Below are 57,671 nucleotides of genomic sequence, written 5' to 3'. Positions count from 1 at the left end.
GGGTCTTCACCAGCCGCGCGGATCTGGCCGATCTGCTGGTCCGCCAGGTCGGCGAGGACCGGTTCGCCGGCCGTACGGTCGAGGTGACCACCAGTCAGGGCGCGCCTACACTGCTGCAGGTGATCAAGCGCGAGGCCTTCGGCCGTGACTGACCCCGCGCCCAGCAGCGCAACTGGCAGCGCGCCCGGCAGCCCAGCCGAGAGCACAGCCGGTTCCGCCTGGTACGCCGAGCAGTTCGAACGCCAGCGGCCGCGGCTGCGCGCCGTCGCCTACCGGATGCTCGGCTCGCTCGCCGACGCGGACGACGCTGTGCAGGAGGCGTGGCTGCGGCTGGGCCGCGCCGACGGCTCGGCGATCGCGGACCTGTCCGGCTGGCTGATCACCGTCGTCGGCCGGGTCTGCGTCGACATGCTGCGGACCGACCGGGCCCGGCGCGAGGACCTGCACGGCAGCTGGCTGCCCGAGCCGGTGATCAGCGCGGCCGACTCCCCCGACCCGGAGCAGGAGATCCTGCTGGCCGACTCGGTCGGGCTCGCGCTGCTGGTGGTGCTGCACAGTCTGCGCCCGGCCGAACGGCTGGCGTTCGTGCTGCACGACATGTTCGGCGTGCCGTTCGAGGAGATCGCCCCGATCGTGGAGAAGACCCCGGCGGCCACGCGGCAGCTGGCCAGCCGGGCTCGGCGGCGGGTGCACGGCAGCGAGACCCGGCCGGACGCCGACGTGCCGACGCAACGTCGGATCGCGGAGGCGTTCCTGGCCGCGGCCCGCGGCGGCGACGTGACGTCGCTACTGGAGCTGCTCGACCCGGACGTACGGCTGCGCATCGACACCGGACCGGGCAACTGGCTTACTCCACCCCTGGTCCTCGGCGCGCGCGAGGTCGCCGAGCACGCCGCCGTGCAGGGCCCGCGCTTCGCCCACCTGTGGAAGCCGGCGCTGGTCAACGGCGCCGCCGGCATGGTCGCACACGGCCGGGGCGGCTTCGTGGCCGTAGCGGGCCTCACCGTCGTGCACGAGCGGATCTGCGAGATCGACCTCATCCTCGACCCGGAGAAACTCACCGGCGTGAAGGTCGAGGAAATCGAGGACGTCAAGCACGTCGTGAGCACCGAGAACGCCGAGGACGCCGCCGGCTGAGCCCGGGCGCATGGACGCGGCGTATCCGGGCAACCGGCGGGCCGCGGCCGGGGCCGGACGGCCTGGGGCGCGACCGACTATCGAACGCGCGTAAGGATCGGGATCGTCATGACGCTCTCAGACAGCCTGCCCGAGTTCGACGCCGTGGTCTTCGACCTCGTCGGCACGCTTGTCGACGAGGTCGGCACCGTCACCGGCGCGGTCCACGACGCGCTCGCCGATGCCGGCATCGACGAGGTCCGTTCCACCCGGGCTGCCGAAGCGTGGATCGAGGCCTTCCACGCGGCCACCAGGCGGATCGCGAGTGGTGAGGAGGAATGGATGCCGGCGGAGCAGCTGCGCCGAACTCTGCTCGAGGAGGTCCTGCTGGCCGAAGGGATCGGGCTCACCGCGGAGGCCTTCGACGCCCTGGCGAGCACCGGCCGACGGCTTGCCGCCTGGCCGGACGCCGCCGAGCAGCTGAGCGAACTGGCGGAGCTGACGACCGTCAGCACCCTGACCAACGCGAGCACCTGCCAGGTCGCCGAGATCTCCAGCCGGCACGGCCTGCGTTGGCACGCCACGCTGTCCGCGGCGCTGGCCCGCACCTACAAGCCGGCCCCCGCCGTCTACGCCCTGGCCATCGAGCAGCTCGACCTCGACCCGGGCCGCACCCTGTTCGTCGCGGCGCACCCGTGGGACCTGCGCGGTGCCGCGGCGAGCGGCTTTCACACCGGCTACCTGGCCCGCCCGCACGCGGACGCCCCCGAGGACGAGGACGAATTCGACGTCCATCTCAATTCATTGAACGAACTCGTCGAAGCACTCCGGTAGGCAGGCAGCCATAGGCAGCCGAGACGTTATATCCGACTCATATATAAGACGCTGTTTGAACTAACCGAGGTCAAATCCCGAAGATGCAGGGTGGGTCTGCGCGAATCGCCGCGGAACCGCTCCTAGCGTTACGTGCGCCGAGATCCGATCCAGATCCCAGGAGGAACTCATGCACTCGGTCATGCGCATCGGGGCGGTCGCCGCGGCGGCTCTCACCGCGGCGAGCATCTGCGCGGGAGCCGCGTCGGCCGCCACACGCGGCAGCGACGCCGCGCGCCGCGGCATCGGCCAGGTCGTCTTCGTACAGACCGACGCCACCACCGGCAACCAGGTCGTCGTCTACCGCCGCGCCGACGACGGACGGCTGACGCGGCTGGCGGTCTACGCCACCGGCGGACGCGGCGGCGTGCTCGACGGGTCCGTGGTCGACCACCTCGCCTCTCAGGGCTCGCTCACCTACGACGCCCGGCACAAGCTGCTCTACGCCGTGAACGCGGGCAGCGACACCGTCTCGGTCTTCGCCGTGAACGGAAGCCTGCTGAGGCTGCGCCAGATCGTGGCCTCCCACGGCGAGTTCCCGGTGAGTGTCGCCGTGCACGACGACGCGGTCTACGTCCTCAACGCTCTCGGCGGCGGCTCGATCCAGGGGTATACGGTCGCCGGCGGCTACCTGCGGGCGCAGCGGACCTGGAACCGGCCGCTCGGGCTGGACCCGAACGCCACACCGCAGTTCACGAACACGCCTGGCCAGGTCGGATTCGCCGACCATGGTCACGACCTGGTCGTGACGACCAAGGCCAACGGGAACAATGTGGACGTCTTCCCGCTGCGCGGCGACGGCGCGCCCGCGCGCAAGCCCGTGGTCAACAACATGCCGGGCGCGGTGCCGTTCTCATTCGTCACCGACGAGCGCACCGGGTTCCTGTACCTGACCGAGGCCGGGCCCAACGCCGTGGTCTCGTTCACCGTCCACGAGGACGGCAAACTCACGCGGCAGCGCACTGCCTCCACCGGTGGCACGGCCACGTGCTGGATCACCGAGTCCGACGGCACGCTCTACGCGTCCAACGCCGGCAGTTCCACCGTCACCGTTCTGCACGCCGGCGTGGACGGCACGATGCAAAGGGTCGGCACCACGCCGACCGATCCGGGCGCGGTCGATTCGGCCGCCTCCAGCGACGGCCGCTTCCTCTACGTCCAGACCGGCGCGAACGGGATCCTCGACGAGTTCGCGATCCGCCCTGGCGGCGGTCTTACTCGGATCGGAGCTCAGACAGTGCCGAACGCCGTCGGCGGAGAAGGCATCGTGGCCGGGTAGCCCCGACACGGGCGAGAAACATGACGACAGTGGCCGGCCGGGTTCACACCCGGCCGGCCACCTTTCTGCGCGATCGACTACGGCACCGGCACGCTGGCCGAGCCGAGGCATGTGTTCGCCGGGGTGAGCGAGCCGAGCGGCTGCGCGGCACTCTCGTTCGGGATCGTCCCGACCATGGCGTAGTGCGCGAACTGCTCGGAGAGCGCCTGGTTCGCGGCGTCCGTGCTCAGGTCGGCGGCCTCGAAGCCACCGCTGACAGCGGTCCGCTTCGGCACCGAGAAGAAGCCGAAGGGCGTGTGGCCGATGGCCTCGTTGGCCGGGTTCGCCCATCCGCAGGCGTTGTGGAACAGCGCGTTGCTCGCCGCCACGCCGACCGTGATCACCAGGGCCGAGCCGCTCGAGGCGTCGGTCCACGCGGTCGCGAAGTCGCCGGTCAGGTTGCTCGCGGGCAGGGCGAGCTGCTGCGCCTCGGCCTGCGCGATCGCCATGCTCGCGGTGTCCGCGGCGTAGAGCACCACCGGGGTGGCCAGCGCGGAGCCGTTGCTGACCAGCAGATACGTCTGCGTGCTCGGCTTCCCGTTCACGGTCACCGCGATCGGCACGTCATACCGCCCGGTGGCGAGCGACGCGGCGGCCGAGACGGTGAGCGAGATGGACGCCTGTCCGCCTCCGGACACGATCGCGATGCCCGACGAGGGCGAGACGGTGACGCCGGCGGGCGGCTGGACCTGCCAGTGAATCGTCGAGAGCTTCGCGCCGGCCTGGATCTTCAGCTGGGTCCGGCCCTTCACGCCCGGCGTCACGGCGACCTGCGCCGGTTCGTCGGTCACGGTGGGCTGCCCGGTGACCGCCGCGCTCGGGATTCCGGCGACGTCGGCGTCGACGATGTCACTGTCGAGCTCGAGCGTCACCCCGCCCCAGGTCTCGTTGTGGTCGCCGTAGTACTGGTGCATGATCGCGTTCGGCCAGTCGGTGGCCGGCGCGTACGGGTTGACCAGGACCGGGTTGTCGTTCCAGTCGGCGAACCACACGTCGTCCGGGCTCGTGTATGCGCTGTTCGTGTACTGCGAAGCGAGATCGGCGATGCCCGTCGCCGCGCTCGAGTACACCCCGGAAAGGTAGCCGGCCGCATGCAGGCCCGCCGTCCAGGCACCCTCGAACGCCAGAGTCGCCTGGCTGCACGCGGTGTTTGAGTTGGGGTAGCTCTCCATGTCGTAGTAGATCGGCGTGCCCTGGCCGTAGCCGAACTGCTGGGCCGCCGCCACCGCGCTCGCCGCCTCGGCCGTGCCCTGCGCCACGGCGTTGGCCGGGTCGATCACCGTCGTGTTCGTCAGCTGCGTGCACGAAGCCTGCGGGCCCACCCAGATCGGGATGAACTGCCAGCCCTCGGCCGCGACCTGGCTGACCCAGTCGGCGGTGAAGTCCCCGTAGGAGCAGGCCCAGTTCGCGCCGCCCAGATAGGTGCTGATGATCCGGTAGGGCGAAGAGAGCCAGGAGCTCATGGTCGCGGCCGACGGCACCGCGCACGTGTCGATCCCGAGACCCTGCGCGTGCTCCCCGGACAGCCCCGTCGCCGTCGACGTCGTGGCGGCCTTCGTGGCCGTGCCGGCCGCCTTGGCGGAGGTGGCCGCCTTCGGCGTGACGACGGCCGGAGCCTTGGCGGCGGTCTTGGCCGTCATCCGCGCGCCCGAGAGGATCGAGCGGATCTGCGCCTCACCGGATCCGTAGGTCGCGGTGACCTGCACGCCCGGCCCCGGAGCGGTGAACCGCACCGCGTGGCCGGTCGTCTCCGTGGCGGTCAGCGCGCCCGAGAAGGACGCGGTGTCCGAGCCGAGCTCCCTCGTTCCGGCCGGGACGGAAGAGCCTTCCGGCTGGATCAGCAGCGCCTCGGTGTGCCCGTAGGCACGCGGCGGGCACTGCTCGTCGGCTCCGGGCGTGCCCAGATAGACAGCGTGCTGATCGAAGAGCACACAACGGCTCGGGTCTGCCGTGAGATCGTAGACCGGCCAGGAGGCCGGAACCTGGATCTCATAGCCGTGATAGTCGATGGTTTGGATTGCCGCGCCCGATGAAGCTGCTGATGCGGGGGTGACGAGCCCGCATCCGAGCAGCGCCACGACAGCGCCCCCAAGAGTGAGTTTACGTAACACTGGTTGACCGTACCAATGGCCACTTCGGCCGGACAAGGCTTCGCAGAACCCCGCGATGTGTTATCGCAGAGCACAGCAAACGCCGCGCCCCGGCGCCGGCGTTCGAATACCGAACGAACGTGTACCAGTACTCGTACACGGAGTCGGCACGGCCCCGACCCCGACCCCGACCCCGACCCCGACGGCCACTCCCGCTCCCGCTACGCCGTGACGCTGCCGCCCTCCGCGGAGCCTTCGTGGCGCCGATAGTGCCGCGCGGCGCGAGCCCGGTTGCTGCACGAGGGCTTGCAGTACTCCTGCCGACCGTGGTCCTTGAGGAAGTACCGCACGCAGCGCGGCGCGTTGCACGCGGCGAGACGGCCGCTGTCGGCGTCTGCCAGGAACAGCATCGCTTCGCGCGCCAGAAGCGCCGTCAGCCGGTCCACCGGATCAACGGACTCGTCCGTGAAGCGCAGGCTCGGCTCGCCTTCGACGGGCCACTCGAGGCTCAGGGCCGTCTGCACGCGCGCCGCCGCACAGTTGAGGGCCGCGAGCGCGTCCGCCGCGTTCGGCAGACGACCGGCATCCGCGCGGCTTGGCGGGGCGGGCGCGACGACGCGGGCGAAAAGCGCGCGGGCGGCCGTGCGCACGGCGAGGACTTCACTCAGCGCTCGTTCGCTCTCCACGAGACCCGGCTCGATGCGCTGCGGGCTCAGCAGCTCATCCTGCGCGCGGATCCATCCGGCCAGGTCGGCCGGGGTGAGCAGGTCGTCGGCGACGCCTCCGTTGCCGTCGTGCCGAATCGTGCCCGCCAGCTCCAGCGCCAGCCACCGCCGCATCCCGATCTCCCACTCACCACAGCCGAGGACGTGTTCGTACTTGATCCCACCACAACGCCTGCCGTAGGGTCACCTAACGGCAAATCAATTTTAGCCGTTAGTAGCCGCGCGCGGCCTACGAAGGGGGACGACATGACGCTGCTCGCCCACATCAGTGATCTTCATCTCGACGGCACGCCCCGCGCGACGGAGCGCCTCGAGCGCGCCGCCGCCTATCTGCGGTCCCTGCCGACCCCGCCCGACGCGCTCCTGGTCACCGGCGACATCGCCGACCGCGGCAACCCGGCCGCCTACCGGGAAGCCGGCAAGCTGCTCGACGCGCCCTACCCCGTGCTCTTCTGCCCGGGCAATCACGACGCCCGCGGCGTGCTCCGAGCGGAGTTGCTCGGCGAGACGGAGGACGGCCGACACGACAGGCCGGTCAACACCGCTCGCCGTATCAATGATCTGACCATCCTGATGTGCGACTCCACCATCCCGGGCCGGGAGGACGGACGTCTCGACGAGGCCACCACGGCCTGGATCGAGGACACCCTCGCAGACCCCGAACACACCGGGCCCGCGCTGCTGGCCATGCACCACCCGCCCGTTCCGGTCGGCCATCCCCTGCCGGACTCGGTGCCCCTGACCAACCCCGACACCCTCGCCGAGCTTTTGCACCGGCATCCGCAGATCATCGCCGTGCTCACCGGCCACGCCCACACGGCCGCCGCGTCCAGCTTCGCCTCCCGGCCCGTCCTGCTCGCCCCCGCCGTCACCTGGACCCTCGTCGTCCCGCCGCGGCCTGAGCAGATCGCCGACCGCGAGGCGCCCGTGGGCATCGCGCTGCATCTCGTCGACGACGGCCGGATCATCACCCACTTCCGAACCGTGGAAAGCATCGTCGCAAGCGCCGCGGCAAGCGGAGAGTAGAGGCACCACGTGCGGCCTTCACTCATCCTCGCGTTCCTCGCCGCCGTCTTCCCGCTGGTCGCCACGCCGGGCGCCAGCCTCACACTGGTCGTCCGAGAGGTCACCGCGCGCGGCCGCGGCCGTGCGCTGCCGATCATCCTCGGCACCGTCACCGGCCTCTACGTCCACGCCACACTGGCCATCGCCGGCCTTTCCGCGCTGGTCATGCACTCCAGCACGGACTTCGAGATCGTCCGGCTGCTCGGAGCCGCCTACCTGATCGGACTCGGCGTGCACTGCTGGCGCACCGTCCCCACTCCCCCGGGCGACGGCACGCCGGCCGAGCGCGAACCGCGCGGCGCAGTCGCCTCGTACGGCCAGGCCGTACTCGCGAACGTGCTGAACCCGAAGGCCGCGTCCATCTTCCTGACCCTCGTCCCGCAGTTCCTCGACGTCCACCACGAACTCGCGCCGCAGATCCTGACCCTGGCGACCGCTCAGGGCCTGCTCGTCGCCGCCTGGCTGACGGGCTGGACGGTCGTCCTGTCCGGGGCGAACCGCTTCCTGGCATCGGCACGCGCGAAGGGGAGGTGGAAGCGCATCACCGGCTGCGTACTCATCGGCCTCGGCTTGCGCAGCGCGCTCGCCTGAGACCGGATTGAACCGACAGCGCCTCCGCCACGTCAGCACCTCGTGGGAACGGGTCTGCGGCCCGATCCTTCACTTCAGCTTGAGGCGGTAGAAGGTTCCTAGGCACGGCTGGGATCCGCGCCCCGACGAGATCCGGAGGCACGCGGTGCCGGCTTTGGTGTTGATCGGCTTCCTCGGCGGCGTGATCACGGGTATCTCCCCGTGCGTGCTGCCGGTGTTGCCGGTGGTCTTCCTGTCCGGATCCGGCGGCGCGGCGACCGCGTCGGGGACAGCCGGCGCGTCGGGCGCATCGGGCACGGGCGGGAACAAGGCAGGAGGGACCAAAGCGGCCCGCGAACGCGCCCGGCTGGAGCGCATGCGCAAGCTGCGCCGGGACCGACTGCGCCCCTATCTGATCGTCGCCGGTCTGGCGCTGAGCTTCAGCCTGATAACCCTGCTGGGCACCCTCGTGCTCAGTGTCCTGCCGCTGCCCAAGGACATCATCCGCTGGGCCGGCCTCGTCGTCCTCGTCCTGCTCGGCATCGGGATGCTCTTCCCGCGCGTGGAGGCGCTCCTCGAGCGCCCGTTCGCGCGGATCCCCCAGCTGCGGGTGACCGGCGACCACGGCGGCTTCGTCCTCGGACTCGCGCTCGGCGCCGTGTACGTCCCGTGCGCCGGACCGGTACTCGCCGCGATCACGGTCGCCGGCGCCACCGGGAAGATCGGCGCGCATACGATCGCACTGACCCTCGCCTTCGGCCTGGGCACCACGCTTCCGCTGCTCTTCTTCGCCCTCGCCGGCCGGCGCATCGCCGAGCGGGTACGGGCGTTCCGCGACCGGCAGCGCAAGGTGCGGGCGCTGGCCGGAGTGATGGTCGTCGCGCTCGCCGTGGCTTTGACCTTCAACGTCACCGACGCCCTGCAACGCGCCATCCCGGACTACACCAACACGCTGAACACGGCGTTGGACCACGCCGGAGCCGGGCTGATCAGCTCGGGCCAGTCCCAGGACCTGCAGGCCTGCGCGGAGGAAGCCGCCGCCACGCTGCAGAACTGCGGCACCCAGCCCAAGATCGACGGGATCCAGCAGTGGCTGAACACCCCCGGCGACGCGGCGCTGACCCCGGCGCAGCTCAAGGGCAAGGTCGTCCTCGTCGACTTCTGGGCCTACTCGTGCATCAACTGCCAGCGCGCGATCACGCACGTCGAGGCCTGGTATCAGAACTATGCCGCCGACGGCCTGGTCGTGATCGGCGTGCACACGCCCGAGTACGCCTTCGAGCACGTCGCGTCGAACGTGCAGGCCGGCGTGGCCCGGCTGCACATCACCTACCCGGTCGCGCTGGACAACAACTACACGACCTGGAACGACTTCGGCAATGAATCCTGGCCGGCGGAATACCTCGTGGACTCGACCGGCGAGGTCCGCCACGTGTCGATCGGCGAAGGCGACTACTCGCAGACCGAGTCACTGATCCGGCAGCTGCTCACCGCCGCGCACCCCACGGTCGCGCTCCCCGCCGCGACGGATGTGCGCGACACCACCCCCACCAATCAGAATCAGACCCCGGAGACGTACCTGGGCGCCGAGCGCGCGGACAGCTTCGCCGGCAGCTCGGCCGGCTCGCTGACCGACGGCACGAGCAAGTACAGCTATCCGCCTTCGCTGCCCACCAGCGCGTTCGCGCTCACCGGCAACTGGAATGTGGCCGACGAGTCGATCACCTCGGGCGCCGGCGCCGGCATCGAGCTGAACTTCGACGCGGACTACGTCTACCTGGACGTCGGCGGCACCGGCACCGTCACCGCCACTGTCGACGGCAAGACCACTGTCTACAACGTCTCCGGCGCGCCGGACATCTACACCGTGGTCGGCGGTAGCACCCCGCAGTCCGGCACGCTCACCCTCACCCTGTCACCCGGGCTGAGCGCCTACTCCTTCACCTTCGGCTGAGGCTGAGGCGAGGACAGCCGGTAGCGCAGGAACAGGACCGAGGCCTGGCGGCGCAGACCGACCAGGTCGGCGGTCTCCCGGCGGCCCGGGAGCAGCTCGAGGTCTGCGATCAGCCCGGCGCGCGGGATCCGGTCGCGGCCGGCGAGGACGGGTGCGATGGTGAGGAACAGCTCGTCGAGCAGGCCCCGGTCCACCAGTCGGCCGATCAGGCGGGGTCCGGCCTCGGTGAGGACGACGGCGTGTCCGCGCGCGCGGACGGCCTGCATGAGCACGGCCGGGTCGATCGTCGGCGAGTCGCCGAGGGCCAGGATCGTGCACGTTCCGGGTATGCGTCCGGCCAGGCGGCGGGCTCCGGCTTCGGTGGTGGCGATCACGGCTCCCGCCTCGAGGGCGGGGTGGTCGGCGGGCAGATCGCCGCGCGCGGTGGCTATCACGAGCTCGGGCTGCGCGGACAGTCCGCGAGAAGCGCGGAGCGCGGCGAACTCGGGTGCTGCCGCACGGTAGACGTGCTCGGGGGTCCAATGGTGTGTCGGAGTGGCGCGAAGAGTGCCGGCGCCGATCAGGACTGCGCTCGCGAAGGCGCGTAGCAGACCCATGACGAACCGGTCGGCGGGCTCCCGGCCGCTGATTGCCGATCCGGATGAGGGGTGCTCCGGCCCGAGCGCGGCCACACCGTCGATCGAGGCGACGAAGTTCGCGTAAAGACACGGCGAGGGCAGATCCAAACCGCCGCCGTAGAGCGCGTGGAGGCCTGCGGGCAGGGGCCGGCCGGCTATGTCCGGGTGCTCGTAGAGGATCTCCAGTGGCCGGGTGGAGGTGCCCGGCCCGGCCAGCTTGAGCTCAGTATCGGGCACGGCCCGGTCCCGACGGAGCTTGCAGGTGCTGGAAGAACTCGGCGCGCAGGCTGGGGTCTTCGGCGTAGGCGCCGCGCCAGGTCGAGGTGCGGGTGCTGGAGTCGAGTTCGCGCACTCCGCGCATCTGGGTGCACAGATGCACCGCCTCGATGTGGATGGCGACGCCGTGCGGGGCCAGGATGTGCTCGAGTGCGTCGGCGATCTGCTCGCCGAGTCGTTCCTGGACCGTGAGGCGGTGGGCGAACAGGCGCACGAGGCGGGTGAGTTTGGACAGGCCCAGAATACGCTCGTGCGCGATGTACCCGAGGTAGGCGGTGCCGTGGAACGGCAGCGCGTGGTGTTCGCACAGGGAGTAGAACGGGATCGGGCCTTCGACGATCTGGCTCAGGCGGGAAGCCGAACCGCTGTGGCATTCGGTCGGGAACGTGGTGACCAGCTTCTCGTCACCCTCGTAGCCGCTGGTCGCGTCGTAGAGCGCGCGCAGGAATCGGCGCGGCGTGTCCTCGGTGCCCGGGGTGCCCGGCGGCATGCCGAGCGCCGTGAATATCTCGAGCAGGTTCGCTTCGTAGCGCTCCCACTGTTCGGGGTCGATCTGCCGCTGGTGCACGCCGGGCCAGGCGGCGTCCTCGTCGTCGGGGCGCGGCAGGGCTTTGCCGTTGACCAGAGCCGTCAGCTGCGGAGCTTTCACCGTGAGAAGCCGCCTTTCCGTCGGGATGCGCCGTCGTGTCAGGATGCGCTGAGGGTGTCCAGCGGTACGTCCGGGTCGGCGAGTCTGCCCTTGTCGACGACGTCACCGGAACGCACCAGTCGCTGGATCTGCTTGTTCACGTTCCAGATGTTGACGTTCATGCCGGCCTTGACGCGTCCTCGGTCGAGCCAGAACGCGACGAACTTACGGGCACTCAGGTCCCCGCGTACCACGACTTCATCGTATCCGCCGGGCTCGATATGTCCGGAGTACTCCATGCCGAGGTCGTACTGGTCGGTGAAGAAGTACGGCACGTGATCGTAGGCGACGTCCTCGCCGAGCATGGCCTGCGCAGCAGCCTTCGACTGTCGGCGGGCATTGTCCCAGTGCTCGACCCGGATGTGCTTGCCCAGCAAGGGATGGAAGGCGTTCGCTACGTCGCCGGCCGCGAAGATGTGCGGGTCCGATGTACGCAAGGACGCATCGACGACGACGCCGTTGTCGACTACGAGCCCGGCCGCTTCGGCCAGCTCGACGTTGGGGACGGCGCCGACGCCGACGATCACCGCGTCAGCCTCGATACGCGTACCGTCGGCCAGCAGCACCCCGCTCGCCCGACCGCCCTCGCCCAGGATCTCAGCGACCTGCACGCCCGTGCGCAGGTCCACGCCGTGCTCACGGTGCAGGTCGGCGAACACGCGCGCGATCTCGGGGCCGAGGACGCGCCCGAGCGGCAGCGCGTCCATCTCCACCACGGTCGCCTCGACTCCGGCCTCACGGGCCGCGGCCGCGACTTCCAGCCCGATCCAACCGCCACCGACCAGCACGACCCGCGAGGCGGTCTGGAACAGGTGCCGGAGCTGTTCGCAGTCTGCGACGTGGCGCAGGTAATACACGCCTTCGACGTCCGCGCCGGGGACGGAGAGGCGACGCGGCCGGGCGCCGGTGGTCAGGAGCAGTTCGCCGTAGGCGAGGCGACGGCCGCCGGCCAGGACGACGGCGCCGCGCTCGCGGTCGATCGCTTCGACGGCGCTGCCGAGCAGCAGATCGACGCGCTGCTCCCGGTACCACTCCGGGTCGTGCACGAACATCTTCCCGCGTTCTTGAGTGCCCATCAGGTACTGCTTGGACAGCGGCGGCCGCTCGTAGGGCGGCTCACTCTCGTCGCCGATCAGCGTGATCGCGCCGGCGTAGCCGGCCTCCCGCAGGGCTTCGGCCGCCTTCACGCCCGCGAGACTCGCTCCGATGATCACGATGGGTTCGGTTGCCGCCATGAGCGTCGTTCCCTCCACACTGCGTCGTGCTGCGCGTCGGCCTCTGCGTTCGACTAAAAAGTATTGGCCTTATTCCTAGGCGGCGTCAAGGCCATGGATCGTTCCCGCGACAGATTGTTTTGGAGAACGCTCATGCGCGTTACTGTGGAGCGCATGGCGGATGTGTCCAAGTTCGACTCCCCTTCCACCGCGCGCGACTACGCCGCGGCCCGGCCGCAGTACCCTGCCGAGCTCTTCGAGACCCTCGACAGGCTCCTCGGGGCCGTGCGCCTCGACGGGGCCCTGGTGTTCGATGTGGCCGCCGGCACCGGCATCGCCTCGCGCCAACTGGCCGAGCGCGGGGCGCACGTCGTCGCCCTCGAACTCTCCGCGGCCATGCTGGCCAAGCTCGCCGCCGGCTCGCCCGGCGTCCGCGCCGTCCAGGGCAGTGCGCATGCGCTCCCGTTCGCCGACGGCAGCGCGGACATAGTCACGTGCGCGCAGGCCTGGCACTGGATGGATAAGGCGCGGGCAGTCGCCGAGGCTCGACGTGTCCTGCGACCGGGCGGACTGCTCGCGATTTGGTGGAACCAGACGGTCTACGAGGCGGATTGGGAGCGTGCGCACGCCGAGCGCATCGCCGAAGCCGCCCCCGGCTGGCGCCGCTTCTCCGAGACCGAGATCACCGAGGACTACGGCCAGACCCCCGGGCTCAGCCCGCAGACCCTCACGTTCGCCTGGCAGCGCACGATCGACTTGGAGACGTACCTGCGCTACGTGGCGTCCCGGTCGTACATCGCACAGCTCGGCGACGCCATGCCAGACTTCATCGCCCGGGAGCGTCGGCTGCTGGCAGATCAGTTCCCGGACGGGCTCGTCACCGAGCGCTTCCACACGATTCTGCTCGCCGCCTCGTCGTGAACACGCGGGCGCCAAATGCGCCCTCTCGGTGCTCCAGCATGATCGACTTCCGGTACCCGCACGTGTCGGCCCGCTCCCAGGCCGGCCCGGAGAGTCGAGACAACGCCAGGAGCTCCCACCGACATGCTCGCCTCGCTCGGGAACCGACAGCCGCTCGAGCTCCAGCCGCTCACCACCTCGCGGTACCGGGTGTGGGTGCCACGCCGCCCGCTTGATCCGCGCGGATCTTTCATCCACTAGCAATGATTGGCAAAGTCCTCATCGGCATATTGCAGAAAACCCCTCGGGTGATTACGTTCCACGGTGCACCGCGACCCACAGCCAGTGCCCTGCGAAGGAGCCCGAGGTGTCCCATCACATCCGATCTTTACGGCGCGCCGCGGCCGTAGCCGGTGTCGCCGGCTTACTGGGGGCGGGCGGCGTGGCCCTCGCCGCCCCCGCCACCGCCGCGTCCTCTCCGGTGACGCCGATCTGGTCGACCCAGCTCGACTTCGACAACAACGGCACCGCTTGGAGCGAGGCGAGCTTCGCCGCGCTCAAGGCGGACGGCCTCAACAGCGCCGAACTGAACATGCCGTGGGGCACCCTCGAGCCCTCCGTCGGCACGTTCAACTTCACCGAGATCGACCAGGAACTCGCGAACGCGGCCGCAGCGGGGATCCAGCTGGTCCCGATCTTCTGGCAATCGGGCTGGGGCGGCTCTCCCGCGCCCTGGATCACCGACTTCGAGACCACCAGCAGCGGGACGCAGGGCCCTGCCCCCGCCTGGTGGGACGCCACCGAGCAGTCCGAGTACTTCACCTACGTGACCGACACCGTCCAGCACATCGCGAACGAGGCCGGCTACGGCGGCTCGATCCTCGACTACGGATTCCTCGACGCGCAGTGGGACGTCAACGGTGGCGCGGGCGGCTGGGCGGCCGCGGACGTCGCCGAGTTCCGCAACACGTACCTGCCCGCGACCTACGGCACGATCGCCGCCTTCAACACGGACTACGGCACGTCCTACTCGTCCTTCAGCCAGGTCCCTTCGGCCGCGCCCGGGCAGTCGCTCGCGGCGGTCTACCAGGCTTTCCGCGCCTGGAGCGTGCAGACCACGTACGACCAGCTCACCGCCGATGTCCGGAACGTGACCGCGAGCACGCCGCTGTACTACTACTTCGGCGGCCACCTGGCGAACGCGCCCGCATACGCGAACAACCCGGACACCTTCTTCGCGCTGGCCAAGAAGTACAACGTCGCAGTCATCGACGACGCGGCGCAGTCTCCCGGCCTGACCCTCACCCTCGGCTCCCTGGCCCGCGCGTACGGGGTGAAGCTGGCGCAGGAGTGGACCGCGCCGAGCGACAGCAGCCAGCTCGCGGCGCAGGCGGTGCAGTGGCTCTCCAGCTACGCCATGGGTCTGCCGAACGGCGCCGGCGAGGACTTCTTCATCCACGACGGCACCCAGAAGGACACCGTCGGCTTCCCGGTCTACCTCAACTGGGTCTCGACACTGCGGGGGCTGTCCGGCTCGTACCCGCAGCAGCCGGCCGCGGTCTACATCGACGTCTCGCAGGGCTACGGCGGATCGCCGGGCGGCAACCTGAACAACGTCGAGGACGAGATCACGAATCTGTGGCAGAACTATCAGTCCGGCTTCGCGGTCGTCACCAGCCAGGAAGTCGCGAACGGCGCGGTGAGTCTGTCGCAGTTCACCGCGGTGCTTCCGCTCAACGGCGTGGACGCGAACCTGACCGCGTATCAGTCGGGCGGCGGCAAGGTGCTCACCCAGGAGGGCCAGCTGGCCGCTTATGCCCCCGCGTACGCGCTGCTGGCCAACGCGGGCGTGCTGCAGACCATCCCGACCGTCGCGAGCAGCCACACCAGTGCGACGATCACACTGGCCGACATCACCTCCGGCACCGCGTACAACAGCCCGATCGCGATCAACCCGACCGGGCTCGAGCTCAACTCCGGCAGCTACCACCTGGTGAACGCGGCGACCGGCGCGGCTGTACCGCAGACGGTCCAGTCCAGCGGGCTGATCTGCGCGTCGGCGAACATCGCCGCGGCCTCACTCACCCTCTGGAACGTGGTGGCCGGCGCCGCACCGGCGGGAACTGCGTCGGCGAGTTGCCCGGCCTCTAAGACCGGTGCCACCAACGTGACCGCGACGCCCGGATCCTCCAGCGGCGGCCTGCAGTTCCTGGGCGTCGGCCAGACCAATCAGGGCGCTGACGGCAACCTGACCCAGCTCACCCAGAGCGGCACGGCGGCGGTGGAGACCTGGACGCTCGCGCAGAGCGGCTCCTCGGACGCGAACGTCTACCTGCAGCTCGACCCGTTCAGCGCGGTGGCCACCGCCTCGACGGTGAATATGCAGGTCACCTACTGGGCGTCGGCCGGGCAGGGCTTCGCGGTGCAGTACGACACGCCGACCAACGCCTACCAGTCCGGCCCGTCCGTCTCCAGCCCGGGCACCGGCACCTGGGCCACGGCGAACGTGCAGCTGACCGGGGCTCAGTTCGACGAGGCCCAGAACATGGGCGCCGATCTGCGCTTGCAGGTCACCGCGCCGAGCCAGCCGCTGATCGTCAGCAACGTGACGATGTCGACGACGAGCTCCGGCGGCGGCACCGCCACGTTGAGCGCGTCGCCGACCTCGCTCGCGTTCGGCAGCGAGAGCGTCGGCGCGACCACGGCCGCGCAGACCGTAACCCTGACCAACACCGGTAGCGCCACGGCGACGATCTCGTCTGTCGCCGCGTCCGGCCCGTTCGCCGCGACGAACACCTGCGGCGGCGCGCTCGCTGCCGGCGCGTCCTGCGCGGCGAATGTCACCTTCACGCCGACCGCGGCCGGCTCGGCTTCCGGAACGCTTACCGTCGCCAGCAACGCGACGAACGCCTCGCTGACGGTCGCTCTATCGGGCACCGGAACCAGCAGCGGCGGCACGTCCGTCAACCTCGCCCTCAATGCGCCGATCAGCGCCAGCAGCTCCACGCAGAACTACGCGCCGGGCAACGCAGACGACGGAAATACGAGCACGTACTGGGAGAGCACCAACGGCGCCTGGCCCTCGACTCTGACCGTGAACCTCGGCGCGAGCGACGCGCTGAACCACGTCGTGCTCGACCTGCCGCCGTCATCCGCCTGGCAAACCAGGACCCAGACGCTCTCGATCCTGGGCAGCACCAACAACAGCACCTGGACGACGATCGTCGCCTCGGCGACCTACACCTTCAACCCCAGCACGGGAAACACGGTCACCATCAACCTGCCGTCCGGCACGTCCGATCAGTACGTGCGGCTGAACTTCACGGCCAACAGCGTACAGAACGGCGCGCAGGTCTCGGAGTTCCAGGTGTGGGGCATCGCCGCCGATTCGGGGGGCCCGAAGCCTGATTTGGCGCTGAACCGGCCGATCAGCGCGAGCAGCTCGACCCAGAACTACGCGCCCGCCAACGCAGACGACGGAAATACGAGCACGTACTGGGAGAGCACCAACGGCGCCTGGCCCTCGACCCTGACCGTGGACCTGGGCAGCAGCCAAGCGATCGGCGCCGTCGTGCTCAACCTGCCGCCGTCGTCCGCCTGGCAAACCAGAACCCAGACACTCTCGATCCTGGGCAGTACCGACGACAGCACGTGGACGACGCTCGTCTCCTCGGCGGCGTACACCTTCAACCCCAGCAGCGGCAACACCGTCACGATCACGGTGCCGTCGGGCACCAGCGAGCGCTACGTGCAGCTGAACTTCACGGCCAACAGCGTGCAGAACGGCGCGCAGGTCTCGGAATTCTCCCTCTACGCCCCCTGACGACCACGAAGGCTGACACATGTTCTCGATAACCCTCCCCCGACGATGGGCAGGGCTGGCCGCGGCATTCGTGCTGACGGTCGCGTGCGCCATCCTCGCGTTCGGCGCCACGACCGCGCACGCGGCCACGTCCGAGGCCTGCGACATCTACGCTTCCGGCGGCACCCCGTGCGAAGCCGCCTACAGCACCACCCGGGCGCTGTTCGGGGCCTATGACGGGCCGCTCTACCAGGTCCAGCGCGCTTCCGACTCGACCTACCTCAACGTCGGCCTGGAGTCGGCCGGCGGGGTCGTCAACGTGGCGCCGGAGAACTCGTTCTGCGCCGGCACGAACTGCACCATCACAGAACTCTACGATCAGACCTCGAACGCCAACAACATGCCGATCTCCCCCGGCACCGCCTGCTCGGGCTGTGGCGGCGGGAACGCGGGCCCCGGCGCCAACGGCGCGGACATCGGCGCACCCGCACAGGCGCTGCCGATCTACGTCGGAGGCCAGCCCGCGTACGGGATCCAAGTCGACAAGTTCGGCGTCGGCTACCGCGACAACTCTCCTCGCAACCTGCCGACCGGCTCCGCCGCGGACGGGCTGTACATGGTCACCTCCTCGAACCTGACCGATGCCAGTTGCTGCTTCGACTTCGGCCAGGGCGAGTCCAACGACTCGGATGACGGCAACGCGACCATGAACGCGATCTACTACGGCACCGACTGCTGGACGGGCAACTGCACCGGTCCCGGCCCCTGGGTGGGCGCTGACATCGAGAACGGCATGTACTTCAGCAACACCGGGGCGAACCCGTCCGCCTACCCGAGCGAGAACGCCTCGTTCCTCAGCGCCTGGGAGGAGAACAACGGGTCGACCAACATGACCCTGCAGTACGGTGACGCCCAGGCGGGCGGGCTGATCCAGACCTATTCGGGCGCCCTGCCGAACGGGTACAACCCGATGAAGATCCAGAGCTCCATCGAACTGGGCACCGGCGGGGACAACACCAGCCTGGGCACCGGAGAGTTCTTCGAGGCCGCCGACGTCGCCGGGTTCCCGTCCCAGGCCACACAGAGCGCGGTCCAGGCGAACATCGTCGCCGCAGGCTACAGTCTGACGCCCTCCGGCGAAGCCGCCTACGGCGGCGGCGCGCCCGCAGTGCCCGGCACCGTCCAGGCCGCCAACTACGACACCGGCGGACAGGGCGTGGGGTACAGCGTCAGCTCGGTCAACGGCACGGCCGACAGCTACCGTAGCGACGGCGTGGACCTGGAGACGACCGGCGACACCACCGGCACGACCGGTACGGGCGCCGCGTACGACCTCGGCTGGACGGGTAGCGGGCAGCGATTCCGGTACACCGTCGACGCGGCCGGCGCGGGCACCTACACGGTGAGCATGCGCCTGGCCTCGCCCAGCGGCGTCACCGACGGCCTCCACATAGCCAACCTGTCGGGAACCAACCTCACCGGCAACATCAACGTCCCGGCCACCGGGGGCTGGCAGAACTGGACCACGGTGACCGCCACGCTCACGCTGCCCGCAGGCACCCAGACGCTGGTGCTCGACGAGGACAACGGCGGCTGGAACGTCCACAACATGAGCTTCGCCGCGTCGGGCGTGACCTCGTCGTGGTTCGAAGTCGTCAACCAGGCCTCTGGTATGTGCGCGACCGCCGCGGGTGGCTCGACCGCCAATGGCACCGCCGTGAACCAGTCAGCGTGCACCGGTTCGGCCAGCCAGCTGTGGAAGTTCGTGCCGACCTCGGTCAGCGGCTACTACGAAGTGGTCAACGACAACTCGCAGTCCGAAGGCGAGAGCTGGAACATCACCGGCGGGGTCGGGGCGACCGGGCAGGGAGTCCCGCTCCAGACCTGGAACTACGGCGGAACCGGCAACACCAACGCGCTGTTCAACGCGAAGCTCGGCAGCTCCGGCACTTACACCTTCGCCGCCGACAACTCGGGTCTGTGCATCGGCGCCCCTTCCACCAGCAGTGGGGTTCAGCTCGTGCAGAACACGTGCAACGGCAGCACTGCTCAGGCTTTCAAGCTCGTGCCCAACTCGGGCATCAACAGTTCGTCGTGGTACCAGGTCGTCAATGAGGGCTCTGGTCTGTGCGCGACCGCCGCCGGCGCCTCGACCGCCAACGGCACCGCCGTGCAGCAGTCGGCCTGTACCGGGGCCACGAGCCAGAGGTGGCAGTTCGTCCCGACGTCGGTCAGCGGTTACTACGAAGTGGTCAACGAGAACTCGCAGTCCGAAGGCGAGAGCTGGAACATCACCGGCGGAATCGCGGCCACCGGCCAAGGAGCGACGCTCCAGACCTGGAACTACGGCGGCACCGGCAACACCAACGCGCTCTTCTCCTCGACCCTCCAGTACTCCGGCTACTACACGTTCAACGCGGACAATTCAGGCCTCTGCATAGGCACTCCCTCGACCAGCAGTGGAGCCCAGCTCGCGCAGTACGCCTGCAACGGCACCGCATCGCAGGCGTTCAGCCTCGTGCCCTGACAGAACGATTCGCCCCGGGACCCATCCAGCTGGATGGGTCCCAGGGCGATTTCCATGCCGCGGACACCTCCGATGAACCGCCAGCTCGGTCGGAGCCGGGAGATGATGACCATGAAGATATTGCGCTCATATGCAATTACATGACAAGCCAGCATCGATATTTTTCCCCGACTGCCGACGGCGTCCTTCTGCCTGCGCCCACCGAGCTTGCTTCCTTCGATGACAAACGCTTAGACTTCTAAACGTTAGACATCAACCAGCCCTGCTAGGGTGACCGTCATGCCGAGCTTCCAGGCCCCGATCGGGCTTCAGCTGAGCCAGGCGGCCCGCACCGTGAGCCGCGCCTTCGACGAGGCGCTCGGGCAAGCGGGCGGGACGCTTCCGGTCTGGCTGATCCTGCTGAACCTGACCATCCACCGCCTGCCGCACCAGCGGGCGCTGGCCGAGGCGGTCGGCGTCACCGACGCCACGCTCACCCACCACCTCAACGCGCTGGAGAAACGCGGCCTGATCACCAGGCAGCGCGATCCGGGGAACCGGCGGGTGCACGTGGTGGAGCTGACCGAAGAGGGCCGGCAGACGTTCCTGAGGCTGCGAGAGGCCGCGATGGCGTTCAACAGCAGGCTGCACCAGGGCCTGACCGAGAACGACGCGGCTGCTCTCTCGGCTCTGCTCGACCGCCTCGTGGCGAACGTCGGCGGCGCGGACACGGCAGTGCCCTGGCAGGGGCTCGCAGAAGGAGAGTGACATGTCGAACCAGACTGCCGCGGGCGCGAAAGTGCCGTTCAAGCGACGCGCCCAGGCGCGGGTGATGAACACCGCGAACATCGGCATGCGGCGCGTGCTCGGCCTGCCGGTGGCCACGCCGCTCGGCGGCCGGCTCATGCTCGCCTACATCATCGGGCGCAAGTCCGGCCGGCTCTACAAGCAGCCGCTGAGCTACGTCAGGGACGGCGAGGTGCTGCTGACCCCGGGCGGCGGCAAGTGGAAGTACAACCTCCGCGAGACCACCCCGGTCCGCCTGCGCATCCGCGGCCGCGACCACCAGGCCGTTCCGGAACTCGTGCGGGACCAGGACGAGGTGGTCCGGCTGCTCGGGGTCATGGCCGCCGGGAACCCGGCCGCCAGCAAGTTCATCGGGCTGCCGAAGGGCCCGGACGGACGTCCCGAACCGGCGGCGCTGGCGAACGCGATCAAGCACGGCTTCTGCATCGTGCGCTGGCACCTCGCCGAGCCGGCGTCCTGACCGGTACGGCTTGAGCGGGATGGCTTGCGCGGGACGCGGCCTGACCGGGACGGCTTGCGCGGGAGCTCCCGGGAAACGCGTCGAATAAATTTGACGCGTCGGGAACTCCCGACCTAATGTGGAGCCGTGTCCACCGACGTCTTCGCGGCGCTGTCCAACCCGGTGCGCCGCCGCATCCTCGAGCACCTGCGCGACGGGCCGCGGGCCACGACCGATCTGGCCGGCGAGTTCGCGCTCGGCCGCCCGGCGGTCTCCGAGCACCTCGCCGTGCTCAAGGCCGCCGGACTCGTGCGCGAGGAGCCGCGCGGCCGGCACCGCTTCTACCACCTCGAAGCGGCCCGGCTGGCCGAGGTCGAGGACTGGCTCACGCCGTTCGAGCGGTTCTGGAAGCAGCGCATCCAGGACCTGGCCGACTTCCTCGACGCCGAGGAGTCAGCCCTCGACGAGCACCCCGATACCCCCAAGGAGTAAGGCATGTCCGACACCCGGACCATTCACTGCGAGCAGCTGCTCAACCACCCGCCCGCCCGGGTCTGGGCCGCGTTGACCGAGCCGGACCTGCAGGCCCGCTGGTGGTCGGCCGGCGACATCAAGCCGGTGGTCGGACACCGCTTCACCCTCGACATGGCCGGGTGGGGCCGGCAGCAGTGCGAGGTCGTCGAGGTGGAGCCGGAGCACCGGCTGAGCTACCGCTTCGCCGAGGGGGTCTTGGACACCACCGTCACCTGGACGCTGGAGCCCGAGGGCGCGGGCACCCGGCTGCTGCTCGACCACAGCGGTTTCAACCTCGCGACCCCTATGGGCAAGGCAGCGTTCGAGGGTATGGGCGGAGGCTGGCCGAAGGTGCTCCCCCGCATTGACGCCGCTCTACTGCGAATTGATGATCAGCTGGATGCTGGTGGGGCGTAGTGGCCTGTCGGGTGGCGGTGACCGCGCGGTGTGGGAGGGAGCTTCGCTCCCGCCCACGGTTTCGCTTGCCCACCCTGCCCACCCGTTGCGTTGGCAGGGTGGGCTGCGGTTTCAAGATCTCGCCTCCGGCGCGGGCCCTCCCTCGGAGAGAATGCCGGAGTCTGTGGGGTGGGGTGGTTGGCGGGGCGGGCTGAGGTTCGGGGTGGTTGGGTGCCGGGGGCGTGCTCTCTCCTCGGCCGGGCACCAGAGGCAATCAGGAACCTGCCGGGAGCTCAAGCGGCGGCGGTTCCCGTTGATGCTGGATCTTGCATCGCGCCGCTTGACCTCCCGGCAGGTTCCTGATCGGGCTTCGCCTGCCGGACCGAGGAGAGAGCGCGCCCCCTGAGGGTCCGGTGCGAGCTGCGCTCAGGCAGAGTCCCGGCCCGACCGCGCTCGATGCGGAAGGATTCTGCATCACCCGGATCCGAACATCCCGACCCTTGATCCGTGCGATGGGCTCGGTGCTCCGGTCACGCTTGATGCTCGATCCTGCATCGCCCTGGTCCGAGCATCCCGAACCTCGACCCGTGTGAAGGCGCCGGTGCTCGAGTCGTGTGGCGCGGTCGCACGCCGAGGGGAAATCCTGCACCGCTTTCGGCCACCCTCCCGACGCCATCTGACCAGCCACCCCGTCCACCACCCTCCCGTCACAAGCCCCGATCCCCGTACTCTTCCATGCTAGACGCCATCACCGACAAAAACCGCGTATCCGTCCTTTACCGGAAAAGAAAAAATATGGGAGATTTCCGGGCACTCGGGCGTGCTCCCCGGCGTTGAAGGAGTAGAGGAGAAGACAGCGGCCCAGAACGGCGATGCAGGATTCTTCCGCACCGAGCGCGACCAGGCCACGGGACGGGAATCGGCCCGAGCGCAGCTCGCACCACTCCCTAGGGGGTGGGCTCTCTCCTCGGTCGGGCAGGCGAAGCCCCATCAGGGTTCTGCCGGGAGGTCAAGCGGCGCCATACACAATCCACCACCAACGGAAACCACCGCCGCTTGACCTCCCGGCAGGTTCCTGATTGCCTCCGGGGACCGACCGAGGAGAGAGCACGCACCCGCAACCCCACCATCTCGAACAACAGCCCGCCCCGCCGGCGCCAGCACCCACACGAACCCGGCACACTCTCCGAGAGAAGGGCCCACGCCGGAGGCGAAAGCTTGAAACCCCCGCCCACCCCGCCAACGCAACGGGTGGGCGGGTGGTCAGACAAACAGGGCGACGCGAAGCGGCCGCCCACACCGCGACGACCACCCCGACTCGAGAGGCCACCACACCCCACCAACACCCAGTCGATCATCAACTCGCCCTAAGCCAGTAGCAGCACACCCCGCGCAGTTGGTCACGGCTGACCGCTGCGCTCGCGCAGGATGGACGCGCCGTCCCCGTCGAGTTCGTCGAAGTAGGCCACGCGGCCTGCCATAGCCATGATCAAGGGCAGCGTCGCGCCGGTGACGAGCGGCCCTGAGCCGGTGGTGAAGGGCCCGTCCGTCGCCGCGAGTCGCAGGCCGCGGATGCGCGCCTTCGTCTGAGCGGGCACGTTCGAGCCCTGATAGTAATCGGCCAGTGTGGTCAAAGTACTGATGGGATAGTCGCGGTCGATGCGCAGCGGATGGCGGATGTCCTCGGCGTGCACGATGGCTTCGCCGAGCATCGCCTGCGCAGGTACGAGGGGCTTGGTCGTGCCGGGAGCCACCGCGCGGAAGCCGGCGAGCGTATCGGCCGGGGCGGCGCCCATGTGCTCGGCCAGTCGCATGGCGTTCATCCGGTCGAAGTCGAAGCGGCAACGCAGCGCGCCCGCCATCCATCGCGCCGGGCCGAGACTGGCTCCCGCGGTCAGGTGAGCCAGCACCTCGCGGACGGTGAACCGGTCGCACAGCGACTGAGTGCCCCACTGACGCTCCGTCAGCCGCGCCAGATCCTCGGCCAGAGCGGCCCGCTCGGCATGGATCAGGGGCCAGACGGGCCGGCGCTGATGGTCGGTCGGGCTCATGAGCGGGCTCCTCGGCTCGGCGGTGTGATGATCGGTCAGGCGGCCGTCGCGGTCGACCACAGGCTCGCCGAGCGCGCCCGCCCTACGGCAGCATCGTCGCTCGTCGCCGAGGACTTTTCCGAGCGGCTCGCGGAGCGGCTCATCGGGCGCCCGCGTCCGCTGCGTCGTCGACGGCCAGCAGCGAGCCGAGTCGGGCGAGCGCGCCGGGCAGCACCCAGTAGTACACCCAGGTCCCGCGCCGCTCGGAGTCGATCAGCCCGGCTTCGCGCAACACCTTCAGGTGGTGGCTGATCGTGGGCTGCGAGACGTCGAACGGCCCGGTCAAGTCGCACAGCATGCCTCGCCGCCCTCGAAGGAGGCGATCAGCGAGAGCAGCCGAAGACGCACCGGGTCCGAGAGCGCTTTGAACGAGGCGGCCAGCGACTTCGCGTCGCCCTCGGACAGCGGCTCGCGCACCATCGGGGCGCAGCAGGCCGGGGCCGGAAGCACAGGAAGCACCGGCAGCCCCGATTCGGACCCTGCAGACTTCGGCACGCGTCTATATTGACAGTCATCGATCCATGGGGCAAGGTCGGTTGCATAGACATCCGTCTATCCCAGGGAAGGGCGGTCATCATGTCCCGCGTCCAGCTCGCGCTGCGCGTATCCGACCTCGACGGCTCGATCGCGTTCTACAGCAAGCTCTTCGGCGTCGAACCGGCCAAGCGCCGCCCCGGTTACGCCAATTTCGCCATCGCCGAGCCCCCGCTCAAGCTGGTCCTGATCGAAGACGAAGGCGACGAGCCTGCTCGGCTCGACCACCTCGGCGTCGAGGTCGAGGAGGCCGAACAGGTCGCCGCCGCCGTCACTCGTCTGGCCGCACAAGGTCTGGCCACCGACGTGCAGGAGAACACCACCTGCTGCTACGCGGTGCAGGACAAGGTCTGGGTCACCGGCCCCGGCGGCGAGCGCTGGGAGGTCTATACCGTCCTCGCCGATGCCCGCCCCGACCTCGAAGGCCAGACCGACTGCTGTCGGCCGACCGGAGCCGACCGCGCGGCCACAGTCACAGCCTCAGCCTGCGCCGACTGACCGCCGCGGGTCGCGGGAGCCGGCTACTCCACCACGAATTCGACGTCGATGTTGCCGCGCGTCGCCTTGGAGTACGGGCAGACCTGGTGGGCCGCCTCGACGAGCTTGCGGCCCTCCTCCTTGCTCACGGCCTCCGGCAGGGCGACCCGCAGCACGACCGAGATGGCGAAGCCGTCGTCGTCCTTGTTCAGGGTGACTTCGCCGGTGACGGTAGTGCCCCTGATGTTCACCTTCGCCTGACGGGCCGACGCGTCAAGCGCACTGCCGAAGCAGGCCGAGTAGCCGGCGGCGAACAGCTGCTCGGGGTTGGTGCCCTTGCCGGTGCCGCCGGCCTCCACCGGGAACGCGAGGGCCAAGTCGATCTGGCCGTCAGGGCTCGAGACTCTGCCCTCCCGGCCGTTCGTCGCGGTGGCTTCCGAGGTGTAAAGCGCGCTCATTCGATACTCCGTCAGTCGAGGTTTCTCCACGGATGGCGACCGCGTCGCGGTCAGGCGACGAACTGGTGGTCGGAGCGGATACGGCCGTCGGCGGCGAAGGTCAGCACGTCGAAGCCGCTCCCGGCCACGCCGCCGTCCGTCCGGTCGCGCATCACCCAGGTGAACGACACCGCCGCGCCGGCCTGCCGGACCGGCTCGCTCTCTCGCTCGAAACGGTATTGCCCCGGGGCGACGTACATCTCGTAGGCGCGCCCGACCCGCGCGTCGAGGCCGTCGTGGCCCTGCACCACGAGTGGTGGGAAGGGGATGGCGAAGCGGGCGGCGGTCTCGCGGACGTCGCTCGTGGCGTTCACCAGCACGTGCACCGCGTCGATCGCCCACACTCGTCGTATCAGCTGACGGCGATGCTCCGGGTCTGGCTCGTTCCACTGCGCCAGGTACACGTCGATGACCGCTTCGAGGTCGCTGTCGTTCTGCGGGATGCTCATGCGGCCGAGTCTGCCCAAGCGGGCGCGGTCATGCGATTCCCTGGAGGGTATGACGACGCGGCGGTGCCCGGCCCTACCGAGCCCTACCGAGCCCTGCCCAGCCCGCGCAGCGCGGGCCGGGCACAGCACAGCCCTTCGGCTACTTGACGCGCTCGAGCACGACGACCGGGATCTCGCGCGGCGTCTTCGTCTGATAAGCGTCGTAATCCGGCCAGGCCTCCACCATCGAGGCCCACATCGCCGGCTTCTCCTCCGGCGTGGCTACGCGCGCGACGGCGCGGAAACGGTCGGCCTTGATCTGGACCTCGACGTTCGGGTCGGCCTGGAGGTTGAGGAACCAGGCCGGCGGCTGCTCGGCGCCGCCCTTCGACGCGACCACCGTGTAGGCGTCGCCGAACGGACGGAAGATCAGGGCGTGGGACCGCTGTTCGCCGCTCTTCCGGCCCTTGGTGAACAGCAGCAGGATCGTCGTGTCGTTGCGCCAGTGGTATCCGTCTTCGCCGTCCGTCTCGAGGTAGCGAGCGACGTGCGGGTCTCCGTGCAAGTCAATGGAACTGGTCATGACGATGATTCTGCCCTGGGTCGTCGGGGCGGGACCAAACGAACGCGCGGGCCGTGCCTCAGGACTCTGGCTGGGCTTCGCGGGACCAGCGGAAGGCGCGTCAGCTACCCGCGTGGACGCCGGTGGCCACGGCCGGATCGAAGGCGGCCTGGACCGTGATCTCCTCCATCGTCCGCGCGAACGTCTCCATGTCGTCAGGCGGCAGGTAGCGCGTGTCGGCCCACACTTCGAGATAGACGGCGGGCACGGCCAGCTGCTCCGGGGTGATCCGCTCCGGCGCGGTGAGGTCAGGGCCCGAGTCGACCTGGAGGAACAGGCTGCCCGAGAAGGTGGACTCCTTGCGCTCCCATCGGAACATGCTCTGCTTCAACGCCGCTTGCACCTGCTCCTCGCTCGGCAGCGGACGCCCGGGCTCCAGCTCGGCTTCGCGGCGGCGGTCGTTGACGAAGCAGGAGATGTCGAACGGCTCGTCGTGCTCCTCGCTGAGCCGGTCGAGCAGTTCGTTGCGGCCGTCCGGGCGGTAGTACCCGTGCAGGGCGCCCGCGGTCACCGCCTTCCAGGCCAGGGCGACGACCTCGTCGAAAGTCTTATCCGCGACCTCGACGACGCACAGTCCGGGCTGCGAGACGGCGCCGACGAGCGGGCCGAGGCCGGGGCGGAAGCGGTTGCTGACGATCGTCTGCGCGAGGCTCGGGTTGACACCGGTCACCCGCGCGAGAGCCACGGCGTAGGCGGCGAAGAGCACGTGGGTGGTGTTCGTCTCGGTGCGGTCGGCGATCCGCTGCAGCGCGAGGTGCATCGCCGGCGAGTAGCAGTACAGCTCCCAGAAGCGCGGCTCGCATCCCTCCCCGGCGTGGCCGAACCGGCGGGCGGGTACTCCGCGCAGGGCGTTGGCCCAGTGCCGCAGGGACTTGTCGCTGGCGCGGCGGCCGGCCGGGGTGGACTGGGACCGGGCCAGCTCCAGCGGCGTGATCCCGTTCGGCGGCGCGGTCTCGAGACCGCTGGTCCGATCGAGGGACTCCAGATCCGCCACCATCGCGTCGATTCCGCCGCCGTCCACCGCCAGATGGCAGTACTGGACGACCATATGGGTGACTTCGCCGTCGCGGCACACGACGCCCATCCGCACCGGCCACTCGTTCGCGTAGTCGAAGGCCGGCACCTCGAACTCCACCCGCAGTTCCTCGGCGGCCGCGGCCGGGTCGTCCTCGGCGTCGACGTCCACCACGTGTAAGGCCACCTCCCCCGCCGCCGCGACCTCCTGCAGCGGACGGACCGGCCGTCGCGGCGAGCCGGCTGACGCTTCGTCGGGCTCGAACCGCAGCCGGGTCCGCAGCGAGGGATGCCTGCAGATCCAGAACCGCAGCATCACGGCCACGTCCGCGGCGGTGGTGCCCGGCGGCATCGGCAGCGCGCCGCCGATGTTGAACGTGCGGCCGGTGCGCACGATCGCGTCCCAGAGTTCCACCTGGCCCCAGGTCAGCTCGCCGGCACCGCTGCCCGCACCCTGGAAGCGAATCGAGATCGTGCTCCGCGCGACGGCCATGGCCCGCCCCTCTCGACGACAATCAGGAACCTGACTCACCGCCGCCCCGGGTGTCAACCGCGCCCGCGCGGCCGCGCCCGCCGCCCGCGGGTTCGGCGCTGTCAAGGCCGCGAAATTTTCGCTCCCGCGCCGGAGCGCACGGAGATGAAGACGAGATTAAGAGCATTGATATCGGCGTTGCTCCAGGTGTGAAAGCTTCACGAAAACCGGCGGTGAATCCGGCCCGTCCGGCGCGGCGCCCGCCCGAAGCGGCGCGAGAGGCCTCCGCGGGCTCGGGCGCAGGCCATGGCCGTTGTTCTCAAGCGCTGGAGCCGTCGCGGGCCGCTCCGCGGCCGAAGAAATCCGGCTCGGCCGCGCCCCGGATTTTGCGGTAAGCGCTTTACGGCCCCGAAGGGCCATGCCTAGCCTTCCCACGATCACCCAGATTGCCCCGAAGGAGAAAGGCTGTCATGGCTGAATCCCTGTCTCGACGGCGCTTTGCCGTCACGGCCGGCACCGCGCTGATGGCGGTGGGCGGCCTGCCCACACTCGCGAAGGCACGAGCCGCCACCGCCGGCGCGGCGACGCCCGCCGCGGCCGCCACCGACGCCTACACCCAGGCGTTCCTGACCCAGTACGCCAAGATCAAAAACTCGGCGAACGGCTACTTCAGCCCGGAAGGGATCCCGTACCACTGCGTCGAGACGCTCATCGTCGAGGCGCCGGACCACGGGCACCAGACCACCTCCGAGGCGTTCAGCTTCTGGTTCTGGCTCGAGGCCACCTACGGCCGGGTGACCGGCGACTGGACGGCCTTCAACAACGCCTGGACCACCGCGGAGCACTACATCATCCCGCAGCACGTGGACCAGCCGAGCAACAGCTCGTACAACGCGAGCTCGCCGGCCACCTACGCGCCGGAGTGGCCCGACCCCAGCGACTACCCGAGCCCGCTCGATTCCTCCGTCGCCGTCGGCCAGGACCCGCTCGCCGGCGAGCTGACCTCGACGTACGGCACGTCGGACATCTACGGCATGCACTGGCTGATGGATGTCGACAACACCTACGGCTACGGCAACACCCCCGGCACCGGGGCGGAGGCCGGCCCGACAGCGACCGGACCGTCCTACATCAACAGCTACCAGCGCGGCTCCGCGGAGTCGGTGTGGCTGACGATCCCCCAGCCCTGCACCGACCTGTTCAAGTACGGCGGCACGAACGGCTACCTGGACCTGTTCGTCAAGCAGTCCAGCGCCTACTCGCAGCAGTGGAAGTACACGAACGCCCCGGACGCCGACGCCCGCGCCGTTCAGGCCGCGTACTGGGCGTACACGTGGGCCGCGGCGCAAGGCTCCGGCAGCCAGGTCTCCGCTTCGGTGGCCAAGGCCGCCAAGATGGGCGACTTCCTGCGCTACTCGCTGTTCGACAAGTACTTCAAGCAGATCGGCAACTGCACCAGCGCCAGCGGCTGCGCCGCCGGCAGCTCGCGCAGCTCCGAGCACTACCTGCTGGCCTGGTACTACGCCTGGGGCGGAGCGGAGCCCGGCGGCGGCTGGGCGTGGCGCATCGGCGACGGCGCCTCGCACCAGGGCTACCAGAACCCGCTGGCCGCCTACGCGATGTCGAACGTGGCCGCGCTCACGCCGATGTCGCCGACCGCGAAGGGCGACTGGGCGAGCAGCCTGGGCCGGCAGCTGGAGTTCCTGCAGTGGCTCCAGTCCGCCGAGGGCGCGCTCGCCGGCGGCTGCACCAACAGCTGGAACGGCTCGTACAGCACTCCGCCGTCGGGCGACTCGACGTTCTACGGCATGGCCTATGACTGGGAGCCGGTCTACCACGACCCGCCGAGCAACAACTGGTTCGGCATGCAGGCGTGGGGCGTCGAGCGGCTTGCCGAGTACTACTACGTGACCGGGAACGCGACCGCGAAGAAGATCCTGGACAAGTGGATGGCGTGGGCCGCCTCGGAGACCACGGTCACCGCCACGAACTTCTCGATCCCCTCCACGCTCGGCTGGTCCGGCCAGCCGGACACCTGGAACCCGTCGAGCCCGGGCAGCAACACGGGGCTGCACGTGAGCATCGCCGACTACGGCAACGACGTCGGTGTCTGCGCCGCGTACGTCAAGGCACTGACCTACTACGCCGCGAAGTCCGGCAACACCACCTACAGCGCCCTCGCCAAGAGCCTGCTCGACGCGATGTCGACCTTCGCCGACTCCAAGGGCATCGCGGTGCCCGAGGTCCGGACCGACTACAGCAGCTTCGGCGCCACCGTCTACGTGCCGTCCGGCTGGTCCGGCAAGATGCCCAACGGCGACGTGATCGCCCCCGGCGCCACGTTCCTCTCGATCCGGTCCTGGTACAAGAACGACCCGGACTTCCCGAAGGTCCAGGCGTACCTCAACGGCGGTGCGGCGCCCAGCTTCACCTACCACCGGTTCTGGGCGCAGGCGGACATCGCCATGGCCTACGCCGTGTACGCGGACCTGATCGTCAACGCCGGCACCACGACCGGCGGCGACACCACGCCGCCCTCGGCGCCGACCAACCTGAAGGCGACCGGCGAGACCAGCACCACCGTCTCGCTCTCGTGGACCGCGTCGACCGACAACGTCGCCGTCACCGGCTACCACGTCTTGCGCAACAGCACCCAGGTCGGCACCACCACCAGCACGACGTACACCGACACCGGCCTGACCGCCTCCACGGCGTACAGCTACACGGTGATCGCGACCGACGCCGCCGGGAACCTCTCGACCTCGTCGAACACTGTCAGCGCCACCACGTCCGCCGGCAGCACCGGCGACACCACGCCGCCCTCGGCGCCGACCAACCTGAAGGCGACCGGCGAGACCAGCACCACCGTCTCGCTCTCGTGGACCGCGTCGACCGACAACGTCGCGGTGACCGGGTACAAGGTCTTCCGCAACGGCACGCAGGTCGGTACCAGCACCAGCACGACGTACACCGACACCGGCCTGACCGCCTCCACGGCGTACAGCTACACGGTGACCGCGAACGACGCCGCCGGCAACAACTCGACCGCGTCGAACGCGGTCAGCGCCACCACCTCGGCGGCCGGCGGCGGGACCGGGACCGGCACGGTCAAGGTGCAGTACGCGAACCTGGACACGGCGCCCACGGACAACCAGATCAAGCCGGGCCTGCAGGTGGTCAACACCGGCACGGCCGCGCTGGCCCTGTCGACCGTGACCGTCCGGTACTGGTTCACCAGCGACGGCGGTGCGAGCACCTTCAGCACCTACTGCGACTACGCCGTGGTCGGTTCGGGCAACGTCACGCACTCGGTCGTGGCCATGGCCACGCCCAAGACCGGCGCGGACCACTACCTGCAGGTCGGCTTCACCAGCGGTGCGGGCAGCCTCGCCGCGGGCGCGTCGACCGGCCAGATCCAGAACCGGTTGAACAAGACCGACTGGTCGAGCTTCAGCGAGACCAACGACTACAGCTACGGCACCAACACCGCGTACACCGACTGGACCAAGGTGACGGTGTACGTGAACGGCACCCTGGCCTACGGCACCGAGCCGTCATAAACGACCGGCCGGAGCTCATAGCAGGGAAGCGATAACCCGGTGGCGTGCCGCGGACCCCGAGACCGCGGCACGCCATCGGGCTGTTCCGCAGGGTTCTTCCGTTCCGCCGCGGATTCCCTTTGCTCGTCAGTGGTCTGAACCAATCGCCGCCATCAACGCGACCTCTCGATGTTCATGGCGGTCGTGATCAGGCTGCGCGCGGCGTTCTCGTCGGCCAGGCCGGCGCCCTTGGCCGTGACGCGGCCGAACCTCACTCTCCGTCAGACCGGGTATCGGCCGGAGCCTCCGCGCCGGCCCGGTCGTGCGTCCACTCCCCGCCGAGCCGGATCAGCTTCGCGATCGCGGCCGACTCAGTCACGCTCGCCGCCGTCTTCGCTGCCTGGTTCGGCCGGATGAATCGGCGCGCTGTTCACAGCTCCGCCTCCGGCAACTCGACAGGCAGGTAGACGCGCGGAAACGGCGTTCGGTCCTCCTCTCTCCAGACGAGACGGCCGTCGTCGTCCCGGTCGAAGAGCCCGCAGTCACACCGCCCCTCGGGGTCGCCGACCCGCACGGGCTCTGCGCCGGCTTCACGATCGCAGATGACATACACATCAGGCCTGCTGAGCCACTCCCGCTCCGATTCGAGCGAATCGATCCGGGTGACGAACCGCAGGGGCGTACCGTCCGGCGCGGTGACCATGCCCTACACGGGTACATCAGGCACATTCCCTGCGGGCGGCGGCTCTACGACCGTGAAACTGTCCTTACCTCCGTTGATGTACACACCGAAGTCCACGAAGCCCTCCGGCAGCAGATCGTCGGCATCGCCGTCGTAAAAGGGCGCGAAATCCACTGTCGGCTCGTCATCCTCAGCCCACCAGTAGCTGAAGACGACGCGGTCCGACCTGGTGGTGTCCATCCACGGCTCGCACCGCGCGATCCAGGTCCGCCGCCCCCACGCACGGTTCGCCGCGACATCCCGCTCGACCGCCGCCACCACTGCCTGCTCGACCGTCATCATGCGGCGAGCATAATTCAGACCCCTGACAAGATCGGCGACCGTGCGCGGCGTCGGCCGCGGCTCAGCCGGCAGTCGCGGCTTGTTCGCGCAGCGAACGCGGGCGCAGATCGGTCCAGACGGCTTCGATGTGCTCGAGACATTCCGGTCGCGTGCCGACAGTGCCCTCCTCGCGCCAGCCCGCAGGCATCTCCTTGCCCTCGGGCCACACCGAGTACTGCTCCTCGTCGTTCACGACGACGGCGAAGCGCGGCTGCGGGATCTGGGCTTCTTCGACGCTCACGGCGCCACCTCCGTTTTGTCTTTCTTCGTGGATGAGAAATCGTGCTGCGTTTGGTGCGGGATGCGGGCGGAGGCAGCGAGGGCGGCGAGGCCGACTTCGTCGTCGATCTGGGCGTCCGGGGCGACGCTGTCGAATCGTGCGACGGCGGGGATCCGGCTCGCGATCAAAACCGTGAGCAGCAGCAGCGCGGCGAACAGCTCGTAGGACAGGCCGATGCCGCGGCCGGCGCTCACTCCGGCGGCGCGGGCGAGCCAGCGTGCTGTCAGAGGGCCGAGCACGCCGTTGGCCAGCGGGATCGTCGACCAGGCGACGAGCGTGTTGAGCGCGAAGACGCGGCCGTGGAAGCGCAACGGCACCTTCACCAGGACGATCGCCATGTAGACGCCGTTCATCAGGGTCACCGTCAGGGCCATGCCGAACCCTCCGGCCGCCACCAGCGCCGCTGAGGGCCGCGCCCCGGCGATCGCGCCGAACACGGCGAATGCGGCGAGGAACGCGAGCACCGCGCGCATCCGGTGCTCGCGCGGGCCGCCCCAGGCCAGGATCGCGAAGCCGCCGATGGCCACGCCGGCGCCGGAGAAGGTCGCGGTGACCGCAGCGGTGTGCAGCGGCGCGAAGGAGAGCACCAGCGGCGAGACCATCACCAGCATCGGGGCGAGGAAGACGTTGGCGGCGGCGAACAGGAGCAGCAGGGCGCGCAGCCCGCGGTTGCCCGCCGAGAACCGGAAGCCCTCCCTGATCTCGGCGCCCACGGTCTCGCGCCGACGCCAGCCGAGCGTGTCAGGGAACCGGACGTATGCCGTGACGCCGATGGCGAACAGATAGCTGACGACGTCGAAGGCCAGGATCCCGCCCAGGCCGATGGCCGCGAGTACGCCGATGGCGACCAGCGGAACGAAGAACTGCACCAGTCCGTTTCCGGTCTGCATGAAGCCGATCGCCTGGCCGAGGTAGCGCTTCGGCGCCAACTGCGCGACCGACGACGTGTACGCCAGGCGTTGGAAGGTGAGTGCCAGCGAGAGCACGCCCAGCAGTACGTATATATGCCAGGGCTGGAGGTGTCCGCTGAAGTACAGGACCGCCAGCGCGGCCTGCGTCAGCCCGGCACAGCCGTCGCCGAGCAGCATGACGCGCTTGCGGCTGAACCGGTCGGCGACCGTGCCAGCGATCGGAGCGGCGAGGATGCCGGGCACCAGCGCGACCACGGAGAACAGGGCGAAGCGGGCGAGCGAGCCGGTCCGGGCGAAGACCCAGATCGGGATGGCGAACTCGGTGAGGGCGGAGCCGAGCATGGAGACGGTCTGGCCGCCGGCGACGGACAGGAAGCGGCCCATGCTCGGCTGGACTCCGTCGGCCTCGCGCGAGTCGTGGCCCCGGGCGACGGCGTGCAGCCACCAGGTGGAGCCGGGCATACGGCGGTAGCGGCCGGCCCAGGAGGGATCGTCGCGGACAGCGGGCGGCTCCGTCGCTGCCCGAGCCGCCTCGATCGGCGACGGCTCGATCGCCGCCGGTTCAATGGGCTGCGGCTCAATGGGCTGCGGCTCGGCGATCGCGCGGTGGACGCCGGTGACGATCTCGGCCAGCTCTCCGGCGCGGTAGCGCAGGAAGAAGTGCCCTGCTTCGTCCAGCACGACCAGGCCGGCGGTCGCGGAGATCCCAAGCCATTCGCGGTAGCGCTCCTGGTAGAACTCCCCCGCCGGGTCCCGCTCCCCTATCACCGCGATCACCGGCGCGTCGAGCGTGAGCGGAGGGTCCGTGAAGACGGTGCCGAAGTAGGCCTCTGCTTCGCGAGTGCCGTCGCGGCGGTTGCGCACGATCAGGGCGAGCTGTTCCGGGTCGATCTCCTCGACGTCGAGTCCGGCCGCGGCAAGCGCGTTGACCATCCATCTGTCGCTGCGCAGGCCGTCACGCCAGATCGACATGCGCGCGGCGAGTCGCGCGACCGGGCCACGGGTGCGGGCGAAGGGGAAGATGCCGCCGAGGTACACGGCCTCGATCAGACGTCCGGCCTCCTGGAGCAGCCGCGCGATCTCCACGGTGAGCATCACGCCGAGCCCGCAGTGGCCGTAGAGCACCAGCGGGCCCTGAACGTGGGCCAGGATCTCGCGCACGCAGTCGGCGGCCACTTCCGGAATCGGCCGGGCCTGTTCCCCGAGTTCGTGGCCGGGGACAGCGATCGAGTACAGGGCCCAGTCGTCCGGCAGCACGTCGGCGAGCGGCTTATATATCAGTGCACTGCCGCCACCGTAGGGCGCGCAGACGACGGTACCGGCGGTCGCGCCGGCCGGGCGGGCGGGGGTGAGCCGGTGTATCAGCGGACGGTCGTCGCCGGCCGGCGACGGGTCGGCCAGCAGTGCCGCCAGAGTGCGCACGGTCGGGGCCTTGAACAGATCCATGACCCCCGGCGGCCGTTGTCCTTCGGGCACCAGCGCACGCAGCTTGGCCACGACGCGCACCGCGAGCAGGGAGTGGCCGCCGATCTCGAAGAAGTCGTCGTCGGCGCCCACACTCGCCAGCCCCAGTACGGCTTCGAAGATCCGCGCGATCTGCTCCTCGACCGGTCCGGACGGCGGCTCGCCGACGCCGGTCGCGGCACGCGCCGGCGGCTCCGGCAGGGCCCTGCGATCGACTTTGCCATGGTCGGCAAGCGGAAGCGCGTCCAGCCAGACCAGGCGGGCGGGCACCATGTAGTCGGGCAGGTGGTCGCGCAGCGCGCGCCGCAACGCCGCCTCGTCGGCCGACGGATCCGCGTCAGCCAGCGGTTCCGGGCCGGCCGCGCGGACGAGATACCCGATGAGCATCGGCTCCGCCCGGGTGCCGCGCACGTCCACCACGGCCTGCCGGACTCCGGGCAGGGCGGCGAGCGCGGCTTCGATCTCGCCGGGTTCGACTCGGTAGCCGCGGATCTTCACTTGCAGGTCGCGCCGCCCGAGGAACTCGATCGACCCGTCCGGCAGGCGGCGGCCGAGGTCGCCCGAGCGGTACATGCGCGCGCCGGGTGGGCCGAACGGGTCGGGGACGAAGCGGTCGGCGGTCTGACCTGGGCGTCCCAGGTAGCCGCGGGCGAGCCGGTCTCCGCCGAGGTAGAGCTCGCCGACAGCGCCGCGCGGCACCGGCTCCATCGCTTCATCGAGCACATATACGCACGCGCCGGGCAGCGGTCGGCCGATCGGGGTCGTCGTCGTGATCGGCTCGATGCTGGGATCGACGATTTGGGTGGCGACGCCCACCGTCGCCTCGGTCGGTCCGTAATGGTTGACGATCCGCACCCCGGTCGCGGCGAGTTCCCGGGTCCGGGACCAGACCGAACCCTCGCCGCCGAAGAGCAGCGCCTTGGCGGGCAGCAGTTCCCCGAAGCCGGCGTCGGCGGTGAGGGCTTCGAAGTGCGAAGGGGTGAGCTTGAGGTAGTCGATCCGGTTTTCGCGGATGTAATCGGCCACATCGCGTCCGCTGCTGCGCGGGGGCAGCAGGTGCAGGGCGCCGCCCGCAGCAAGACAGGAATAGAAGAGCGTCAGGCCGAAGTCGAAGGAGAGTGACTGCATCAGCAGGTGTCGCGCGCCCGGCTCGATCGGGATGCGGGCCGAGACCGCCGCGACGTAGTTGACGGCCTGTCGGTGCGCCACCGCGACGCCTTTGGGACGTCCGGTGGATCCGGACGTGTAGATCACGTAGGCGAGGTTCGCAGGATCGACGTGGGTTTCGGCGTCAGCGGGCAAGTCGGTAGGCTCGACGTCGAGCAGGACCAGGTCATCGGGGACGGCCTTGAGCTTGCCGAGCAGGTCGGACGTCGTCACGAGCGCTGCCATGCCGCAGTCCTCGGTCATGACGGCGAGTCGCTCGGCAGGCTGCTCGGGGTCGAGCGGCACGTAGGCGGCGCCGGCCTTCAGCACGCCGAGGACGGCGGCGGCCAGTTCGACGGACTGCTCCAACAGCACGCCGACGCGGCTTTCCGTGCCCGCGCCTAGAGCACGCAGGCGCCGGGCAATCCGGTCCGCGTCGGCACCGAGCTGCGCATACGTCGCACTCCGACTATTGCAGACCACGGCGACGTTGTCGGGCACCCTGCTGATCTGCGCCTCCACGAGCCCATGCAGGGTCGGGGCCGGGGCCTCGGGCACGGGGTCGCCGGTGGACTCGGCCACCTCGATGCGCCGCTCCTGCGGGCTGGTGAGCACGATCTCCGAAACCGACAGATCCGGGTCGGTCGTGACCTGCTCGATCAAGGTGCTGAATCGTCGTCCGAGCGCCTGCGTGCTCGCCTCGTCGAAAAGGGCGGTGCGGTAGGTGAAGGTGCAGCTCAGGCCCTCATCGTTGCGTTCGGCGTAAAGGGCGAGGTCCGCGTGCGTCTGCGTGCCGCCGAGGTGTACGGCCTCGAATGCGAGGCCGATTTCGGCGAAGACGGGCCGTTCGTAATTCTGCAGCGCTAAGGTCGTCTGGAAGACGGGTGTGCGGCTGGTGTCCCGGGGCAGCGCGAGCTGGGAGACGATTCGCTCGAACGGGACGTGTTCGCGCTCGTAGGCCTCGAGGGCGACGGCGGCGGTCCGTCCGACCAGCGCGCGGAAAGTCGGGTCGCCGCTCGACTCCACTCGCAGCGCCACGGTGTTGACGAACATGCCGACGAGTTGCTCGGTGTCGGGGTGGCCGCGCCCGGCGACCGGGGAGCCGATGGCGAAGTCGCTCTGGCCGCTCCACCGGCCGAGCAGCGCGCGGTAGGCGGCGAGCAGCACGATGAACGGCGTGGTCCGGGTTGCGCGGGCGAGCGCCTCGACGGCGAGCGCAGTCTGTCGGCCGAGCTGGAAGGTGTGCCAGGCGCCCGCGTAGTCGATCTCCGCAGGCCGCGGCCGGTCGGTCGGCAGGTCGAGCACGGGTGTTCCGGCGAGCCGGGTGCACCAGGCCGCGAGGTCGGCGCGGCCTTGGGCGCTCTCCATCCGGTCACGCTGCCAGGCTGCGACGTCGCCGTATCGGACGGGCAAGGTACTGAGTTCCGTGGATCCGCAGCCGGTCGCGGAGCGGTAGTAGTCCCATAAATCGCGCAGCAGCAGTCCCGCTGACGATCCGTCGCACACGATGTGGTGCACAGCCAGCAGGAGCACGTGGTCGTTGTCGCCGAGGCGGGCGAGGTAGGCGCGCAGCAGCGGGCCGGCGGCGAGGTCGAAGGGGCGGTGGCCACGTTCCGTGAGCCAGGGCCATGCGACGTCGAGGTCGTCGAAGTCCGCCGTCTCGATGGTAACCGGGAACGTGGTCACATGGGCGCTCGGCGCGCCGTCCTCGTCGGCCGGAAAAACCGTGCGCACCGGCTCGTGCCGCTCGACCACGGCGGCGAGGGCTCGGTGCAGCGCTGGCTCGTCCAGGCAGCCGCGGATCCGAACCGCGATCGGCAGCGTGTACGCGGCGCTGTCCGGAGTGAGCTGATCGAGGAACCAGAGCCGTTCTTGCGCGAAGGACAACGGCGGGCAGTCGACTGGTCCGGAATGAGGCGGGATCGGCTCGCGCGAGGCCGTCCCCGCGCCGACGCCCGCGTTCACGAGGCCGCCACGCAAGCGGGCTTCGAGCAAGGCGCGCCGGGACTCGGCAGTCGCGGTGTCCGTGTTCACTGCCCCTCCTGCCCGGCCAGTTCTCCGAGTACTTCCTCGTCGGTGAGGGCGTCGATCTCCTGCTCCAACAGGCGCTCGAGCTCGGCCGCGATCCCGCGCACAGTCGAGTCCGCGAACAGGGCCTTGATCGGCAGCGCGACGCCGCTCGCCACCCGCAGCCGGCCGACCACTTTCATCGCGAGCAGGGAGTGGCCACCGAGGTCGAAGAAATCGTCGAGCGCGCCGACCTGATCGAGCTCGAATAGTCCGGCGAAGACCTCGGCGACCAGCTGCTCGGCAAGCGACTCGCAGGGCACGTACTCGGCGGTCACTGCGTCCGGCCGGGGCGGGACCGGCAGGGCGGCCGTGTCGATCTTTCCGTGTGCGTTCAACGGGAACTTGGGCAGGACCATGATCGCCGCGGGTACGAAGTAGGCCGGCAGCGCAGCGCCGATGTAGTCGCGCAGCTCTTCGGCCGTGGGCTCGGCGCCGGGCTTCGGCACGACGTAGGCGACCAGATGGCGCTCAGTCGCCTCACCCCGCACGAGCACCACCGCGCCGGAGAGCCGGCGGTGTGCGGCCAGTCGCGCCTCGACCTCGGCCGGCTCGACCCGGAACCCGCGGATCTTGACCTGGTGGTCACCACGGCCGAGGAAGACGAGCGTGCCGTCGGACCGCAGCACCACCCGGTCGCCGGTGCGGTAGAGCCGGGAACCCGGCGTCCCGAAGGGGTCGGGGATGAAGCGGTCCGCGGTCGCTCCCGGCGCGCCGAGATAGCCGCGGGCCAGGCCGTCGCCACCGAGGTACAGCTCGCCGGGGACGCCGACGGGGACGGGTTCGAGTGCGGCGTCGAGCACGCGCGCTGTGGTTCGGCCGATAGGGCCGCCGATGCTCGGCCGCCCTGCGGCGTCGGCCGCGCCCAGCCGGGCTGCGGTGGCGATCACCGCCGCCTCGGTCGGGCCGTAGGTGTTGACGGTCTCGATCTGGTCGCCGAAACGCTCGCGCCAAGCTCCGACCGCGGCGCCGGACGCCTGGTCGCCACCGAGGATCACCAGGCGGAGCGTGTCGGGCCATCGGATCTCGTCCGCCTCGGCCACCAGTTCGTGCCAGTACGCGGTGGGCAGGTCGAGCACGGTGAGCCCGTCGGCATCCGGGGTGGCGAGGAAGTCGGGCAGCAGTGCGCCCTGCTCACCGGGCAGCACGAGGGTCGCACCGGAGGCGAGCGTCGGGAAGATCTCTTCGACGTGGGTGTCGAAAGTGACTGCGGAGAACTGCAGCACGCGGTCCTGCGGGGTCAACCGGTAGGACTCGCGCATCCACTCCACGCGCGCGGCCAGCGCTCGATGGGTGATCAGCACGCCCTTGGGCGCGCCGGTCGAACCGGAGGTGTAGATGACGTACGCGAGGGAGTCCGCGTCAAGAGAATCCGGGAGCTGCGACAAGCCGTCGATCGGCGTGTCCGCCGACACATCGCCAACCATCAGAACACTACATTCGACCTCGTACTCGTCCAGCCGGTCGAGGCCGGGGAAGCTCGGTTCCGCAGCGATGACAGCGGGGGCGCAGGCAGCAAGGATCGTCAGGTTGCGCACGGTCGGCGCCGCAGGATCGAGCGGCAGGTACGCAGCGCCCGCGCGCCACGCGGCGAGCATAGAGATGATCAGGTTCGGGCCCTTGGGCAGCGCGAGCGCCACCACCTTCTCCGGACCAGCGCCCGCCGCCGCGAGCCGCGCGGCCAGCGCTTCGACTCGGGTGAGCAGCTCGGCGTACTTGAGGCTGCCGCCGGCCCAGGACAGCGCGCACTGATCCGGATGTTGGGCTGCTGCGGCGGCGATGGCCGCCGGGACGAGCGGCGCCGGCGTGGCCGGGCTCTCGCCTCGTGCGGCCCGCTCGATCAGCCGGCCCTCGTCGGGGGTGGAGAGCGGGATCTGCGAGACGGGATAGTCAGGGTCCTCAGTCACCGCTTCGAGCAGCGTCCGGAAGCGGCGGGCGAGCCGCTCGACCGTGGAGGCGTCGAAAAGCTCGGTGCTGTAAGTGAATCGGCATTCGATGCCGTGCTCGTGCGGCCACGCATCGAACAAGAGGTCTGCTTTGCTCTGCTCGAATGAGGGGTCGTGGATGACGCTCTGGAGGCCGGAGAATCCGGTGAACAGCGCGGCCTTCACATTCTCCTGCGTGTGCAGCGCGAACATGGCCTGGTAGAGCGCGGTGCGGCTCAGATCGCGCGGCACCTCGAGCTCTTCGAGCAGCCGCTCGTACGGGACCTCCGCGTGTGTGAACGCGCCGAGCGCGTCGGCGCGGGTGCGGCGCAGCAGCACACGGAAGGTCGGGTCGTCGCGCAGATCGGCCCGCAGTACGACGGTGTCGACGAAGTAACCGATCATGTCTTCGAACTCGACGCTCGCACGGCCCGCGACCGGCGAGCCCACGGTCACCTCCTGCTGACCGCTGTGCCGCGCAAGCAGGATCTCGAAGGCCGTAAGCATGGTCATGAAGGGCGTGACCCGCTGGTCCTTGGCTAGCCGGGCAATCCGGGCAGCCAGAGCGGCGTCGAGGGTGAGGGTCAGCGCGGCGCCCGCCGAGCCACGCACAGCCGGACGCGGGCGGTCGGTCGGCAATTCGAGGACCGGGCAGTCCCCCAGCCGCTCGGCCCAGTAGGCGACCGCGGCCTTCGCGTCCGCGCTGGCCAGCCGATCCAGCTGCCGCTCGGCCACGTCCGCGTACTGGAGGCTCCGCGGCGGCAGCTGGGGCTCAAGCCCCGCGACGTACGCGGCGTACGCCTCCTCGGCCTCCCGGAACAAGACCCCGAGCGACCAGCCGTCGCCGGCGATGTGGTGCAGCACGACGCAGAGCAGGTGGTCCTGCGCAGCCAGCCGGATCAGGCAGACGTCGAGCACCGGCCCGCGCTCGAGGTCGAACCGCTGGTTGGAACGGGCACGCAAGAGCGCGTCGGCCTGCTCCATCCGCTGCGCTTCCGGCACCTCGGTCAGGTCGGAGTGGCTGATCTCGAAACCCTGATACGGCAGCACGTTCTGGACCGGGCCGTCAGGTCCGTCCTGGTAGACCGTGCGCAGGATCTCGTGCTGCCGCACGGACGCGGCGAAGGCCCGGCGCATCGCCTCGGCGTCGAGCAGGCCGGTCAGACGCCGCACGATCGGCATGTTGTAGGCGGGATCGCCCGGGTCCATCCGGTCGGCGAACCACAGCCGCGTCTGCCCGACGGTCAGCGGGGCGACGCGCACGACCGCGTCCTGCGGGAAGGTGGTCATTGCGTCTCCTCCAGGCGCGCGCCCAGCCAGTCGGCCAGCGCGCTCAGGGTTTCGAGGGCCTCGAAGATGTCGTCGGCCTCGACGAACAGACCGAACTCGTCCTCGATCGCGTCGATCAGGCGCAGCCGGGCGAGCGAGCCGACGCCGAGCACGGCCAGCGGGCTCTCCGCGTCGCGCGCGATCCGCTCGGCGGAGACCTCGCCGTCGCAGGCCACGCTGATCAGCTCGGCCAGCTTCTGCCGCAGCTCGGCGGCGGTCGCGGCGCTCATGCCACCACCTCGCCAGCGCGCGGGAGGCGCATGAGCGAGCGCACAGTGCTCATTGATTCGCTCGCAAGCTCGCTCATGAGCGCGCCCGGGCGACGCGGAGAGCGATCTCGCCTGCGGTCGGCTCGTCGAAGAACACGTCGACCGGTATGTCGACGCCGAAGCGCTCGCGGATCCGGGCGCTGAGCTGGATGGCCGTCAGCGAGTGGCCGCCGAGGTCGAACAGGTCTTCGTCCGGGCCGAGGTCGTCGAAGCCCAGCACCTCGCACCAGATCTCGAGCAGGCCGGCGAGTACCGGGTCGGACGCGTCGGCCTGCCCGAGCTGCTGCTCAGATTGCCCGGGCGGTGGCGGTGGCGGTGGCGGCGCGTCGCGGGTGATGACCGCGGCCGGCAGGGCGGCCCGGTCGACCTTCCCGTTGGGCGTGAGCGGCCAGGCGTCGAGGAAGGCGAACGCCGACGGGACCATGTACGCCGGCAGCAGCGCGCCGAGGTGCCGGCGCAGCTCCGCCGCGTCGTCGAACCCTGGTTCCGCGCGCAGCACGTGCGCGGTGAGCCGAGCCGGTCCACCCTCGTGCTCGACCGCTGAGACGATGGCCTGGATGACGGCCGGGTGCCCGGCGAGCGCCGTCTCGATCTCCCCGGGCTCGATGCGGTATCCGCTTACCTTCACCTGGTGGTCGACGCGGCCGAGGAAGAGCAGGCTGCCGTCCCCGCGGCGACGCGCGAGGTCCCCAGTCCGGTAGAGCCGGGTTCCAGGTGGGCCGAACGGGTCCGGCACGAAGCGGTCCGCGGTCAGGCCGGGCCGGCGCAGGTAGCCTTCGGCCAGGCCGCTGCCGCCGAGGTACAGCTCGCCCGCGACGCCGTCGGGCAGCAGCCCCAGGCGCTCGTCGAGGACGTAGGCGCGGTAGCCGGGCAGCGGGCGGCCGATCGGCTCGACTTCACCGCTCCCCTCCACCGGCGCGGTGGTGGCCCAGATCGTCGCCTCGGTCGGGCCGTAGCAGTTGACCAGCCGTTTGACCCGGCCGGACAGCTCGCGGCCGAGCTCGGGCGTGAGCGCCTCGCCGCCGGTGGCGGCGGTCAGATGCGGCGCCTCGAAGCCGGACTCCGTCAGCACCCGCCAGCCGGCCGGGGTGGCCTGGGCATGCGTGGCCGCCGAGGTGGCCAGCAGGCCGCACAGACCCGGGCCGTCCTTCGCCGCGCCGTCCGGAGCGAGGACACAGCGGCCGCCGGTGATGAGCGGTACGTATAGCTCGACGGCTGCGATGTCGAAGGAGAGCGAGGTGACGGCTAGCCAAACCGCGTCCGGGCCGGATTCGAGGAAATCGGCCATCGCCTTGAGCAGGCCGATCAGCGGCCGGTGGCCGACGCGCACGCCTTTGGGGCGCCCGGTGGAACCCGACGTGTAGATCACGTAGGCGGTCGCGTCGAGCGAGGGAGCGGGCAGGGCGGCGGCGAAGTCGTCGACTTCGGTTGTGCCGGGCGGGGCCGGCTCTAGCAGGACGCGTGCCGGAACGTGAGACGCGTCATCTTCGTCGCCGGACACAACCAGCACCGCCTGGCAGTCCTCGAGGACGAAGGCGATGCGGTCCGCCGGGTACTCCGGGTCGACCGGGACGTACGCAGCGCCCGCCTTGAGAATGCCGAGCAGGACCGGCAGCAGTTCGGACGTACGCGGCGTCGTCACGGCCACGAGATCGCTGGGACGCACACCGAGCGCCCGCAGCCGCCGCGCAGCGAGATCGGAGGCTGCCGAGAGCTGCCGGTACGTCAGGTCCTTGGATCCAACGGTGACGGCGATCGCGTCCGGGGTCGCCAGCGCCTGACGGTCCATCGCCTCAGGCAACGTCCGCGAGGGCGGCTCGGCGGGGGCCGGAGCGACGGCGTCGGCGAGCAGCGCGGCGCTTTCGGCCTCGGTGATCAGCGGCAGGTCGCCGATCGGGATCAGACTGGACACACCGCCGTCGAGCAGCGCGACGTAGTGGCTTGCGACCACGTCGATCCGGCCGGCGGCCCAGGCCGTGGCCGGATACTGCAGGATGAGCTCGGTCTGCTCGCCGCGGTCGACGACCTGCACGTTCAAGGTGTTGCGCGCAGTGCCGCAGAACACGGCCCAGTCGACCCGGGCGTCGACGTCGCCGAAGTCGGGCTCCTCCCCCGCCGCACGATAGCTCAGCGAGACCGCGGCCACGGCGCTGCGCGGAGAGAGCTTGCCGAGCAGACGAGCCGGCGGGATGTTGCGCACCCGGTACACCTCGCGAAGCCGGTCCGACGCGTGCTCGGCGCAGTTCGCGAACGGCAGCGCAGGATCGGGGTCGAAGGTGACCGGCAGCTCGTTGACGAACAGCCCGACGGCGCGCTCGGCCGTGCGCGGTCGGGTGGAGAGCTGGATGCTGAACTGCGGCCGGACGGCTCCGTATCGGCGCAGCAGCGCGGCCAACGCCGCAGCGTAGAGCTCGAACTTCGTCCGGCCGAGATCCGCCGCTGCGGCGCCGATCCGGTCACGCAGTCCGGCGTCGAGGACGACGCGGGCGCAAGCCCCGAGCGTGGGCAGGACGGACGGGCGCGGGCCGCCCGGGAGCGACGGGTGGCGCTCCTTCCAGTTCCGATAATCGGTCGGCAGGAACGCCGGCTCAGGCACGCCGCCGTCCACGGGCTCCGTGGCGCCCATCGGGCTCAACGCGACAGTGGCATCGCGGTAGCACCCAGCCAGGTCATGGACGAGCACGTCTTTGCTCATCCCGTCGAACACGGCGTGATGCGCGACGAACGCGATCCGGTAGCGCTCGGCCGTCACCCGCAGCACGTGGAAACGGGCGAGCGGACCCGCGGCCAGATCGAAGGGCTCGTCGAAGAGCCGTGCGGTAAGCGCTTCCAAATCGGAGGGTGACACGTCGGCGAGTGTCACCGGCGGTGGCGGGCCCGCCTCGACCTGCAGCCCGTCGCCGTCGGAGCGGAAGACCGAAGCGAGCGCCGGGTGCGCATCAGCCACGGCCCGGCACGCGCCGAGCAGCGCGTCCTCGCGCACCGGCCCGGCCAGATCCACGATGATCGGCATGTGGTAGAGCGTGCCGCAGTCCGAACTCTGCTCGGTGAGCCAGATCCCGTACTGGGCGGGCGTGGCGATGGTCAACGGAACTCCTGAACTCATACGGGGGAGCGATCAGCGCGGACGGTGGCGGACTGCTCGGCCTGCTCGCGCAGCAGCCGCTTGAGGACCTTGCCGGCCGGATTGCGCGGCAGTTCCTGCAGGAACAGGATGCGCTGCGGTACCGCGTGTGAGGCCACCTTCGGCGCCAGGAACGCACGCAGCTCCTCGGCGGTGACCTGCGGGCCGAGCACGACAGCGGCGGCCGGGACCATGCCGAGCACCGGGTGGCCGAGGCCGAACACAGCCGCATCGGTCACCGCGGGATGCTCATGCAAGGCGTTCTCCACCTGCAACGTGGAGACCTTGAACGCCCCGGTCTTGATGACGTCGCCGTCTCGGTCGACGAGGAAGAGGAAGCCGTCGTCGTCGAAATAGCCGAGGTCGCCCATGCGAATCCAGCGGCCGCGGAAAACTGCCCCATCGGTCACCTCGGCCCGATAGTAGGAGCGCGGCGAGACCGGCGAGCGCAGCCAGACCTCGCCGGTGGCGCCCGACCCGACCTCCGCGCCGTGCTCGTCGAGGATCCGAACCGCTCCGTCGACCGGGCGGCCGAGGGCCGCGGGGCGAGCCGGGTCGACAATCATCGAGGTGAAGGCGGGCGCCGCCTCCGTGGACGTGTAGGTGTTGATGACAGTTGCGGCGGGGAAGATCTTGGCCAGGCCGACCGCGAGAGCAGGCGGGAGCGGTGCGGCGGTGGAACCAACGAGCCGAACACCCGTCAGGTCGGCCCGGTCGGCTGCGTCCGACCCGACCAGCTCAGCGGCCATGGCCGGGACCAGGAAGACCGAACCGACCTGGTGCGCCTCCACGGCCCGAGCGAAGGAACGAGCCCGGAACTGCGGCGCGACCAGTGCCGCCGCGTGCGCGTTGAGCGCGTTGACCAGCATGGTCTGACCGGCGTTGGTGCCGATCGGGAACGCGTGCAGGAAGCGCTCGGAGTGCCGCAGCGGCTGACGCCGAGGGTCGAGCACGCAGCCATGCACCAGATTGGCGTGGTCGGCGAGCACGGCCTTGGGACGGCCGGTGGTGCCGGAGGTGTACAGGATCTGCGCCGGATGGCCGGGACCCCAGGAAGCGAACGGCTCGCCAGCGACCCCGGCGCGCCCGCCGGAGCCGTCGCCCACGACCCCGAACGGCTCGCCAGCGACCCCGGGGCGTCCGTCGGAACTGTCGCCCACGACCCCGAACGGCTCCTTAGCGACCCCGTAGCTCGCGTCGGGACTTTCGCCCGCGACCCCGAACGGCTCGTCAGCGACCCCATCGTTCCCGCCGGAACTGTCGCCCACGCCGCCGAATGGCTCACTCTCGACCCACCAAGGCCCGGCCGGCACGTCCAAGCGAGCGCCGCGCAGCACGCCCACGGGCTCGCAGTGCCCGAGCATATAAGCCGTCTCGGCCGGCGCCGCCCGCTCCGAGAGCGGGACGGCCACGCAGCCGGCCGCGAGCACACCGAGGAAGCAGAGCGCGTATTCGTCCCACTCGCGCGCGTCGAAGCGCAGCGCGATCCGGTCCCCCGGCCGAGCGCCGCGTTCCGCCAGTGCCGCGGCAAGGGTTCGCGCCCCGGCCCGCCAGCGTCCGAACTTGAGCGAGCCCCCGCCCAGCACCTGGACCGCGATCCGCTCCGGCTCCTGCCACGCCCGGATGTCCAGCAAGTGGGGAAGGGAATCCGGACGCTGTATTGCCCGTGCTGGCACGTTCCCCTCTTCCGCCACCGTCTCCGGCCCCCGCCGGCTCGCTGCAAGTGTGTCGCGCTCCGGTGGCCGATCGCTGGCCTCTGTTGTCAGCGGTGCGCTATACCGGTCTAGGCCGCGTCTTCAACCTAGCGTCGGATCAGGCCGTGGCGTCTGACGCGTGCACTCGCAAGCCGCCGGGTCAGGCGCGTACTCGCCCTCGCCTCGCTTCGCCTATAACCGATCCGTCAACGCGGCGAGCTGCGAGGCAGACCTCGCGGGCCCGGTCATAGTTCGAAGACGCCATCTAATGCTGCTTGGTGTTGGGCTGGTAGACCGCCTGATGTTCGGTTGGCTTGCGGGAGTTTCGGTTTGGGTTTTTTGTCTCTCCGAGGGGCCCTTCGCTCGGAGAGGGGGTTGCTGGTGGGTTGGGGTTTTCCGGGTGGGTGGGTGGGGTGCGGGGTGGTTCCTCTCCTCGCTCGGTCACCGGAGGACATCAGGAACCTGCCGGGGGTGCAAGCGGCGGTGGTTTGGGCTGGTGGGGTGGTTGTCGTTGCGCCGCTTGCGCCCCCGGCAGAACCCTGATCTGGCTGCGCCTGCCCGAGCGAGGAGAGGATCCACCCCTTCCGGGCCGGGTGTGCGCTGCGCTCGGGCCGGGCGACCGGTGCGGGTTTCCGCACGGGTCAGTGGGGGTCGGGGTGGTGGAGGGTGCGGTGGTGTTCGGCGCAGAGGGAGGTGAGGTTCGTCAGGGTCGTGGCCCCGCCTTCGGAGTAGGGGGTCAGGTGGTGGGCTTCGAGGGACCAGGGGAAGGGTCGGTCGCACCCGGCGTAGGTGCAGGTGCGGTCGCGTACGGCGAGGGCGGTGCGCTGGGCGGCGCTGGCCAGGCGGGCGTGCGGGTTCTGGTCGATCGGCTGCCCGTCGAGCAGGACGGGGCGGTGGTCGCGGTCGTGGTGCAGGATCCGGTGGCGCGCGTGATCCTCCAGCCATGCCGGATCATGCAGCCGTGCGCGATCGCGCAGCCGTGCGGAATCTCGCAGTGGTGCCAGGCCGGTCGGAGGTGTGCGGACGAGAGCGGCGAGGGGGATGACGTCGTCGTAGGCGCTCAGCGCGCATCCGTCCGGGATCCGGCCGCCACGAGCGCCGCCGGAGCGCTCCTCGAGGACCGTATCCGATGCCGGATCCCGCATCACCGCGATCGTGGGGCCCATGGTGCCCGATACCGGATCCGGCAGCACTGCGGTGGCGGGGGTGGCAGTGGCCGGTGTGTGATGATGCGTGCCCGCCGCTGCGTTCGCGGCGGCCGCAACGGTGGCCGGGGGCGCTACCGGATCCTGCGTCACTGCGGTGGCGGCTGTGCCGGCGGTGGCCGCTGCCGGATTATGCATCGGCCCGGAAGTGGTCGTCGGTTCCGCGTCGGTGTCTGTGTCCGGGAGGGGGGCGGTGAAGATGACGGGCGGGGTGAAGGCTGCTTGGCGTAGGCGGGGTGGTGCGTTGAGGCAGACTTTCGCGAGGTGGTAGAAGGCGTGGGCGGTGATCTGCTCGGTGGTTTTCACGTCTTCGGGCAGGATCTGGATGCCGTCGCGGCCGTTGACGCGCATCCAGTGCGCGGTCAGGGCCTCGAGCGCGGCTTTCACGACGGCGGCCCGGGCGGGGTCGAGCAGGATCTCGAAGCGCCACAGCCCGTTCTCGAGCCTCCACGATTCCGCTTTGCTGCGCTGCCGATGCCGCTCATGATCCGACTTGGCCTTGTCCGGGTCGAGCCGGTGCTCGAGTGCCCGGACGTGTCCGGCCGCGGCGCTGACCCCGTCCTGCTTCACCAGGTGCAGGATCGCGCTGGTCGCTGCGGCGGGGTCGATGCTGGTGTCTTTGCAGGCTTTGACGGTGCGGGCCAGCAGCCGGGTGGCGTCCGCCGTGAGCTCGCCGGCGGTCAGGTGTGGGGCGAGGTCCGGGACGCAGGCGAGGAGCCGGGCGTCTCGGGCCAGGGCGCGGGCGTGACCGGTGGCATAGCCCTGCCGTGCCGCGAGCCAGGGCCCGATCCCCCCGCGCGCCGCTTTGACCCGGTCCGCCTGCGCGAGCGCCTGCAGGTGCAGGCCGTGCGCGACCTGCTCGATCCGCCCGATCGCCGCCGCCAGCTCCAGGCTCGCCGCGGCCGCCTCCCGATCCTCCGGCCCCGCCGCGGCCAAGGCCTCCAGCTGCCGGGCCACACTCGCGCGCAGCACCACGGCCATCTGCTCGAGCCCTGCCACATCCGGCACCTCTAGCGCGTCCGCGATGTCCGTCATCGACCCCACCCACTCCCCCTAGCCACCCGTGTTCAACCTGCTACCTCAAGTATAAGACAGGGTTCCGACAAAAGACGCATATACGGCCACTCGTTCCCACACGAAAGAGGACGAATAATCCGCAACCCGGCAGCCACGCCACGCGTCTACAGGCAGAAGACAAACGAGCCCGCGCCACCCGGCCGGACCCCCGGCACAATCCCGCACGCACACGCCACCCATCCGCAGCAGCACCGACCGGCAGAAACCCGCACCGGCGCCCGGCCCGAGCGCAGCGCACACCCGGCCCGGAAGGGGTGGATCCTCTCCTCGCTCGGGCAGGCGCAGCCAGATCAGGGTTCTGCCGGGGGTGCAAGCGGCGCAACGACAACCACCCCACCAGCCCAAACCACCGCCGCTTGCACCCCCGGCAGGTTCCTGATGTCCTCCGGTGACCGAGCGAGGAGAGGAACCACCCCGCACCCCACCCACCCACCCGGAAAACCCCAACCCACCAGCGGCCCCCTCCCCGAGCGAAGGGCCCCTCGGAGAGACAAAAAACCCAAACCGAAGAGCCAGCCCACAAGCCCAACCAAACACCAGCCGATCGACGACCCGAGCATCAATCAGCATTAAGCTGCCGAAGGGACGAGCGTCTCTTTCACCTCGCTCAGCAGCAGGTCTTGTATCCCGCTCAGCAGCACCTCAGCCTGCTCACACGGCAGGCGCCGCGTGTCCGCGAGCAGCCGGGCGTACGACGATCCGCCCTCTGGCCAGACCTTCAGGAACATCAACCAATCCTGCTTGGCCCACGCCTCGCCCCAGCGCACCGGGGCCGGTTCGAGACCACGCACCTGCTGCTCGTCCGGGGCTGCGGCCGGTGGCCGGAAGTCGTTGAAGTAGGAGGTGAGCTCAAGCGCGTCGCCGCGCTCTTTGCCGACCTCGGCCACGGCGTCGCGCATGGCGGCGGGGTCGTAGTGGCCGTGGCGCGCCGCCGCTAGCAACGCGGCGTCGGCCTGAGCGGCTAGATCGACCAACTGCAGGCCAGCCGAGCGGAGGCAGATGAGGCCGTCCTGTGCGAAATTGCCGACCGCAGAGCGCTGCGCCGCGGAGACGCGGTTGCCCAGGATCACCTTCAGTGCGACCGGATCCTGTCCGGTGAACGCGGTGAGTCCGGCGACGAAGGCCGCCAGTACGACCGCGCCCGGGCTTCGGTGCCACCGGTCCGCGAGCCAGCGCGAGGCCAGGTCGACGGCGGGTCCGTCCAGCCACGCCTCCCGCCAGCGATCCGGCGCGTCGGTCGCGTCCGCCTCAGCCGGGGCCTGCGGCAGGAGACGGGTCGGCGCGTCGTCCAACAGCGCGCGCCACTGCCCAAGCGCCGCAGCGCCGCGGCGTTGCGCGGCGGGTCCAGCTTCGTACTCGGCTTGCTCGCGGGGGCTGCGCCCCTCCGGCTTGGGCGGCAGTCGCGAGGGATCGCGGCGGCGGTACGCGGCGAGTTTGCGCAGGTCGTCGATGAGGATGTCCACGCCGCCACCGTCGGTGACGAGGTGCGAGACGACCAGCCCGACGGCGTATATGAGGTCTGCGGAACCGACCGCGATCACGCGCAGCGGCGGGCCCGCTGCGAGATCGAAGCTCTCGCGGCGCTCGGCGGCGAGCAGCGAGCGTGCGGCGGCTTCCGCCTCCCCGCGCTCGGCCGGGAAATGCCGCACCCGGACGGTACCCGAACCGTGCAGGATCTGCCGGAGAGATCCGTCGGGCTGCGGCGTGAAAGCAGTGCGCAATGCCGGATGACGCGTCACCGCGTCGCGCAGCACGGCGCTGAGATCAACCGGCGTCAGACCGGAACCGAGAGTGAGCACGCGGTCCAGATTGAAATAGTGGTCATCGGGCGCGTACCACGCGATGGGTGCCCAGATGGCGGACTGTCCCCAGGTCGCGGGGCCGGACCAGCTCTCCAGGCCTCCATATTCGACCGTTATTTCAGAATACTGTTTCAACTGCCTGACCCTCCTCGACCGTCTCTTCCAGCGCCACGAGATGGTATTGTCCGGACCCGATTACGGTCTAGATCATCAGCGGTGGCAGATCGAGACCGGAAAACAGTACCCGTACCGCCCGAACGGGGAAGAGGAAGAAACGATGATGTCCGTCGTGTTCGGTCTGCTCGGCCCGGTCCGCGCCGCCGTGGACGGCCGGGACATCGTCATCAGCGCCCTGCGGCAGCGCGAGGTCTTCGCCGCGCTGCTGCTGCATCCCAACCGCAGCCTGCGCCCGGCCGAGCTGGCGGCGCTGGTGTGGTCGGACCGGCCGCCCGCGGCCTGGCGCGGCACGCTGCAGAGCCACGTGATGCGGCTGCGGCGCACGCTCGGCCCGGAGGCCGGGGCGCGGATCAGGACCACCCCCACCGGCTACGCCGTGCGCGTCGCCGAGGACGAACTCGACACGCTGGCGCTGGCCGCCCACCACGCGGTCGGCATCCAGGCGCTGGGCCGGCACGACTGGGAGACCGCGGCCGGCCGGTTCGCCGCGGCGCTGAGCCTGTTCCGGGGGGACCCGCTGGCCGACGTGGAGGGCCTGGCCGCCCGTTCCGGCCACCTCGCCCGCTTCGACGAGCTGCGGGTGCGCGCCGCCGAAGGCCGGATCGACGCGGATCTCGCGCTGGGCCGGCAGGCCGAGGTCATCGGCGAGCTGCGGGCCCTGGTCCACCGCCACCCGCTGCGCGAACGTCCGCACGCCCAGCTGATCGACGCCCTCGCCGGAGTGGGGCGGCGCGCGGAGGCGCTCGAGGTCTACCGGAGCCTGCGGGCCCGGATGATCGAAGAGCTCGGCATCGAGCCCGGCGAGGCGGCGCGGCAAGCCCATCTTCGCGCGTTGACCCACGCGCCGGTCCGCGTGGTGGAAACGGACCCCGGCAGGTATGCGCCCGACCTGCTGCCGCCGCTGTCCGCGCACTGGGTCGGCCGCGAGGCGGAACTGGCCGCCGTCTGCGCCGCGCTAGGGCACGCCGCGCACGCCGGCGGCACGCCGCTCATGGTGATCACCGGCAGCGGCGGCATCGGCAAGACGGCCCTCGCGGTGTCGGCGGCGCGGCAGTGCGCGACGCTGTTCCCGCACGGACGGCTCTTCCTACGCCTCGGCGCGGCCTCCGCCGAGCCGGTGCCGGCCGCCGAAGTGCCGAGGCTGTTGCTGGGTCAGCTCGGGTTCGCCGACTACGAAATGCCCCGGGACACGGCGCACCGCCAACGGCTGGTCGCCGACGTGCTCGCGCACCGCCGTGTCCTGGTCGTCCTCGACGAGGTCGACGACGGTGCGGCGCTGGTCCCGCTGATCCCTCGCAGCGGGGCCAGTGCCCTGATCGTGACCGGCCGCGCCGCGCCGCTGGCATACCTGCCCGGGCGCGTGCTGGGGCTGACCGGGCTCGACGACGCCGCCTCGCTGGCCCTGCTGCGAATGGCCGTCGGCGCCGCCCGCGTCGACCGGGAGCCCTGCGCGGCCGAAGCGATCGTCGAGGCCTGCGGGGGTCTGCCGCTCGCCCTGCGCATCGCGACCGCGCGGCTGGCCTCCCGGCCGGCCTGGGCCTTGTCCAAGTTCGCGGAGCGCCTGGCCGACCCGGAGAACCGGCTGCGCGAGTTGCGCCTCGGCGAGGTGTCCGTGCGCGCAGTCCTCGACGCCGGTCTGCGCGCGGCGGAACGCACCGCCCTCCCCGGCGCGGCCGCACCCGCGCGGATCCTGCGCCTGCTCGGCTCGATGCCGGCCCAGGACCTCGGCCTCGACGCCGTCTGCGCCCTGGCCGACGCCCCGCCTCAGCAGGTCGAGGACTCCCTCGAGGCGCTCGTCGACCACTATCTGGCCGAGTCTCCGGAGATCGGCGTGTACCGGCTGCGCGCCCTCCAGCACGCCTACGCCGCACAGCTTTCCGACGTACTCCATCCGGCTCGCTTGTAAGGCTGTCCGGGTGGATCTCTCCGCGCCCTTCGTGTGTCCGGGCGGGCGCCGCGGGCGCGGGCTGGGAGGCTGGCGGGCGACCCAACTGATCTTCGTGGAGGGCTTGTGGCGATGCATGTGCGCAGCTTCGCGTGCGCCGTTTCGGCGGTAGCGCTGTTGTCCGTGGCCGGTCCGGCCGCGGTGGCCAACGCGGGTACGGCCGACCCGTGCGATGCGAAACTCCTGGCCTACTTCAAGGCCGACGACGCGGTCCAGACCGCGCAGGAGAACCTGACCGCGGCTCAGCAGGCGCTGAACGGCGCCAATGGAGCCCAGAATGTGATGCAGAACGCGGACGCGGCCATCCGGGCGGCCATCCTGGCACTGCCTTGGACCAAGGCGTCCACCCCGGCTCAGCTCAACCTCGGCCAGGCCGTCCGTACCTACAAGTCCATCTACATCAAGGCCTTCTACAGCGGCCCGGCCGCCTCCGCCGAGAACCCCAGCGGCCCCGCGCAGAAGCTGGTCGACGCGGCGCAGAAGCTGGTCGACAACGCCAAGCTGGGTTCGGACCAGGGCACGAAGTCCGTCCTGAAGCGCGTGGCCCAGGGGGCGAGCGACCTGAAGGCGGCCTATCCGCTCTTCCTGAGCATCCCCGGCCGCAGGGCCGACGTCGCGCAGGCCCTGCAGCAGGCTGACAAGGTGCAGAGCACCGTCTCCGGCGCCCGCGGGGGCATCGAGAGCTGCCTGCAGAACGCCAAGCCCTGAGCGACGCCCGCTTGTCCGCACCCCGTCCATCGGCACCCCATCGATGAGGAAACCGGCGCCAACATGACCACGACTTCCCCCGCCAACCCTTCGGTCTCCACGCCCACGCGCGAGAACGTCTCGATGCGCATGCGCGAGCTCGTCTTCGGCGCGGCCTGCGCCGCTGCGGTGCGCGCGGCCGCCGAGCTGCGCATCGCCGACCATCTCGGCGACAAGCCGGCCACGGCGGACGAACTGGCCGCGGCCGTCGGCGTGCCGAGCGAGCCGCTGACCCGACTTCTCCGAGCCCTGACCTGCTACGGCGTCTTCACTGAGGACGGGAGCGGCCGGTTCGGGCACACCGAGATGTCCCGGCTGCTCCAGGAGGACTCGCCCGACAGCCTCCGCTACATCGCCCTGTGGTGCACCGAGCCGTGGACGTGGGAGGCCTGGCCGCACCTGGCCGACGCCGTGCGTTCCGGCCGGAGTGTGTTCCCCGAGGTGTTCGGCAAGGAGTTCTTCGCGTACCTGCACGACGGCGCCGGCGAGTCCGCCCGCGTGTTCGACAAGGCCATGACGCAGTCGAGCCGGCAGTCGGCCAACGACGTCGCGGCCTTCGTCGACCTCGCGGGGGCCGCCTCCGTGGTCGACATCGGCGGCGGCCAGGGCCACGTCCTGGCCGCCCTGCTGGAGCGGCATCCGCAGCTGCGCGGCACGTTGCTCGACCTCCCCGCCGTGGTGGCGAACGCCGACCCCCGCCTGCGCGAGGGCGGTGCGCTCTCCGCTCGCGCCGAGATCATCGCAGGGGACTGCCGCACCGCCATTCCGGTCGAGGCAGACCTCTACATCATCAAGAACGTCCTGGAGTGGGACGACGAGAGCACCCGCAGAACCCTGCGCAACATCGTCGAGGCGGCCCGCCCCGGCACCAGGGTCCTGGCGATCGAGAACCTCGTGGACGAGAGCCAGTCGATGAGGTTCACCACCGCCATGGACCTGATGCTGCTGATGAACGTCGGCGGCGCGAAGCACACCAAGGCGAGCCTGGCCGCCCTGATGACCGAGGCGGGCCTGCGCATCAAGGACGTCCGGCCGGTCAACCCGTACCTGCACGCCTTCGACAGCACGGTGTGACCGCCCGGACGGGCCGTCAGATCTTGATCGCGCGGTCCCAGCGGTAGAACTCGCGGGCCATCGCGTCTTTAGGTTCCTGCCAGGTCGCCGGGTCGTACGCGGAGACGTAGGCGGCCAGCTGCTGGCTGACGGCCCGGAAGTCCGGGTGGTCCTTCGCCTTGGCCACCTCCGGGCCGGGCGGCCGCTCGGCCTCGATCAGGTGCAGGTACAGGTCGCCGAACTGGAACAGGCTGCGGCTGGTCACGCCGACGAGGGCGGGCAGCTCGCCGCGGTCGGAGTCGGCGAAGGCGTCGGCGATGTCCGGGGCCGAGTCCGGCTTCATCCGGGCGACGATCAAAGCGCGGTGCATGGATGGGTCCTTTCCTCACGAAGGGACCGCCGAGCCGACCGGCCTGAGGTGGCCCGGTCGGCTCGGCGGGACGGCAGCACGGCTGCGGCAAGAGGCAGCGCGCTCAGCCGGACACGCGCGCGGGCGCCGGCTTCTGGGCGGCCCGGACGTGCGCGGCTTCGACCTTGTCCCGGATCAGCTCCATCTGGATCCGGGAGTTGCGGTTGATGTGGGCGGTCATCTTCTCGTCGTCCACCGGGGCGGTGGGCTTCATCGCGAAGTCCTGCACCCACTGCATCTGCGTGCCTTCCGGCACCTGCTGGTAGTGCCAGGCGATGTCCATGTGCTCGAACGGCCCGGTCTCCACCCGGCGGGCCCGCACCGTCAGGGCACTGCGATCCGCCTCCCGCTCGGACACCCAGGTCCACACCTGCCCGTTCTCGTCCGGGTGCATCGTGAGCCGGAAAGTGACCTTGTCTCCCTGCCGGTCGAGCACCTCGACCGAGGCGTACTCGCTGAAGAGCTCCGGCCACCGCTCGAGGTCGTTGGTCAGATCCCAGGTGAGGTCGAGCGGGGCCGCGATGACGATCGTGTTGTCGGTGTGTCCGGGCATGTCAGGCTCCCGCGGTGATGCGGTCGTTGACGAGCGCCAGCAGGGCGCCCGGGGACTTGTGCGCCGAGGGTTCGCCGTCGATGGAGCAGCCGTAGCGGTTCTCCAGCTCGGAGATCACCCCGAGCAGGCCGAGCGAGTCGAGCCCGAACTCGCCGAAGGCCGACTCCGGCCGGTCGGCCAGGTCCTCGGGCGCGACCGGCGTGCCCGCGCGGCTCTTCATCAGGGAGGCGAGATCTTCATAGGTCATGGGGCCGTTCATCACAGGTCTCTCCTTAGCGGAAGTGGGGAACTCCGGACGGGTGCCGTGCCGGTCGTAGCCGGTCAGAGCCGGTAGCCGCCGGCGCGGCGCAGCACCAGGGCCGAGTTGTGGCCCATCAGGCCCCGGCTCAGGACCAGGGCGGTGCGGATCGGCGAGCTGCGCGCGCTGCCGGTCACCAGGTCGAGGTCGTGCTCGGCCGTGGTGATGTTGGGCGTGGCCGGGATCACGCCGTGTTCGAGGGCGAGCACGGCCGCGGCCACATCCAGCGTCGAGGCGGCCGAGTACGCCCGTCCGAAGCCGGTCTTGGGCGCCGTCACCGGGACCTGCGCGGCCCGGGCGCCGAGGGCGTCGTGCAGCGCGAGCGCTTCGGCCCGGTCCGCGGCCGGCACGCCCAGGGCGTCGGCGAAAACTACGTCGACCTCCTCGGGCGAGGCGCCCGCCTCGTCCAGCGCGCCCTGGATCGCCCGGGCCAGCCCGGATCGGGACTGCTCCCAGTCCCGGGTGCCGCTGAAAGTGGCGGCGTGCCCGGCGACCTCGGCCCGGATCTCCGCGCCGCGGGCGCGGGCGGCGTGCTCGGACTCCAGCGTGAGCATCGCGCCGCCCTCGGCCGGCGAGAAACCGCAGGCGTCCCCGGTGAACGGGAGGTAGGCCCGTTGCGGGTCCTCGGCGAGGCTGAGCTCGGGGTAGCCGAGCTGGCAGACCACCGAATACGGGGCCAGCGGCGCCTCGGTGGCGCCGGTGAGGACGGCGTCAGTACCCTGCCGGATGGCCCGGCAGGCGTGCCCGAAGACGTCGAGTCCGCCCGCCTCGTCGTTGACGAGCACGGCGCACGGCCCGCGGAAGCCGCCGCGGATGGAGAGCTGGCCGGTGCTGGCGGCGTAGAACCAGGCGATCGACTGGTAGGGCCCGACGAACTGCGGTCCCTCGCCCCACAGCCGCTGCAGCTCGCCCTGCCCGAACTCGCCGCCGCCGGAGCCAGCGGCCGTCGCCACCCCGATGGCGTACGGGTTCTCCGGGTCGGCCTGCAGCCGGGCGTCCTCCAGGGCGAGGTCGGCCGCGGCCATCGCGAAGTGGGTGAAGCGGTCGGTCTGGACCAGATAGCGGCTCTCGATCAGGGCTTGCGCGTCGAAGCCCTCGACTTCGCCGGCGACCCGCAGCGGCAGATCGGTGCAGCCCTCGCGGGTCACCGGGCCGAGCACGCAGGCGCCGCCGAGAAGCGCCTTCCAGAACCGCTCGGTGCCGATGCCGTTGGGCGCGATCACGCCCAGGCCGGTCACCACGGCCGGGCGGGCGGGCGGATCCGTCTTGCGCTTCACCGTAGCCTCCGATCGGCGTCGGCGAGGACCACCGCCGATTGGAAGCCGCCGAACCCGCTGCCGACCGACAGGACGGTGCGCAGCCGGCAGGCCCGCGCGGTCCGCGGCACGTAGTCGAGGTCGCATTCCGGATCAGGGGTCTGATAGTTGGCGGTCGGCGGCACCACGCCGTTCGCCATCGCCAGGGCGCAGGCGACGAGTTCGACGGCGCCGATCGCGCCGAGGGAGTGCCCGATCATCGACTTGATCGAGCTCATCGGTATCTCGTAGGCGCGCCCGCCCAGCGAGCGCTTGACCGCCGCCGTCTCGTGCCG

At 70.3% G+C, this 57,671-nt stretch carries 45 protein-coding genes (2 of these 45 only partly in view); 19 read left to right on the top strand and 26 right to left on the bottom strand.

Features of this window, described 5'->3' with window-relative positions:
* From ACTRO_RS01435 to ACTRO_RS01420, 4 genes are all read left to right on the top strand, one after another.
* Positions 1-152, top strand: the 3' end of a protein-coding gene (locus ACTRO_RS01435; protein WP_034260626.1) for an NAD(P)H-binding protein. The gene continues 544 nt to the left of window position 1, outside the view; the window shows 152 of its 696 coding nt (coding positions 545-696); its start codon lies off the left edge, out of view; the stop codon is at positions 150-152.
* A complete protein-coding gene (gene sigJ / locus ACTRO_RS01430) occupies positions 145-1,137 on the top strand; it encodes an RNA polymerase sigma factor SigJ (protein WP_084315876.1) in 993 nt (330 codons plus the stop codon). Before ACTRO_RS01435 ends, sigJ begins: the two co-directional genes overlap by 8 nt.
* Before the next feature lie 108 nt (positions 1,138-1,245).
* Positions 1,246-1,950 carry a haloacid dehalogenase type II gene (locus ACTRO_RS01425; protein WP_034260624.1) on the top strand — a complete coding sequence of 235 codons (705 nt, stop codon included), beginning with the start codon at positions 1,246-1,248 and terminating at the stop codon, positions 1,948-1,950.
* Between the two features lie 169 nt (positions 1,951-2,119).
* Positions 2,120-3,268 (top strand): lactonase family protein, encoded by a 1,149-nt coding sequence (locus ACTRO_RS01420; protein WP_034260622.1) that lies wholly within the window; start codon positions 2,120-2,122, stop codon positions 3,266-3,268.
* A gap of 77 nt (positions 3,269-3,345) precedes the next feature.
* On the opposite strand, the gene ACTRO_RS42530 is transcribed toward ACTRO_RS01420, so the two are convergent.
* Positions 3,346-5,385, bottom strand: a complete 2,040-nt coding sequence (locus ACTRO_RS42530) for a DUF1906 domain-containing protein (RefSeq protein ID WP_157435634.1) — start codon at positions 5,383-5,385, stop codon at positions 3,346-3,348.
* A gap of 233 nt (positions 5,386-5,618) precedes the next feature.
* On the bottom strand, positions 5,619-6,236 hold the full coding sequence (locus ACTRO_RS01410; RefSeq protein ID WP_034260620.1) for an ABATE domain-containing protein: 618 nt from the start codon (positions 6,234-6,236) through the stop codon (positions 5,619-5,621).
* A gap of 132 nt (positions 6,237-6,368) precedes the next feature.
* Between ACTRO_RS01410 and ACTRO_RS01405 the strand changes: the two genes are divergently transcribed.
* From ACTRO_RS01405 to ACTRO_RS01395, 3 genes are all read left to right on the top strand, one after another.
* Positions 6,369-7,148: a metallophosphoesterase gene (locus ACTRO_RS01405; RefSeq protein ID WP_051450127.1), complete on the top strand. Its 780-nt coding sequence runs from the start codon at positions 6,369-6,371 to the stop codon at positions 7,146-7,148.
* Between the two features lie 9 nt (positions 7,149-7,157).
* Positions 7,158-7,778, top strand: coding sequence for a LysE family translocator (locus ACTRO_RS01400; protein WP_034260617.1), 621 nt, complete (start codon positions 7,158-7,160; stop codon positions 7,776-7,778).
* 145 nt (positions 7,779-7,923) lie between these two features.
* Positions 7,924-9,711, top strand: a complete 1,788-nt coding sequence (locus ACTRO_RS01395) for a cytochrome c biogenesis protein CcdA (RefSeq protein ID WP_157435633.1) — start codon at positions 7,924-7,926, stop codon at positions 9,709-9,711.
* On the opposite strand, the gene ACTRO_RS01390 is transcribed toward ACTRO_RS01395, so the two are convergent.
* Genes ACTRO_RS01390 through ACTRO_RS01380 form a run of 3 tightly spaced genes read right to left on the bottom strand, consistent with a single transcriptional unit; the run spans position 9,690 to position 12,527 of the window.
* Positions 9,690-10,565, bottom strand: coding sequence for a dihydrofolate reductase family protein (locus tag ACTRO_RS01390; protein ID WP_051450126.1), 876 nt, complete (start codon positions 10,563-10,565; stop codon positions 9,690-9,692). The two genes, ACTRO_RS01395 and ACTRO_RS01390, sit on opposite strands and share 22 nt — an antisense overlap.
* The gene (gene folE / locus ACTRO_RS01385; RefSeq protein ID WP_051450125.1) at positions 10,552-11,253 is read right to left on the bottom strand and encodes a GTP cyclohydrolase I; all 702 of its coding nucleotides are present in this window, start codon (positions 11,251-11,253) and stop codon (positions 10,552-10,554) included. The genes ACTRO_RS01390 and folE overlap by 14 nt, the downstream gene beginning before the upstream one ends.
* Positions 11,254-11,291: 38 nt before the next feature.
* Positions 11,292-12,527: an NAD(P)/FAD-dependent oxidoreductase gene (locus ACTRO_RS01380; RefSeq protein WP_034260613.1), complete on the bottom strand. Its 1,236-nt coding sequence runs from the start codon at positions 12,525-12,527 to the stop codon at positions 11,292-11,294.
* 153 nt (positions 12,528-12,680) lie between these two features.
* On the opposite strand from ACTRO_RS01380, the gene ACTRO_RS01375 reads away from it, so the two are divergent.
* The 7 genes from ACTRO_RS01375 (at position 12,681) to ACTRO_RS01345 (ending at position 21,890) form a co-directional block, all read left to right on the top strand.
* Positions 12,681-13,427: a class I SAM-dependent methyltransferase gene (locus tag ACTRO_RS01375; RefSeq protein ID WP_034260611.1), complete on the top strand. Its 747-nt coding sequence runs from the start codon at positions 12,681-12,683 to the stop codon at positions 13,425-13,427.
* A gap of 346 nt (positions 13,428-13,773) precedes the next feature.
* Positions 13,774-17,229: a discoidin domain-containing protein gene (locus tag ACTRO_RS42525; protein ID WP_084315874.1), complete on the top strand. Its 3,456-nt coding sequence runs from the start codon at positions 13,774-13,776 to the stop codon at positions 17,227-17,229.
* A 19-nt stretch (positions 17,230-17,248) separates the two neighbouring features.
* On the top strand, positions 17,249-19,735 hold the full coding sequence (locus tag ACTRO_RS01365) for an arabinofuranosidase catalytic domain-containing protein (RefSeq protein ID WP_084315873.1): 2,487 nt from the start codon (positions 17,249-17,251) through the stop codon (positions 19,733-19,735).
* 279 nt (positions 19,736-20,014) lie between these two features.
* Entirely contained in the window at positions 20,015-20,482 is a 468-nt protein-coding gene (locus ACTRO_RS01360) for a MarR family winged helix-turn-helix transcriptional regulator (protein WP_051452260.1), read from the top strand.
* Position 20,483: 1 nt separating this feature from the next.
* Positions 20,484-20,981 carry a nitroreductase/quinone reductase family protein gene (locus ACTRO_RS42520; protein ID WP_051450122.1) on the top strand — a complete coding sequence of 166 codons (498 nt, stop codon included), beginning with the start codon at positions 20,484-20,486 and terminating at the stop codon, positions 20,979-20,981.
* Positions 20,982-21,107: 126 nt separating this feature from the next.
* Positions 21,108-21,452: an ArsR/SmtB family transcription factor gene (locus ACTRO_RS01350; protein WP_051450121.1), complete on the top strand. Its 345-nt coding sequence runs from the start codon at positions 21,108-21,110 to the stop codon at positions 21,450-21,452.
* Between the two features lie 3 nt (positions 21,453-21,455).
* On the top strand, positions 21,456-21,890 hold the full coding sequence (locus tag ACTRO_RS01345) for an SRPBCC family protein (protein WP_051450120.1): 435 nt from the start codon (positions 21,456-21,458) through the stop codon (positions 21,888-21,890).
* A gap of 1,379 nt (positions 21,891-23,269) precedes the next feature.
* On the opposite strand, the gene ACTRO_RS01340 is transcribed toward ACTRO_RS01345, so the two are convergent.
* A complete protein-coding gene (locus tag ACTRO_RS01340; RefSeq protein ID WP_034272491.1) occupies positions 23,270-23,920 on the bottom strand; it encodes a maleylpyruvate isomerase family mycothiol-dependent enzyme in 651 nt (216 codons plus the stop codon).
* Positions 23,921-24,059: 139 nt separating this feature from the next.
* Complete coding sequence (locus ACTRO_RS01335; RefSeq protein ID WP_245594649.1) at positions 24,060-24,389, bottom strand: ArsR/SmtB family transcription factor; 330 nt, start codon at positions 24,387-24,389, stop codon at positions 24,060-24,062.
* A gap of 146 nt (positions 24,390-24,535) precedes the next feature.
* Here ACTRO_RS01335 and ACTRO_RS01330 point away from each other — a divergent pair, with 146 nt between their 5' ends.
* A complete protein-coding gene (locus tag ACTRO_RS01330; RefSeq protein ID WP_051450119.1) occupies positions 24,536-24,991 on the top strand; it encodes an ArsI/CadI family heavy metal resistance metalloenzyme in 456 nt (151 codons plus the stop codon).
* 23 nt (positions 24,992-25,014) lie between these two features.
* Here the strand turns inward: ACTRO_RS01330 and ACTRO_RS01325 are convergent, their stop codons facing one another.
* The 4 genes from ACTRO_RS01325 to ACTRO_RS01310 all read right to left on the bottom strand — a co-directional run bounded on the left by ACTRO_RS01325 (position 25,015) and on the right by ACTRO_RS01310 (position 28,024).
* Complete coding sequence (locus tag ACTRO_RS01325) at positions 25,015-25,428, bottom strand: organic hydroperoxide resistance protein (protein ID WP_034260609.1); 414 nt, start codon at positions 25,426-25,428, stop codon at positions 25,015-25,017.
* A 50-nt stretch (positions 25,429-25,478) separates the two neighbouring features.
* A complete protein-coding gene (locus ACTRO_RS01320) occupies positions 25,479-25,916 on the bottom strand; it encodes a hypothetical protein (protein WP_034260607.1) in 438 nt (145 codons plus the stop codon).
* A 139-nt stretch (positions 25,917-26,055) separates the two neighbouring features.
* On the bottom strand, positions 26,056-26,478 hold the full coding sequence (locus ACTRO_RS01315; RefSeq protein WP_034260605.1) for a nitroreductase family deazaflavin-dependent oxidoreductase: 423 nt from the start codon (positions 26,476-26,478) through the stop codon (positions 26,056-26,058).
* Positions 26,479-26,578: 100 nt separating this feature from the next.
* Positions 26,579-28,024: a condensation domain-containing protein gene (locus ACTRO_RS01310; RefSeq protein ID WP_034260603.1), complete on the bottom strand. Its 1,446-nt coding sequence runs from the start codon at positions 28,022-28,024 to the stop codon at positions 26,579-26,581.
* A 449-nt stretch (positions 28,025-28,473) separates the two neighbouring features.
* On the opposite strand from ACTRO_RS01310, the gene ACTRO_RS01305 reads away from it, so the two are divergent.
* Positions 28,474-31,563: a glycoside hydrolase family 48 protein gene (locus ACTRO_RS01305; protein WP_084315871.1), complete on the top strand. Its 3,090-nt coding sequence runs from the start codon at positions 28,474-28,476 to the stop codon at positions 31,561-31,563.
* A gap of 409 nt (positions 31,564-31,972) precedes the next feature.
* Here the strand turns inward: ACTRO_RS01305 and ACTRO_RS01300 are convergent, their stop codons facing one another.
* From ACTRO_RS01300 to ACTRO_RS01255, 10 genes are all read right to left on the bottom strand, one after another.
* Positions 31,973-32,245, bottom strand: coding sequence for a hypothetical protein (locus ACTRO_RS01300; protein ID WP_034260601.1), 273 nt, complete (start codon positions 32,243-32,245; stop codon positions 31,973-31,975).
* A 3-nt stretch (positions 32,246-32,248) separates the two neighbouring features.
* Positions 32,249-32,566 carry a hypothetical protein gene (locus ACTRO_RS01295; RefSeq protein ID WP_034260599.1) on the bottom strand — a complete coding sequence of 106 codons (318 nt, stop codon included), beginning with the start codon at positions 32,564-32,566 and terminating at the stop codon, positions 32,249-32,251.
* Between the two features lie 61 nt (positions 32,567-32,627).
* Positions 32,628-32,846 (bottom strand): MbtH family protein, encoded by a 219-nt coding sequence (locus ACTRO_RS01290; RefSeq protein WP_051450118.1) that lies wholly within the window; start codon positions 32,844-32,846, stop codon positions 32,628-32,630.
* On the bottom strand, positions 32,843-38,440 hold the full coding sequence (locus ACTRO_RS01285; protein WP_034260597.1) for a non-ribosomal peptide synthetase/MFS transporter: 5,598 nt from the start codon (positions 38,438-38,440) through the stop codon (positions 32,843-32,845). Before ACTRO_RS01285 ends, ACTRO_RS01290 begins: the two co-directional genes overlap by 4 nt.
* Entirely contained in the window at positions 38,437-41,688 is a 3,252-nt protein-coding gene (locus ACTRO_RS01280) for a non-ribosomal peptide synthetase (protein ID WP_051450117.1), read from the bottom strand. Before ACTRO_RS01280 ends, ACTRO_RS01285 begins: the two co-directional genes overlap by 4 nt.
* Complete coding sequence (locus ACTRO_RS01275; protein WP_034260592.1) at positions 41,685-41,957, bottom strand: acyl carrier protein; 273 nt, start codon at positions 41,955-41,957, stop codon at positions 41,685-41,687. Before ACTRO_RS01275 ends, ACTRO_RS01280 begins: the two co-directional genes overlap by 4 nt.
* A gap of 73 nt (positions 41,958-42,030) precedes the next feature.
* Positions 42,031-45,084, bottom strand: a complete 3,054-nt coding sequence (locus ACTRO_RS01270) for a non-ribosomal peptide synthetase (protein WP_169739786.1) — start codon at positions 45,082-45,084, stop codon at positions 42,031-42,033.
* 14 nt (positions 45,085-45,098) lie between these two features.
* Complete coding sequence (locus ACTRO_RS01265) at positions 45,099-46,754, bottom strand: class I adenylate-forming enzyme family protein (protein WP_211244034.1); 1,656 nt, start codon at positions 46,752-46,754, stop codon at positions 45,099-45,101.
* A gap of 701 nt (positions 46,755-47,455) precedes the next feature.
* On the bottom strand, positions 47,456-49,054 hold the full coding sequence (locus ACTRO_RS01260; protein ID WP_034260588.1) for an HNH endonuclease: 1,599 nt from the start codon (positions 49,052-49,054) through the stop codon (positions 47,456-47,458).
* A gap of 611 nt (positions 49,055-49,665) precedes the next feature.
* Complete coding sequence (locus tag ACTRO_RS01255; protein ID WP_169739785.1) at positions 49,666-51,033, bottom strand: condensation domain-containing protein; 1,368 nt, start codon at positions 51,031-51,033, stop codon at positions 49,666-49,668.
* A gap of 142 nt (positions 51,034-51,175) precedes the next feature.
* On the opposite strand from ACTRO_RS01255, the gene ACTRO_RS01250 reads away from it, so the two are divergent.
* The 3 genes from ACTRO_RS01250 to ACTRO_RS01240 all read left to right on the top strand — a co-directional run bounded on the left by ACTRO_RS01250 (position 51,176) and on the right by ACTRO_RS01240 (position 54,841).
* On the top strand, positions 51,176-52,981 hold the full coding sequence (locus tag ACTRO_RS01250; RefSeq protein WP_051450116.1) for an AfsR/SARP family transcriptional regulator: 1,806 nt from the start codon (positions 51,176-51,178) through the stop codon (positions 52,979-52,981).
* Positions 52,982-53,086: 105 nt separating this feature from the next.
* Positions 53,087-53,728: a hypothetical protein gene (locus tag ACTRO_RS01245; RefSeq protein ID WP_157435630.1), complete on the top strand. Its 642-nt coding sequence runs from the start codon at positions 53,087-53,089 to the stop codon at positions 53,726-53,728.
* Between the two features lie 63 nt (positions 53,729-53,791).
* Complete coding sequence (locus tag ACTRO_RS01240; RefSeq protein ID WP_034260581.1) at positions 53,792-54,841, top strand: methyltransferase; 1,050 nt, start codon at positions 53,792-53,794, stop codon at positions 54,839-54,841.
* A gap of 16 nt (positions 54,842-54,857) precedes the next feature.
* Here the strand turns inward: ACTRO_RS01240 and ACTRO_RS01235 are convergent, their stop codons facing one another.
* The 5 genes from ACTRO_RS01235 to ACTRO_RS01215 form a co-directional block, all read right to left on the bottom strand.
* Complete coding sequence (locus ACTRO_RS01235) at positions 54,858-55,190, bottom strand: TcmI family type II polyketide cyclase (protein ID WP_034260579.1); 333 nt, start codon at positions 55,188-55,190, stop codon at positions 54,858-54,860.
* 103 nt (positions 55,191-55,293) lie between these two features.
* Positions 55,294-55,782 (bottom strand): SRPBCC family protein, encoded by a 489-nt coding sequence (locus tag ACTRO_RS01230; RefSeq protein WP_034260577.1) that lies wholly within the window; start codon positions 55,780-55,782, stop codon positions 55,294-55,296.
* A 1-nt stretch (position 55,783) separates the two neighbouring features.
* Complete coding sequence (locus ACTRO_RS01225) at positions 55,784-56,041, bottom strand: acyl carrier protein (RefSeq protein WP_034260576.1); 258 nt, start codon at positions 56,039-56,041, stop codon at positions 55,784-55,786.
* Between the two features lie 62 nt (positions 56,042-56,103).
* Positions 56,104-57,357, bottom strand: coding sequence for a beta-ketoacyl synthase N-terminal-like domain-containing protein (locus ACTRO_RS01220; protein ID WP_034260574.1), 1,254 nt, complete (start codon positions 57,355-57,357; stop codon positions 56,104-56,106).
* A protein-coding gene (locus ACTRO_RS01215) for a beta-ketoacyl-[acyl-carrier-protein] synthase family protein (protein WP_034260572.1) crosses the window boundary here: on the bottom strand, positions 57,354-57,671 show its 3' end. 951 nt of this gene lie beyond the right edge of the window; the window shows 318 of its 1,269 coding nt (coding positions 952-1,269); its start codon lies off the right edge, out of view; the stop codon is at positions 57,354-57,356. The genes ACTRO_RS01220 and ACTRO_RS01215 overlap by 4 nt, the downstream gene beginning before the upstream one ends.

Origin of the sequence: Actinospica robiniae DSM 44927 (genome assembly GCF_000504285.1) — a bacterium.
In the GTDB taxonomy this organism is placed as follows: Bacteria; Actinomycetota; Actinomycetes; order Streptomycetales; family Catenulisporaceae; genus Actinospica; species Actinospica robiniae.
Note: the sequence above shows the minus strand (reverse complement) of the source record. Positions and strands in the feature narration are given on the sequence as shown.

What these genes read in the sequence shown, in the direction of transcription:
- ACTRO_RS01425 (WP_034260624.1), top strand. Translation starts at nt 1,246, where the DNA reads ATGACGCTCTCAGACAGCCTGCCCGAGTTCGACGCCGTGGTCTTCGAC.
- ACTRO_RS01420 (WP_034260622.1), top strand. Translation starts at nt 2,120, where the DNA reads ATGCACTCGGTCATGCGCATCGGGGCGGTCGCCGCGGCGGCTCTCACC.
- ACTRO_RS01410 (WP_034260620.1), bottom strand. Translation starts at nt 6,236, where the DNA reads ATGCGGCGGTGGCTGGCGCTGGAGCTGGCGGGCACGATTCGGCACGAC.
- ACTRO_RS01405 (WP_051450127.1), top strand. Translation starts at nt 6,369, where the DNA reads ATGACGCTGCTCGCCCACATCAGTGATCTTCATCTCGACGGCACGCCC.
- ACTRO_RS01380 (WP_034260613.1), bottom strand. Translation starts at nt 12,527, where the DNA reads ATGGCGGCAACCGAACCCATCGTGATCATCGGAGCGAGTCTCGCGGGC.
- ACTRO_RS01375 (WP_034260611.1), top strand. Translation starts at nt 12,681, where the DNA reads ATGGCGGATGTGTCCAAGTTCGACTCCCCTTCCACCGCGCGCGACTAC.
- ACTRO_RS01365 (WP_084315873.1), top strand. Translation starts at nt 17,249, where the DNA reads ATGTTCTCGATAACCCTCCCCCGACGATGGGCAGGGCTGGCCGCGGCA.
- ACTRO_RS01360 (WP_051452260.1), top strand. Translation starts at nt 20,015, where the DNA reads ATGCCGAGCTTCCAGGCCCCGATCGGGCTTCAGCTGAGCCAGGCGGCC.
- ACTRO_RS42520 (WP_051450122.1), top strand. Translation starts at nt 20,484, where the DNA reads ATGTCGAACCAGACTGCCGCGGGCGCGAAAGTGCCGTTCAAGCGACGC.
- ACTRO_RS01345 (WP_051450120.1), top strand. Translation starts at nt 21,456, where the DNA reads ATGTCCGACACCCGGACCATTCACTGCGAGCAGCTGCTCAACCACCCG.
- ACTRO_RS01340 (WP_034272491.1), bottom strand. Translation starts at nt 23,920, where the DNA reads ATGAGCCCGACCGACCATCAGCGCCGGCCCGTCTGGCCCCTGATCCAT.
- ACTRO_RS01330 (WP_051450119.1), top strand. Translation starts at nt 24,536, where the DNA reads ATGTCCCGCGTCCAGCTCGCGCTGCGCGTATCCGACCTCGACGGCTCG.
- ACTRO_RS01325 (WP_034260609.1), bottom strand. Translation starts at nt 25,428, where the DNA reads ATGAGCGCGCTTTACACCTCGGAAGCCACCGCGACGAACGGCCGGGAG.
- ACTRO_RS01320 (WP_034260607.1), bottom strand. Translation starts at nt 25,916, where the DNA reads ATGAGCATCCCGCAGAACGACAGCGACCTCGAAGCGGTCATCGACGTG.
- ACTRO_RS01315 (WP_034260605.1), bottom strand. Translation starts at nt 26,478, where the DNA reads ATGACCAGTTCCATTGACTTGCACGGAGACCCGCACGTCGCTCGCTAC.
- ACTRO_RS01310 (WP_034260603.1), bottom strand. Translation starts at nt 28,024, where the DNA reads ATGGCCGTCGCGCGGAGCACGATCTCGATTCGCTTCCAGGGTGCGGGC.
- ACTRO_RS01305 (WP_084315871.1), top strand. Translation starts at nt 28,474, where the DNA reads ATGGCTGAATCCCTGTCTCGACGGCGCTTTGCCGTCACGGCCGGCACC.
- ACTRO_RS01300 (WP_034260601.1), bottom strand. Translation starts at nt 32,245, where the DNA reads ATGGTCACCGCGCCGGACGGTACGCCCCTGCGGTTCGTCACCCGGATC.
- ACTRO_RS01295 (WP_034260599.1), bottom strand. Translation starts at nt 32,566, where the DNA reads ATGATGACGGTCGAGCAGGCAGTGGTGGCGGCGGTCGAGCGGGATGTC.
- ACTRO_RS01280 (WP_051450117.1), bottom strand. Translation starts at nt 41,688, where the DNA reads ATGACCACCTTCCCGCAGGACGCGGTCGTGCGCGTCGCCCCGCTGACC.
- ACTRO_RS01275 (WP_034260592.1), bottom strand. Translation starts at nt 41,957, where the DNA reads ATGAGCGCCGCGACCGCCGCCGAGCTGCGGCAGAAGCTGGCCGAGCTG.
- ACTRO_RS01260 (WP_034260588.1), bottom strand. Translation starts at nt 49,054, where the DNA reads ATGACGGACATCGCGGACGCGCTAGAGGTGCCGGATGTGGCAGGGCTC.
- ACTRO_RS01250 (WP_051450116.1), top strand. Translation starts at nt 51,176, where the DNA reads ATGATGTCCGTCGTGTTCGGTCTGCTCGGCCCGGTCCGCGCCGCCGTG.
- ACTRO_RS01240 (WP_034260581.1), top strand. Translation starts at nt 53,792, where the DNA reads ATGACCACGACTTCCCCCGCCAACCCTTCGGTCTCCACGCCCACGCGC.
- ACTRO_RS01235 (WP_034260579.1), bottom strand. Translation starts at nt 55,190, where the DNA reads ATGCACCGCGCTTTGATCGTCGCCCGGATGAAGCCGGACTCGGCCCCG.
- ACTRO_RS01230 (WP_034260577.1), bottom strand. Translation starts at nt 55,782, where the DNA reads ATGCCCGGACACACCGACAACACGATCGTCATCGCGGCCCCGCTCGAC.
- ACTRO_RS01225 (WP_034260576.1), bottom strand. Translation starts at nt 56,041, where the DNA reads ATGAACGGCCCCATGACCTATGAAGATCTCGCCTCCCTGATGAAGAGC.